This window comes from Limnobacter humi (genome assembly GCF_024518835.1).
Classification (GTDB): Bacteria; Pseudomonadota; Gammaproteobacteria; order Burkholderiales; family Burkholderiaceae_B; genus Limnobacter; species Limnobacter humi.
In genome coordinates this window covers 807520-863933 of sequence record NZ_JANIGO010000002.1, presented here as the reverse complement: position 1 = coordinate 863933, position 56414 = coordinate 807520, and the positions used below count along the sequence as shown (strand labels likewise).

At 56.1% G+C, this 56414-nt stretch carries 57 protein-coding genes (2 of these 57 only partly in view); 34 read left to right on the top strand and 23 right to left on the bottom strand.

The genetic code is table 11. The features are described from left to right. The 10 genes from hisC to rfaD form a co-directional block, all read left to right on the top strand. Positions 1-942: the 3' portion of a histidinol-phosphate transaminase gene (gene hisC, locus NQT62_RS09095; protein ID WP_256764370.1), read on the top strand. The gene continues 180 nt to the left of window position 1, outside the view; only the last 942 of its 1122 coding nucleotides appear in the window; its start codon lies beyond the left edge, outside the window; it ends in the stop codon at positions 940-942. Positions 943-945: 3 nt separating this feature from the next. After that, positions 946-1836 (top strand): prephenate dehydrogenase, encoded by an 891-nt coding sequence (locus NQT62_RS09090; protein WP_256764369.1) that lies wholly within the window; start codon positions 946-948, stop codon positions 1834-1836. A gap of 45 nt (positions 1837-1881) precedes the next feature. Further along, a complete protein-coding gene (gene aroA / locus NQT62_RS09085) occupies positions 1882-3231 on the top strand; it encodes a 3-phosphoshikimate 1-carboxyvinyltransferase (protein ID WP_256764368.1) in 1350 nt (449 codons plus the stop codon). Then, a complete protein-coding gene (gene cmk, locus NQT62_RS09080; protein ID WP_256764367.1) occupies positions 3228-3887 on the top strand; it encodes a (d)CMP kinase in 660 nt (219 codons plus the stop codon). The genes aroA and cmk overlap by 4 nt, the downstream gene beginning before the upstream one ends. A gap of 166 nt (positions 3888-4053) precedes the next feature. After that, positions 4054-5754 carry a 30S ribosomal protein S1 gene (rpsA, locus tag NQT62_RS09075; protein ID WP_256764366.1) on the top strand — a complete coding sequence of 567 codons (1701 nt, stop codon included), beginning with the start codon at positions 4054-4056 and terminating at the stop codon, positions 5752-5754. Positions 5755-5871: 117 nt separating this feature from the next. Then, positions 5872-6168 (top strand): integration host factor subunit beta, encoded by a 297-nt coding sequence (locus tag NQT62_RS09070; protein ID WP_256764365.1) that lies wholly within the window; start codon positions 5872-5874, stop codon positions 6166-6168. Positions 6169-6286: 118 nt separating this feature from the next. Then, positions 6287-6631, top strand: coding sequence for a LapA family protein (locus NQT62_RS09065; RefSeq protein WP_256764364.1), 345 nt, complete (start codon positions 6287-6289; stop codon positions 6629-6631). Beyond that, positions 6621-7820 (top strand): lipopolysaccharide assembly protein LapB, encoded by a 1200-nt coding sequence (gene lapB, locus NQT62_RS09060; RefSeq protein ID WP_256764363.1) that lies wholly within the window; start codon positions 6621-6623, stop codon positions 7818-7820. The genes NQT62_RS09065 and lapB overlap by 11 nt, the downstream gene beginning before the upstream one ends. Positions 7821-7854: 34 nt before the next feature. Next, entirely contained in the window at positions 7855-8778 is a 924-nt protein-coding gene (gene rfaE1 / locus NQT62_RS09055) for a D-glycero-beta-D-manno-heptose-7-phosphate kinase (protein WP_256764362.1), read from the top strand. A gap of 16 nt (positions 8779-8794) precedes the next feature. Then, positions 8795-9799 (top strand): ADP-glyceromanno-heptose 6-epimerase, encoded by a 1005-nt coding sequence (gene rfaD, locus NQT62_RS09050; RefSeq protein WP_256764361.1) that lies wholly within the window; start codon positions 8795-8797, stop codon positions 9797-9799. Between the two features lie 208 nt (positions 9800-10007). Here rfaD and NQT62_RS09045 read toward each other — a convergent pair whose 3' ends face one another. Continuing rightward, positions 10008-10361, bottom strand: a complete 354-nt coding sequence (locus tag NQT62_RS09045; protein ID WP_256764360.1) for a TM2 domain-containing protein — start codon at positions 10359-10361, stop codon at positions 10008-10010. A gap of 189 nt (positions 10362-10550) precedes the next feature. Between NQT62_RS09045 and rpsP the strand changes: the two genes are divergently transcribed. From rpsP to rplS, 4 genes are all read left to right on the top strand, one after another. Further along, complete coding sequence (rpsP, locus tag NQT62_RS09040; protein ID WP_256764359.1) at positions 10551-10802, top strand: 30S ribosomal protein S16; 252 nt, start codon at positions 10551-10553, stop codon at positions 10800-10802. Between the two features lie 208 nt (positions 10803-11010). After that, positions 11011-11574, top strand: a complete 564-nt coding sequence (gene rimM / locus NQT62_RS09035) for a ribosome maturation factor RimM (protein ID WP_256764358.1) — start codon at positions 11011-11013, stop codon at positions 11572-11574. Continuing rightward, on the top strand, positions 11574-12353 hold the full coding sequence (trmD, locus tag NQT62_RS09030; RefSeq protein ID WP_256764357.1) for a tRNA (guanosine(37)-N1)-methyltransferase TrmD: 780 nt from the start codon (positions 11574-11576) through the stop codon (positions 12351-12353). Before rimM ends, trmD begins: the two co-directional genes overlap by 1 nt. A gap of 123 nt (positions 12354-12476) precedes the next feature. Next, a complete protein-coding gene (gene rplS, locus NQT62_RS09025) occupies positions 12477-12857 on the top strand; it encodes a 50S ribosomal protein L19 (protein WP_256764356.1) in 381 nt (126 codons plus the stop codon). Positions 12858-12939: 82 nt separating this feature from the next. Here rplS and recG read toward each other — a convergent pair whose 3' ends face one another. Together recG and NQT62_RS09015 are read right to left on the bottom strand one after the other, a co-directional pair. Further along, positions 12940-15030 (bottom strand): ATP-dependent DNA helicase RecG, encoded by a 2091-nt coding sequence (gene recG / locus NQT62_RS09020; RefSeq protein WP_256764355.1) that lies wholly within the window; start codon positions 15028-15030, stop codon positions 12940-12942. Further along, complete coding sequence (locus NQT62_RS09015) at positions 15027-15410, bottom strand: RidA family protein (RefSeq protein WP_256764354.1); 384 nt, start codon at positions 15408-15410, stop codon at positions 15027-15029. The genes recG and NQT62_RS09015 overlap by 4 nt, the downstream gene beginning before the upstream one ends. Positions 15411-15600: 190 nt before the next feature. On the opposite strand from NQT62_RS09015, the gene NQT62_RS09010 reads away from it, so the two are divergent. Both NQT62_RS09010 and ubiA read left to right on the top strand, forming a co-directional pair. Continuing rightward, positions 15601-16545 (top strand): LysR substrate-binding domain-containing protein, encoded by a 945-nt coding sequence (locus NQT62_RS09010; RefSeq protein ID WP_256764353.1) that lies wholly within the window; start codon positions 15601-15603, stop codon positions 16543-16545. Positions 16546-16551: 6 nt separating this feature from the next. Further along, positions 16552-17415, top strand: coding sequence for a 4-hydroxybenzoate octaprenyltransferase (ubiA, locus tag NQT62_RS09005; protein WP_256764352.1), 864 nt, complete (start codon positions 16552-16554; stop codon positions 17413-17415). Between the two features lie 19 nt (positions 17416-17434). Here ubiA and proC read toward each other — a convergent pair whose 3' ends face one another. Both proC and NQT62_RS08995 read right to left on the bottom strand, forming a co-directional pair. Further along, complete coding sequence (gene proC, locus NQT62_RS09000) at positions 17435-18238, bottom strand: pyrroline-5-carboxylate reductase (protein WP_256764351.1); 804 nt, start codon at positions 18236-18238, stop codon at positions 17435-17437. A 20-nt stretch (positions 18239-18258) separates the two neighbouring features. After that, positions 18259-18954, bottom strand: a complete 696-nt coding sequence (locus tag NQT62_RS08995; protein WP_256764350.1) for a YggS family pyridoxal phosphate-dependent enzyme — start codon at positions 18952-18954, stop codon at positions 18259-18261. A gap of 57 nt (positions 18955-19011) precedes the next feature. On the opposite strand from NQT62_RS08995, the gene NQT62_RS08990 reads away from it, so the two are divergent. Both NQT62_RS08990 and NQT62_RS08985 read left to right on the top strand, forming a co-directional pair. Continuing rightward, the gene (locus NQT62_RS08990) at positions 19012-20046 is read left to right on the top strand and encodes a type IV pilus twitching motility protein PilT (protein ID WP_256764349.1); all 1035 of its coding nucleotides are present in this window, start codon (positions 19012-19014) and stop codon (positions 20044-20046) included. Positions 20047-20131: 85 nt separating this feature from the next. Beyond that, entirely contained in the window at positions 20132-20620 is a 489-nt protein-coding gene (locus NQT62_RS08985; protein WP_256764348.1) for a glutathione peroxidase, read from the top strand. A gap of 5 nt (positions 20621-20625) precedes the next feature. Here NQT62_RS08985 and NQT62_RS08980 read toward each other — a convergent pair whose 3' ends face one another. The 6 genes from NQT62_RS08980 to leuS are packed head-to-tail and all read right to left on the bottom strand — an operon-like array spanning position 20626 to position 27941. Next, positions 20626-21927: a THUMP domain-containing class I SAM-dependent RNA methyltransferase gene (locus NQT62_RS08980; RefSeq protein ID WP_256764347.1), complete on the bottom strand. Its 1302-nt coding sequence runs from the start codon at positions 21925-21927 to the stop codon at positions 20626-20628. Next, on the bottom strand, positions 21924-22355 hold the full coding sequence (locus NQT62_RS08975; RefSeq protein ID WP_256764346.1) for a CopD family protein: 432 nt from the start codon (positions 22353-22355) through the stop codon (positions 21924-21926). Before NQT62_RS08975 ends, NQT62_RS08980 begins: the two co-directional genes overlap by 4 nt. Positions 22356-22393: 38 nt before the next feature. Further along, a complete protein-coding gene (locus NQT62_RS08970) occupies positions 22394-23650 on the bottom strand; it encodes a glutamate-5-semialdehyde dehydrogenase (RefSeq protein ID WP_256764345.1) in 1257 nt (418 codons plus the stop codon). Between the two features lie 52 nt (positions 23651-23702). Further along, positions 23703-24740: a DNA polymerase III subunit delta gene (gene holA, locus NQT62_RS08965; protein WP_256764344.1), complete on the bottom strand. Its 1038-nt coding sequence runs from the start codon at positions 24738-24740 to the stop codon at positions 23703-23705. Beyond that, complete coding sequence (locus tag NQT62_RS08960; RefSeq protein WP_256764343.1) at positions 24737-25243, bottom strand: LPS-assembly lipoprotein LptE; 507 nt, start codon at positions 25241-25243, stop codon at positions 24737-24739. The genes holA and NQT62_RS08960 overlap by 4 nt, the downstream gene beginning before the upstream one ends. A gap of 55 nt (positions 25244-25298) precedes the next feature. Further along, positions 25299-27941 carry a leucine--tRNA ligase gene (gene leuS / locus NQT62_RS08955; protein ID WP_256764342.1) on the bottom strand — a complete coding sequence of 881 codons (2643 nt, stop codon included), beginning with the start codon at positions 27939-27941 and terminating at the stop codon, positions 25299-25301. A 199-nt stretch (positions 27942-28140) separates the two neighbouring features. Here leuS and NQT62_RS08950 point away from each other — a divergent pair, with 199 nt between their 5' ends. Continuing rightward, complete coding sequence (locus tag NQT62_RS08950; protein WP_256764341.1) at positions 28141-30378, top strand: UvrD-helicase domain-containing protein; 2238 nt, start codon at positions 28141-28143, stop codon at positions 30376-30378. Here NQT62_RS08950 and NQT62_RS08945 read toward each other — a convergent pair whose 3' ends face one another. From NQT62_RS08945 to NQT62_RS08935, 3 genes are all read right to left on the bottom strand, one after another. Beyond that, the gene (locus NQT62_RS08945; protein WP_256764340.1) at positions 30379-31188 is read right to left on the bottom strand and encodes a BPSS1780 family membrane protein; all 810 of its coding nucleotides are present in this window, start codon (positions 31186-31188) and stop codon (positions 30379-30381) included. It lies immediately after the preceding gene. Positions 31189-31209: 21 nt separating this feature from the next. Beyond that, positions 31210-32166: a homoserine kinase gene (locus tag NQT62_RS08940; protein ID WP_256764339.1), complete on the bottom strand. Its 957-nt coding sequence runs from the start codon at positions 32164-32166 to the stop codon at positions 31210-31212. 82 nt (positions 32167-32248) lie between these two features. Further along, positions 32249-32986 (bottom strand): LOG family protein, encoded by a 738-nt coding sequence (locus NQT62_RS08935; RefSeq protein WP_256764338.1) that lies wholly within the window; start codon positions 32984-32986, stop codon positions 32249-32251. Between NQT62_RS08935 and polA the strand changes: the two genes are divergently transcribed. The 8 genes from polA (at position 32987) to NQT62_RS08895 (ending at position 42253) form a co-directional block, all read left to right on the top strand. Then, positions 32987-35794, top strand: coding sequence for a DNA polymerase I (polA, locus tag NQT62_RS08930; protein ID WP_256764337.1), 2808 nt, complete (start codon positions 32987-32989; stop codon positions 35792-35794). Positions 35795-35822: 28 nt separating this feature from the next. Further along, positions 35823-36728 (top strand): dienelactone hydrolase family protein, encoded by a 906-nt coding sequence (locus NQT62_RS08925; RefSeq protein ID WP_256764336.1) that lies wholly within the window; start codon positions 35823-35825, stop codon positions 36726-36728. Positions 36729-36734: 6 nt separating this feature from the next. Further along, positions 36735-37520, top strand: coding sequence for a ZIP family metal transporter (locus tag NQT62_RS08920; protein WP_256764335.1), 786 nt, complete (start codon positions 36735-36737; stop codon positions 37518-37520). 91 nt (positions 37521-37611) lie between these two features. Continuing rightward, a complete protein-coding gene (locus NQT62_RS08915; RefSeq protein WP_256764334.1) occupies positions 37612-38385 on the top strand; it encodes an ABC transporter ATP-binding protein in 774 nt (257 codons plus the stop codon). Continuing rightward, a complete protein-coding gene (locus NQT62_RS08910; protein ID WP_256764333.1) occupies positions 38382-39092 on the top strand; it encodes an ABC transporter ATP-binding protein in 711 nt (236 codons plus the stop codon). Before NQT62_RS08915 ends, NQT62_RS08910 begins: the two co-directional genes overlap by 4 nt. Positions 39093-39127: 35 nt before the next feature. Further along, a complete protein-coding gene (locus NQT62_RS08905) occupies positions 39128-40336 on the top strand; it encodes an ABC transporter substrate-binding protein (protein WP_256764332.1) in 1209 nt (402 codons plus the stop codon). Positions 40337-40409: 73 nt separating this feature from the next. After that, complete coding sequence (locus NQT62_RS08900; protein ID WP_256764330.1) at positions 40410-41294, top strand: branched-chain amino acid ABC transporter permease; 885 nt, start codon at positions 40410-40412, stop codon at positions 41292-41294. Beyond that, entirely contained in the window at positions 41291-42253 is a 963-nt protein-coding gene (locus NQT62_RS08895; RefSeq protein WP_256764329.1) for a branched-chain amino acid ABC transporter permease, read from the top strand. The genes NQT62_RS08900 and NQT62_RS08895 overlap by 4 nt, the downstream gene beginning before the upstream one ends. A gap of 7 nt (positions 42254-42260) precedes the next feature. Here the strand turns inward: NQT62_RS08895 and NQT62_RS08890 are convergent, their stop codons facing one another. After that, positions 42261-43034: a GntR family transcriptional regulator gene (locus NQT62_RS08890; RefSeq protein ID WP_256764327.1), complete on the bottom strand. Its 774-nt coding sequence runs from the start codon at positions 43032-43034 to the stop codon at positions 42261-42263. 160 nt (positions 43035-43194) lie between these two features. Beyond that, positions 43195-44319, bottom strand: coding sequence for an aromatic ring-hydroxylating oxygenase subunit alpha (locus tag NQT62_RS08885; protein ID WP_256764326.1), 1125 nt, complete (start codon positions 44317-44319; stop codon positions 43195-43197). 177 nt (positions 44320-44496) lie between these two features. Between NQT62_RS08885 and xseB the strand changes: the two genes are divergently transcribed. The 5 genes from xseB (at position 44497) to NQT62_RS08860 (ending at position 48863) form a co-directional block, all read left to right on the top strand. Then, positions 44497-44754: an exodeoxyribonuclease VII small subunit gene (xseB, locus tag NQT62_RS08880; protein ID WP_256764325.1), complete on the top strand. Its 258-nt coding sequence runs from the start codon at positions 44497-44499 to the stop codon at positions 44752-44754. Then, positions 44751-45659 carry a polyprenyl synthetase family protein gene (locus NQT62_RS08875; RefSeq protein WP_256764324.1) on the top strand — a complete coding sequence of 303 codons (909 nt, stop codon included), beginning with the start codon at positions 44751-44753 and terminating at the stop codon, positions 45657-45659. Before xseB ends, NQT62_RS08875 begins: the two co-directional genes overlap by 4 nt. After that, positions 45653-47575, top strand: a complete 1923-nt coding sequence (gene dxs, locus NQT62_RS08870; RefSeq protein WP_256764444.1) for a 1-deoxy-D-xylulose-5-phosphate synthase — start codon at positions 45653-45655, stop codon at positions 47573-47575. The genes NQT62_RS08875 and dxs overlap by 7 nt, the downstream gene beginning before the upstream one ends. 7 nt (positions 47576-47582) lie before the next feature. Further along, positions 47583-48422: a GTP cyclohydrolase FolE2 gene (folE2, locus tag NQT62_RS08865; protein WP_256764322.1), complete on the top strand. Its 840-nt coding sequence runs from the start codon at positions 47583-47585 to the stop codon at positions 48420-48422. A 114-nt stretch (positions 48423-48536) separates the two neighbouring features. Continuing rightward, a complete protein-coding gene (locus NQT62_RS08860; RefSeq protein ID WP_256764321.1) occupies positions 48537-48863 on the top strand; it encodes a DUF3579 domain-containing protein in 327 nt (108 codons plus the stop codon). A gap of 94 nt (positions 48864-48957) precedes the next feature. Here NQT62_RS08860 and rpsT read toward each other — a convergent pair whose 3' ends face one another. After that, positions 48958-49224 (bottom strand): 30S ribosomal protein S20, encoded by a 267-nt coding sequence (rpsT, locus tag NQT62_RS08855; protein WP_256764320.1) that lies wholly within the window; start codon positions 49222-49224, stop codon positions 48958-48960. Between the two features lie 75 nt (positions 49225-49299). On the opposite strand from rpsT, the gene murJ reads away from it, so the two are divergent. Next, positions 49300-50856, top strand: coding sequence for a murein biosynthesis integral membrane protein MurJ (gene murJ / locus NQT62_RS08850; RefSeq protein WP_256764319.1), 1557 nt, complete (start codon positions 49300-49302; stop codon positions 50854-50856). Between the two features lie 72 nt (positions 50857-50928). Here the strand turns inward: murJ and adk are convergent, their stop codons facing one another. The 6 genes from adk to NQT62_RS08820 form a co-directional block, all read right to left on the bottom strand. After that, positions 50929-51582 carry an adenylate kinase gene (gene adk, locus NQT62_RS08845; RefSeq protein ID WP_256764318.1) on the bottom strand — a complete coding sequence of 218 codons (654 nt, stop codon included), beginning with the start codon at positions 51580-51582 and terminating at the stop codon, positions 50929-50931. Between the two features lie 177 nt (positions 51583-51759). After that, positions 51760-52527, bottom strand: a complete 768-nt coding sequence (kdsB, locus tag NQT62_RS08840) for a 3-deoxy-manno-octulosonate cytidylyltransferase (RefSeq protein ID WP_256764317.1) — start codon at positions 52525-52527, stop codon at positions 51760-51762. A gap of 5 nt (positions 52528-52532) precedes the next feature. Further along, complete coding sequence (locus tag NQT62_RS08835; protein ID WP_256764316.1) at positions 52533-52709, bottom strand: Trm112 family protein; 177 nt, start codon at positions 52707-52709, stop codon at positions 52533-52535. After that, positions 52690-53781: a tetraacyldisaccharide 4'-kinase gene (gene lpxK / locus NQT62_RS08830; protein WP_256764315.1), complete on the bottom strand. Its 1092-nt coding sequence runs from the start codon at positions 53779-53781 to the stop codon at positions 52690-52692. The genes NQT62_RS08835 and lpxK overlap by 20 nt, the downstream gene beginning before the upstream one ends. Positions 53782-53787: 6 nt before the next feature. Beyond that, a complete protein-coding gene (locus tag NQT62_RS08825; RefSeq protein WP_256764314.1) occupies positions 53788-54222 on the bottom strand; it encodes an ExbD/TolR family protein in 435 nt (144 codons plus the stop codon). A 12-nt stretch (positions 54223-54234) separates the two neighbouring features. Next, positions 54235-54858, bottom strand: coding sequence for a MotA/TolQ/ExbB proton channel family protein (locus NQT62_RS08820; protein WP_256764313.1), 624 nt, complete (start codon positions 54856-54858; stop codon positions 54235-54237). Positions 54859-55166: 308 nt separating this feature from the next. On the opposite strand from NQT62_RS08820, the gene xseA reads away from it, so the two are divergent. Beyond that, a protein-coding gene (gene xseA, locus NQT62_RS08815; protein WP_256764312.1) for an exodeoxyribonuclease VII large subunit crosses the window boundary here: on the top strand, positions 55167-56414 show its 5' portion. It continues 105 nt past the right edge of the window; 1248 of the gene's 1353 nt are visible here — the first part of the coding sequence; its start codon is at positions 55167-55169; its stop codon lies beyond the right edge, outside the window.

Sequence of the window (56414 nt, the reverse complement as noted above, 5' to 3'; positions counted from 1 at the left end):
GCTGCAGCCGATTTGGGCCGCTATCCGGATGCCAACGGTTTTTCCCTCAAGGCCAAATTGTCGACCAGGCACAGTGTCGGGGCCGATCAAATCACCCTGGGCAATGGCTCCAACGATGTGTTGGAGTTGGCAGCCAAGGCTTTCCTCACGCAGGGCACCAATGCGGTGTTTTCGCAATATGCATTTGCCGTGTATCCCCTGGCTACCCAGGGTTGTGGTGCTCAGTCCAAGGTTGTTCCGGCGGCTAACTTGACGCACGATCTGACCGGTTTTTTGGCCGCGATTGATGACAATACCCGGGTGGTGTTCATTGCCAACCCCAACAACCCAACGGGTACATTCTTGGCGGCCGATCAGATCCGTGCCTTCCTGAAGCAGGTACCCAGCCGTGTGCTGGTGGTGCTGGATGAAGCCTATAACGAGTTCCTGAAGCCCGAGGACCAGTACGACAGCACCCAGTGGGTTGCAGAATTCCCCAATTTGCTGGTGTCCCGCAGTTTTTCAAAGGCCTATGGTTTGGCTGGCCTGCGGGTGGGTTACGCGGTCAGCAGCCCTGAAGTGGCTGATTTGCTCAACCGTGTTCGCCAGCCTTTCAATGTCAACTCGATTGCATTGGCTGCGGCCGAGGCTGCGCTGGATGATGCTGAGTTTCTTCAGCTGACTTATGAAACAAATCAGCAGGGCCTGAACTTGTTGCAATCCGCGTTTGAACGCATGGGGCTGCCCTACGTGCCGTCCTACGGTAATTTTGTGTTGGTGAAAGTGGGCAACAGCGACGATGCAGGTCTGAAGGTGTTCGATGCCTTGCAGCGCCTGGGCGTGATCGTGCGGCCTGTCAACAATTATGGCTTGCCCCAGTGGCTGCGCATTTCGATTGGTTTGCCAGCCGAGAACCAGCGATTTCTCGATGCGCTCCCCGAAGCATTGAAGGTGTTGGGTTAATTCATGGTCAGCAAGCCTCGGCATTTTCAGCGCATGCTGGCCATTGGCGTGGGCCTCATCGGCGGGTCCATTTGCCTGTCCGCCAAACAGAGAGGCCTGGTTGGCCATGTGCTGGGTTATTCCCGGCGCTTGGAGACGGCGCATGAAGCGCTTCGTCTCGGTTTGATTGATGAATGCGTGGTCGGCCCCGGTGATTCCAACCTGCGCACGGTAGAGGCGGTGGTACTGTCCATTCCGGTGCAGCAGTACAAGCCCGTGTTGACGCAATTTTTGCCGGTGTTGCCTGCCAACTGTGTGTTTTTCGATGCGGGTAGTACCAAGGCCGATGTGGTGGATGTGCTGAATGAATTGGAACATGCATTTCCAGGCTTGAAAGCGCGTTTTGTGCCCGCCCATCCGATTGCTGGTGGCGAGAGCCATGGCCCGCATGCAGCCGTGGCAGGTCTGTTTGAAAATCGCAATTGTGTGCTAACGCCGATGGAACAAACCCACACCGCGCATGTGCACAAGGTCGAATCGTTTTGGCAGGCCCTGGGAGCCCGGGTGTCTTTTATGGCGGCGCTGGACCATGATGAAATGTTTGGCACCGTTAGCCACTTGCCGCATTTTCTGGCATTTGCCTACGTGGCGAGCGTGTTGAATCACCCCAAGGGTGCGCAATTCATGAAAGAAGGCGGTGCCGGTTACCGCGACTTCACAAGGATTGCAGCCAGCTCGCCTGAAATGTGGGCAGACATTTTCCAGAACAACAGCAAGGCCTTGCTGGATGCGCTGAGTGCTTTTGAAGCCACCAGCGCCAGGCTGCGCAATGCGATTGAAAACGACGACAGAAGCACCTTGGAACGCGTGCTGTCCGAGGCTGCAGCTTACCGCAGCCAATGGACCCAAAAGTAGAGGTCCTGGTTCACAGCCACGACATCCATCAACCCGAGAACCTGTATGGCCACCGATTTAAATCTGATTGAATTCCATGCCGGCAGCACGAGCGCCATGACAGGCAGTGCTCGTGTGCCGGGCGATAAATCCATCTCCCACCGTTCCATCATGATGGGGTCGATTGCCGATGGCATCACCGAAGTGGACGGTTTCCTGGAAGGTGAAGACGCGATTTCCACCATGAATGCGTTTCGCGCCATGGGCGTTCGTATTGATGGGCCTGATCAAGGGCGTGTGAAAGTACATGGCGTTGGCTTGCATGGTTTGAAACAGCCCGCTGCACCGCTGGATTGCGGCAACAGTGGTACGTCCATGCGGCTCATTTCCGGCTTGCTGGCCGGTCAGGGGTTTGATGTGGAACTGGTGGGCGATGCCAGCCTCTCCAAACGACCCATGAAGCGTGTCATGGACCCATTGGCTTTGATGGGCGCACAGATTGAGGCGCAAGAAGGTGGGCGTCCACCCTTGAAAATCAAAGCCAACAAGGCGTTGAAAGCGATTTCATACACCCTGCCCATGGCTTCGGCGCAGGTGAAAAGTTGTGTGCTGCTGGCTGGTCTGTATGCAGATGGCGTGACTGAAACAACAGAACCTGCCGTCACGCGCGACCACACCGAGCGCATGTTGCGCGGCTTTGGTGTCCACGTTGAAACAGAAGGCCCAACAGCCCGTGTTCGCGGTGGGCAGCGCCTGAAGGCGACCAGGATTGATGTGCCATCCGATATTTCTTCTGCAGCGTTTTTCATGGTGGCTGCCAGCATTTGCGAGCAGGCCGACATCACCCTCAGGCATGTGGGTCTGAACCCCACGCGCACCGGTGTGATTGACATTCTGAAGCTGATGGGCGCCAACATCGAACTGTCCAACCACGCCGTGGTTGGCGGCGAACCTGTGGCTGATGTCCACATTCGCAGTGCTCAACTGAAGGGCATCCAAATTCCAGAAGAACTGGTGCCATTGGCCATTGATGAATTTCCCGTGATTTTTGTGGCGGCAGCCAATGCGGTGGGCACCACGGTGTTGACCGGCGCGGAAGAACTCCGTGTGAAAGAATCAGACCGCATTGCGGTGATGGCTGACGGTTTGAAGGCCTGTGGTGTGAATGCGCGACCAACCGCCGACGGCATGGTCATTGAAGGCTTGGGTGGCAAGCCCGGCTTGCGCTACAACGCGACCGACATTGAATCGCAAGGCGACCATCGCATCGCCATGTCGTTCACCGTCGCCGCCATCCGCGCGCTGGGCACGATGCGCATTCGTGGCGCGCAAACCGTGGACACCTCGTTTCCTGGTTTTGTGGCGTTGTGTCAGTCGTTGGGCATGGCTGTTCAGTCCGTGAAGGTTGGGCCATGATTCCCGTGATTGCCATTGATGGCCCCACCGCCTCGGGCAAGGGCACCGTAGCCAGCCTGGTGGCTGGCCGATTGGGCTTTCATTATCTGGACAGTGGGGCGATTTACCGGGTGTTGGCGGTGGCTGCTGCACGGGCCGGTATAACACCGTCTTGCGCAGCGGATCTTCCGTCGCTCATTCAGATGTCTTGGTCATTGCCCGTGGCGTTCCAGGGTGAACGCGTGCTGCTGTCGGGTGTGGATGTGTCATCAGAGATCCGCACCGAGCAGGCTGGATTGATGGCTTCCCAACTGGCCGTGGTGCCCGAGATTCGCGCAGGCCTGCTGCAGCGCCAACGCGATTTTCGGCAGGCCCCTGGCTTGGTGGCCGACGGCCGTGACATGGGCTCGGTGGTGTTTGCCGATGCCAAGCTCAAAATCTTTTTAACCGCCAGCGCCAAAGTACGGGCTGAACGGCGTGTGAAGCAAATTGAAGGGCGGGGTCAGCAGGCCAGTTTTCAGGCCATCTACGACGACCTGGTGGCGCGTGATGAACGGGACATGCAGCGGGCTGTGGCACCGCTCAAACCCTATCCGGATTCCCGGGTGTTGGATTGTTCCGACATCGGGGTTGAGCAAGTGGTCAACACCATCATCGATTGGTATTTAAACGCTTGATGATTCAAGCTTTTTTTGTTACCATTCAAGCCCCTGTAATTCGGATGTCTGCCTAAATTTTAGGCGCCCTGTCCGTGTTTCGGGGAAGCCGTGCCAGCACATGGTGTGCCGGTGCGTTTTAAAACTCCGCTCTTGCGCCAGCATGGGCGTGTCAACACCAACCGTTATGACCGCAACTCAAACTACCCAAGCCCCCGAAAGTTTTGCAGCACTGTTCGAAGAAAGCCTCATGCGCAAAGAAATGCGCACAGGCGAAGTGATCACCGCCGAAGTTGTGCGTGTGGACTACAACTATGTGGTTGTGAACGCCGGGCTGAAATCTGAAAGTTACATCCCCATCGAAGAATTCAAGGACGACCACGGCAACCTGGATGTTGCTGAAGGTGCGTTCATCTCCGTGGCCATCGAATCCCTGGAAGACGGCTATGGCGAAACCCGCCTGTCCCGCGACAAGGCCAAGCGCCTGTCAGCATGGCTGAGCCTGGAGCAAGCGCTGGAATCCGGCGAACTGGTCACCGGTACCATCACTGGCAAGGTGAAGGGTGGTCTTACAGTGATGGTGAACTCCATCCGCGCTTTCCTGCCAGGTTCTCTGGTTGACGTGCGCCCTGTAAAGGACACCACACCATTCGAAGGCAAAACCCTCGAATTCAAAGTCATTAAGCTGGACCGCAAGCGCAACAACGTGGTGCTGAGCCGCCGTGCTGTTGTTGAGGCCACCATGGGTGAAGAGCGCGAGAAGCTCCTCTCCAACCTGCAGGAAGGTTCGGTGGTCAAGGGTATCGTCAAGAACATCACCGACTACGGCGCATTCGTGGACCTGGGTGGTATCGACGGTCTGTTGCACATCACCGACCTGGCATGGCGCCGCGTACGCCACCCTTCCGAGGTGCTGACCGTGGGCGAAGAAATCGAAGCCAAGGTTCTGAAGTTCGACCAGGACAAAAACCGTGTGTCCCTGGGTGTGAAGCAGCTGGGCGAAGACCCATGGGTCGGTCTGTCCCGTCGCTACCCCGCACAGACTCGTCTGTTCGGCAAAGTGACCAACATCACCGACTACGGCGCATTTGTTGAAGTGGAGCAGGGCATTGAAGGCTTGGTTCACGTGTCCGAAATGGACTGGACCAACAAGAACGTGGATCCCAAGAAAGTGGTTACTTTGGGTGATGAAGTCGAAGTCATGGTTCTGGAAATCGACGAAGAGCGTCGCCGGATCAGTCTGGGCATGAAACAGTGCAAGGCCAACCCTTGGGAAGAGTTCTCCACATCCTTCAAGAAGGGTGACAAGGTGTCTGGCGCCATCAAATCCATCACCGACTTCGGCGTGTTCATCGGCCTGCCTGGTGGCATTGACGGCCTGGTGCACCTGTCCGACCTGTCCTGGAACGAAACCGGTGAAGAAGCTGTTCGCCGCTTCAAGAAAGGCGACGAAGTGGAAGCCTTGGTATTGGCCATCGACACTGAGCGTGAGCGCATCAGCTTGGGTATCAAGCAACTGTCTGGCGACCCCTTTACCGTGTTTGCATCGTCCAACGACCGTGGTTCCATGGTGACCGGCAAGGCCAAGGCGGTGGATGCCAAGGGCGTGGTGGTTGACCTGGGTGATGACGTCGAGGGTTACCTGCGTGCTTCCGAAATCTCCAACGATCGTGTTGAAGATGCTCGCAACGCATTCAACGAAGGTGACACGGTCACAGCCATGGTGTTGAACATTGATCGCAAGAGCCGCTCCATTGCCCTGTCGATCAAAGCCAAAGACCAGGCTGATACCGATGAAGCATTGAAGAAAATTGCCGATGAAAGCGCAGGCTCTGCTGGCACAACCAGCCTGGGCGCGCTGCTGAAAGCCAAGCTGGGCAATCAGTAATCGTGTGTAATGGTGCGGCTGTCCGGCATGTGCCGGGCGGCCGCACTGTTTTCTAGGTCGTATTTTTGTATTCAACATGTGCTGCTCCTTTGGGGCAACACGCTGATGCCAACAACAATGACAAAATCAGAACTCATCAACCAGTTGGTCAAGCGGTTTCCCAAACTGCCGGTTCGGGACACTGACTTTGCCGTCAAAAGCATTCTGGACACCATGACGCAAGCCCTGGCTGATGGTCAGCGCATCGAGATTCGTGGTTTTGGCAGCTTTTCCCTGACCAAGCGCCCCCAGCGAGTGGGTCGCAATCCAAAGTCTGGCGAGCAGGTGGTTGTGCCTGAAAAGCGCGTGCCTCACTTCAAGCCGGGCAAAGAGTTGCGCGAGCGAGTTGATTTATACTCCAAGAAACAGAGTTGATCTGATTGCGCCATCGACCTGTTCAGCGCATGGGCAGGTACTGGAGTGCCAACTGAGGAGCCCTTGAGTTGGCGTCGGTCGCGCAACGGCGCACCATCATCGTCAAAGGGGACTCACATTGAAAGCAATCGCTTGGGTGGTGCGCATCGCACTGTTCCTGGTCGTTCTGACCTTCTCCATCCGAAATACCGACGTGGTGATCGTGAAGTGGTTGCCTGGCCTTGAAATCCAGGTCCAACTGGTGGTGGCTTTGCTCACAGCATTTCTGTGTGGTGCTGCTTTTGCCTGGGTTTCTCTCTTGCCATCCTGGTTTCGCGCCAAACGAGCGGCATCCTCAGCCACCAAGGCATTGGAGCGTGTAGAACGAGAGCAGTCCAGGCCAAACCGGCCAAACTCTGGCGGCGTTTCGGGTGCTGCAGATGAGGCTGTGGTCTTGCCGGTGGGGCCAACGCATGGAATTTGAAACCTGGTGGTTGGTCCTGATCCCGGTTCTGTTCAGCCTGGGGTGGTTGGCAGCCCGACTGGACCGACGGTCCGACGAGAACACGCAGGAGCAAGTTCCGACGTCGTATTTCAAAGGGGTCAACTTCTTGTTGAGCGAGCAGCCTGACAAGGCCATCGACGCATTCCTTGAGGTCGCTTCGATTGATACCCACACCGTGGAACTGCATTTCGCGCTGGCCAATCTCTTTCGGAAAAAAGGTGAAGTAGACCGTGCCATTCGCGTTCACCAGTTTTTAAGCACGCGGGAACAAATCAAACAGTCCGAGCGCGAGCGGGCCACCTATGAGTTGGGCGTCGATTTCCTGCGAGCGGGTATTTTGGACCGGGCTGAGAAGGCGTTTTTCAGTCTGGCTGCCACTGACCTGAAGGCTGACGCAGCCCGTCAGCTGCTCGAGCTCTACGAATTGGAAAAAGCGTGGGACAAAGCCATCGAGCAGGCTCACAAGCTGCGTGAATTCGGTGCGCCCATCCCGTCCGGGGACATCGCTCACTTTTATTGTGAGCAAGCCCAACAAGCCGTGGATGATGGTCGCTTTGATGATGCGCGGCAGGGCCTTCAAAATGCCTTGCTGAGTGAGCCAAAAAACGTGCGAGCGTCCCTGCTGCTCGGGGAAATTTACTTTCAGCAAGGGCATTTTGAAGAGGCCATCGCCCAGTGGCGCAGTGCTGAAAAGCAGAACCCCTGGTATTTGCCTTTGGTGGGCCCAAAAATGTGGGAAGCCTTCAAAAGGCTCAGTCGCATGGATGAGGGTATCGAAGCTTTGCAAACCTATTGCAGCATGTATCCCTCCATCGATTTGCTGCTCGTTCTGGCCAAGGCGATTGAAGAAGCCAGAGGCCCCGCTGCAGCGTTCGTGTTGTTGCGCGACCAAGTGCGAGCAAGGCCCAGTTTGCTGGGGCTGGACAAGCTTTTGGAACATCAGCTGCGCGACATGAATGATGACGAGCGTAGCCAGGATTTGCGTTTAACGCGTGAGTTGATTTCCAAACACACCCAGCGGCTGGAACGCTACCGTTGTCAGCACTGTGGGTTTCAGGCCAAAAAATTTTACTGGCAATGCCCAGGGTGTGCACACTGGGATTCCATTGTTCCCCGGCGTGCCGAGGAACTGGATTTTTACCCCGTACCCCTGAAGAAAACAGCCTGAATCGGCTTATAACAACACTCTGATCGAGACAAGCATGGTGGACACTCGCACTTTCTCAAAGGCCAGCATTCTGGTGGTTGGCGATGTGATGCTGGACCGGTATTGGTTCGGTGATGTGGAGCGTATTTCCCCCGAAGCACCCGTGCCTGTTCTGTTGGTGGGCAATCGGGATGAACGGCTCGGAGGTGCAGCCAACGTGGCCATCAACGCCGCTTCGCTGGGTGCGAAGCTCTGTTTGATGGGGGTGGTCGGTCATGATGAGCCTGGTCAAACCGTTGAGACCATGCTTGAACAGGCTGGTGTGCAATCCCGCCTTTTGCATGATCCCCAGTTTCCAACCATTGTCAAACTGCGGGTGATAGCCCGGCAGCAGCAGTTGGTGCGCATCGATTTTGAAGAACGCCCCAGCGCTGAGCACCTGTCGACCAAAATGGAGTTGTTTGAGCAGGAGTACGCCAAGCATGATGTTGTGGTGTTCTCTGACTATGGCAAAGGTGCGCTGGAGCATGTGGCCGACATGATTGCCCTGTGTAAACAGGCGGGCAAAACCACGCTGGTGGACCCCAAGGGGGATGACTATGCCAAGTATGCGGGTGCATCGGTGTTGACACCCAACCGCTCGGAATTCAGGCAGGTGATGGGCAGTTGGAAAACCGAGGCTGAACTGCATGAAAAAGCGCAAATATTGCGGGCTCGCCTGAACCTGGGTGCCCTGCTATTGACGCGCTCTGAAGAGGGCATGACACTGTTCAATGGCGAGGGCGCTTTTCATGTGCCCGCGCAGGCCCGCGAGGTGTTTGACGTGTCCGGTGCAGGCGATACGGTGATTGCCACCCTGGCGTGTGCCATCGGTGCCGGTATGCCGTTGCCAGACAGCGTGGCACTGGCCAACAAAGCGGGTGGCGTGGTGGTCGGCAAGCTGGGCACTGCCGTGATTCTGCCCCATGAATTGAACTGAATACCGAGGATTCACAATGACAGTCATCGTGACCGGCGCGGCCGGATTTATTGGCAGCAACTTGGTAAAGGCCCTGAACGAGCGGGGTATTGCTGATGTGGTGGCCGTGGACAATCTCACCAAGGGCGACAAGTTTCTGAACCTGGTGGATTGCGAAATCTCAGATTACGTGGATAAAAACGAATTCCTGACTCGGATTGAACGGGGGGATTACGGGCGTTGTGATGCCATTTTTCATGAGGGCGCTTGTTCCGACACCATGGAGCACAACGGTCTGTACATGATGAACAACAATTTCCGCTACACCCAGATTCTGTTTGATTGGGCGCAACGGACTGGTACGCCCTTTCTGTATGCCTCCTCAGCGGCCGTTTATGGGGGTAGCAGTCAATTCATTGAGGACCGTGAGGTTGAAAAGCCGCTGAACGTATACGGCTATTCAAAGTTTTTGTTTGATCAGGTGTTGCGACGCCAAATCAAGGCAGGCCTGAAAGCACCTGTCTTTGGATTTCGCTATTTCAATGTGTACGGTGACCGGGAACAGCACAAAGGGCGGATGGCCTCGGTGGCTTTTCACAATTTCAATCAGTTTCGTGATGGTGGCAGTGTCAAGTTGTTTGGTCCATACGATGGCTACGCGGCAGGTTGTCAACAGCGAGATTTTGTATCCATTGAAGATGTGGTGAAGGTGAACATGCACTTTTTTGAGCATTCGTCATCCGCACCGAGTGGCGTGTACAACCTGGGTACTGGCCGAGCGCAAACCTTCAACGATGTAGCACTGACCACATTGAACACGTTGCGTGTGGCGCAAGGGCAAGCTGCACTCTGTCTGGCGGATGCGGTGTCTGGTGGTTTCATTCAGTACACGGAGTTTCCAGACGCGTTGAAGGGCAAATACCAGAGTTACACGCAGGCTGATCTGACCAATCTTCGCGGTGCCGGTTATCGCGGTACATTCTTCTCGGTGGAAGAGGGTGTGCAGCGCTACGTTAGCCGCTTGATCAAAAAATTTGGCTGAAGGTTGGAAAAAACAGAACTAATTGGAGTGGATGGGCACTTATGTATGTTGGTTGATTCGGCTCTTGAACCGAATCGCCTGGCAGCTCTCCGGGTTGCTGGGTCGCCAGCTGCTTGTCTGTACAGGCAGGGCTTTGGCCCTGTGTGCAACAGCAAGTGTCTCTGTCTCCTCAAGCCCTGTTTAAGCCCGCCTTACGGCGGGCTTTTTTTTAGGCCACGGTTCCGGAGAAAAACCATTGAAACAGCATGGCCAGCAGGGACATGAGTGCGGTCACCGACAAGCCCAGGGCCAAGGCGACAGACACCACCACCATCCCGTTGGTTTGTGGGCTATCTGCTGGGTATTCTGGGTTCAAGTCAGCGTTAAAACGTTCATCGGGCATCAACCCATACCGCAGTGTATCCAGCCAGCCAGCAAAGGCTGACAGCGGGAAAAACAGCATGTAGAGCCAGAATCGTTTGCGACCAGCGTAAATCCAGTGGGCGCCAATGGCCCCACCAATAAGGCTGAGCCAACAAAACAACAGCTTGGATTTGCGGAGTTCCTGAGGGTTTGTGGTCATTTTTGGTCAGACTGCTTGTGAGTTTGGACGACGCTGGATATAATAGCGGGTTATCGGATTTCGTATTGGTCCAAATGTGCACCGGCACTGCCGGGCCGGGCTTGAAATCAACATTCCATTTTGTGCTGGTGCCTGTGGTCAGAGCCGTTACAACGGCACCTCACACACCGTTTTTTGATAGAGGATATTATGGTCGTCATTCGACTCGCCCGTGGTGGTTCCAAGAAGCGCCCCTTTTTCAGCGTTGTGGCTGCTGATTCCCGCAACCGCCGTGATGGCCGTTTCATCGAGCGCATTGGCTTCTACAACCCCATGGCGCCCGCCGGCGCTGAGTCCCTGCGCATTGCCATGGACCGTCTGACTTACTGGACTGGGGTGGGTGCACAAATGTCTGAAACTGTGGACCGTTTGGTCAAGCAACAGTCCCAGAAAGCAGCCTAAGTTCTGCAGACGACGGCAGGCGCTTCTGGGGTTGTACTCGGTCACCCCCGGGTTGCTTGCCAACAATAACCCTGTCCGCAGCAGTTCAATCCTGCTGGTTGGTACGGTGGTTTAAAGTCGTGATCACTAAAGTCCGTGAGTGTTTGGCATTCGCGGACTTTTGTCATTGGTGCACAGTGACCGTGCATCGCACTCAGAAGGATGGCTGGTGAACAAACCCGATGATTTGATCGAGCTGGGAAGAATTGGCGAACCCTACGGGCTCAAAGGTTTGGTGAATGTGTTGCCATCGTCTGAACAGCCTGAGGTACTGCTCAAAGCCAGACAGTGGTGGGTCTCGCGACTGAAGCCCTCAGCAGATGGCGCGGTGCGTAAGGTGAGCAAACCCACTGAAGACGATCTGATGTACGAACCCTTCAAAATATTGAGTGCCAAGGTGCATGCAGACCGTTTGGTCGCGCACCTGGAGGGTGTTGAGGATCGGGATTTGGCCGCCCGGTTCAAGGGCTGCCGTGTGTATGTGTCTCGGTCCCGGTTTCCTACCTTGCCAGAGGGCGAGTTTTACTGGGTGGATTTGGTGGGTTGTGCGGTCACCAACCTTCAAGGGGTGGAACTGGGCGAGGTGACGCAGGTGGCTGACCACGGCGCACATGCCATTTTGCAAGTCAGCAAGGGTGACATTGAGCATCTCATTCCTTTTGTCGAGGCCTATGTGCCAACCGTGGATTTGGCTGCCCGCCGAATTCTGGCCGATTGGCAGGAAGATTACTGATGCCGGGCCCCCGCTTTGATGTGATCACCCTGTTTCCCGAGCAATTTCCCGCTTTGCTGGAATTCGGGGTTGTGGGCCGTGCGCTCAAAAAAGGGTTGTTCAGTTTGAAATGCTGGAATCCGCGGGATTTCACCACAGACCCGCACCGCACCGTGGATGACCGCCCCTACGGTGGCGGCCCGGGCATGGTGATGCTGGCTGAGCCCTTGGTGAAAACCGTTCAAGCCATTCGGGCCGAGCGCGCTGCCGCCGGAGAGGTGCAGGCAGGTGATGGAAAGTCACCGCTGATTTACCTGACCCCTCACGGCCCTTTATTGAAGCAGGCGGATGTTCGACACCTTGAACAAGACGGCTGCGGTGCAATTCTGTTGTGTGGCCGTTACGAAGGGGTAGATCAGCGATTCATCGACCACTACGTAGACCGCACCTTTTGCATCGGTGATTTTGTGCTCTCGGGCGGTGAATTGCCGGTGGCCTGTTTGCTGGACGCCTGGGTGCGTTTACTACCAGAGGCCCTGAACCATGCCGAGTCGGCTGTGCAGGACTCCTTTGAAACTGGCTTGTTGGATTGTCCACACTACACGCGACCGGAAGTTTTTGAAAATAAAGCAGTTCCGGAGGTGCTTTTATCTGGAAACCACGCTAAAATAGCGGGCTGGCGTTTTGAAGAATCGAAAGTTTTTACAAAACGCCATCGGCCAGACCTGCTGGCTGCTTTTGAACAGGCCCAACCGCCCAAGGCGGAAGGCGCTTCCAAAGGCAAGCACAGGCCCGGTTGAAACAGGTGGTTGTGGTCGGCAAACCCGGTTTGTTGATCGACAACCTTGATTGGTCATCCTCTGGCGGCCGTTCATTCAACATGAACACAACAAAGTGCCGTGTACGATGGTTCGGAGATACACATGAATCTGATTCAACAACTTGAGCAAGAAGAAATTGCTCGCCTGGGTAAAGAAATTCCCGCATTTGCGCCTGGTGACACCGTCATTGTGAGCGTGCGCGTGATTGAAGGTACCCGTTCCCGTTTGCAAGCTTACGAAGGTGTTGTGATTGCCAAGCGCAATCGCGGCCTGAACTCATCGTTCATCGTTCGCAAGATTTCCTCCGGTGAAGGTGTGGAGCGTACATTCCAGTTGTACTCCCCCCTGATCGAAAAAATTGAAGTGAAGCGTCGTGGTGATGTTCGCCGCGCCAAGCTCTACTACCTCCGCGAGCGTTCCGGCAAGTCCGCACGTATCAAGGAAAAATTGGCTTTCCGCAACAACGACCAAGCTGGCGAGTAATCACTCCCCACTGGCCGTTTACGGTGCAGCACACAAAACGCCTCGGTTCGCCGGGGCGTTTTTGTTTAAGAGTCGCGATACCTCAACTCAGCCACCAAGGCGTGTCCTCGGTCCAGCGTTGAATATGCCGCCGCGTATTCACGTCATCCAGCGGCATTTGCTGCGCAATCGCACGTGCCGTGTTCAGCAAGTCTTTGTCCACCAAGGGGTCAGCATAGCGCAGGGAGGGCAAACCGGATTGTCGTTTGCCGAGCAGCTCTCCGGGCCCACGAATTTCGAGGTCGCGTTCTGCCAGGTAAAAACCATCATCACTGTCATGCATGGCTTTTAACCGCTGTTTGGCAGTTTGCGACAGTTCGCTGCCGTACAACAACACACACACGCTTTGAAGGCTGCCCCGCCCAACCCGCCCGCGTAGTTGATGAAGCTGGGCCAAACCAAAACGCTCGGCCTGGTCAATCACCATCAGGCTGGCATTGCCCACATCCACACCCACCTCAATCACAGTGGTGGACACCAGCAGGTCGACCTGCCCAGCGCTGAACGCGGCCATGGTGGACTGCTTCAACTTGCTGTCCTGTTTGCCATGCAGCAAGGCGATACGCCGATTCGGCATCAGTTCGATCAAAGCCGTGTAGGTCGCTTCGGCGGCCTGAAGGTCCAGTGTTTCACTGTCCTCGATCAGCGGGCAGACCCAATAAACCTGCTGACCTTTTTCGATTTCATGTTCAATCGCAGCCACCAGTTGTTCCCGCTTTTTCTGGGACAACAGTTTGGTGATGATGGGTTGTCGGCCTGGTGGCTTTTCATCCAGATTGGAAACGGCGAGGTCGGACAAATAGGTTTGCGCCAATGTGCGGGGAATTGGGGTTGCGCTCATCATCAACTGATGTGCCAGCAGACCGTTGCCTGCTTTGGCGATCAGGCTTAAGCGTTGAGCCACACCGAATCGGTGCTGTTCGTCCACCACCACCAGCGCCAGTGACTTGAAGGTGACAGTGTCTTGCACCAGGGCGTGGGTGCCGATGACCACATCCACTTCACCTTGGGCCAGGGCTTGCAGCGTGGCTTTCTTCTCACTTTTTTTCATGGCGCCCTGCAGCTTCCCACATCGGATGCCCACGCGCTCCAGCAGCGGTTTGAGCTTGAATACGTGTTGTTCGGCCAACACCTCGGTCGGGGCCAGCAAGGCCGCTTGGTGACCGCATTCAACTGCCTTGATGCAGGCCAATGCTGCCACCAGGGTTTTTCCGCTGCCCACATCGCCCTGCAATAGACGCTGCATGGGGTAGGGGTTTTTCAAGTCTTCGAAGATGTCCCGAACTGCCCGTTGCTGGGCACCCGTGAGCGTGAATGGCAAACTCCGAAGAAATTGTTCCACCAGCCCTTTGCGAACCGCCTTTTTCAAAGACTGCGCTTTTTCCTGGGTTCGCTGGTTGCGGTATTCCTGAAGCAGCAGTTGCTGGGCCAGCAGTTCGTCAACTTTCACACGAACCCACGCTGCATGGGTTCGAAGGTTCAAATCAAACAGTTGGCTGGGGGCTGCCTGACCATGCAAGGTCTGCAGTGCAATATTCCAGGGCAACAGCTGGTGTTGTTGAATCAGTTTGTTTGGCAGAGTGTCTACAAAGCAGGCTTCTGGCAGTTTTTTCATCCAGCGATGCCAGTCAGACTGCTTGAGGGTGCCGGTGCTGGGATAGACAGGCTCCAATACACCACTCGGTTGATGGCCGGGCTCAATCGGTGAGCCTGATTCAGTGTTGTCATCCGGTCGTGCGATTCGGATCTGGGGGTGAACAATCTCCAGTGTTCCGTAACCCTGCCGTATTTGGCCGCTGATGTGAATCCGCGCACCGTCGGGCATTTTGTCCCGCAAACCCGGGTAAAAATGCAGCCACCGCAGAACCAGCGAGACTTCACCATCTTCCACCCAAACCCGCAATTGCTTGCGGGGTTTGTACTGAATGTCTGAGCCCACCACGCTGGCCACCAGATTGGCCTTCTGGCCCACCTGCAGTGCATCCATCGCCGTGACGGTAACCTTGTCTTCGAACCGAAGGGGCAAATGAAGAGCCAGGCCCATCCAGTGCGGGGCGTGAATCAGGCTGCCCACAGCCTCAGCGAGGTGCGTGGGCAGTGGGCTGAGTTCAGGAAAGGGGACGTTGCTGCTCAAAGGGCGAGGATGGCTTCCACTTCAAATCGGGCGCCTTTGGGCAGGCTGGCTACACCGACGGTGGAGCGAGCCGGGAAGGGTGCCGATACAAATTCCTGCATGATCGCGTTCACGTCAGCAAACTCACTGAGGTCGGTGAGAAAGAGTGTGAACTTGACCACATTGGCCAAGCTGCCGCCGGCTTGTTCTGCCACCGCTTTGAGATTGGCAAATGCCTGCCGGGCCTGCTCAACGGTGCCGGGGCCAACCAGGTCACCGGTGCTGGGGTTCAGGCCAATTTGGCCCGATGTAAACACCAGATTGCCGAATTGAATGGCTTGGCTGTATGGGCCGATGGCGGCAGGGGCTTTGGGTGTGGAAATAACCTGTGGGGTGCTCATGAACGCATTGTCGCAACAAAAGTGAATACGGCGTCATGATACCGCTGGATCGCCTCGGATGAAGCCGCTGTGTGCTTGTTGACCTGCGATGACGCAGTCTTGGGTTGCCAGTCACTCCACTGTTTGTAATAATCGAATCGCAGTTGGCGATAGAAAATGCCAATAACAACGTATTCACAAGGATTGGCCGATGACTCTCACTGAACTGAAATACATTGTTGCTTTGGCCCGGGAAAAGCATTTTGGTCGGGCTGCGGATGCATGTTTTGTGAGCCAGCCAACCCTGTCGGTGGCCATTAAAAAACTGGAAGATGAGCTGAATGTCTCGCTGTTTGAGCGGGGTTCCAATGAGGTGTCGCTAACGCCGGTGGGTGAGCGGATTGTGGTGCAGGCGCAGCGGGTTCTTGAGGAGGCTTCGGCCATCAAGGCGATTGCGCAACAGGGCATGGACCCGCTGGCTGGACCTTTGCGGGTGGGGGTGATTTACACGATCGGCCCCTACTTGTTGCCAGAGCTGGTCACCCGCATGATTCAAGACCACCCCGGCATGCCCCTGTTGCTGCAGGAAAACTTCACGGTGCGTTTGCTGGAGCTGCTCAAGCAAGGCGAGATTGATGTCGCTGTGCTGGCTTTGCCCATCAATGAGTCTGGTTTTGTTATTCAACCCTTGTACGACGAGCCCTTTGTGGTGGCGCTGCCAAAAAGCCATCGATGGGCGAGCCGCGAGGCCATCGATTCGGACGAGTTGCGCCTGGAAAACATGTTGCTGTTGGGCACTGGACATTGTTTTCGTGACCAGGTGTTGGGTGTTTGTCCGGAGCTGTCGAGGTTTTCTCAGTCGTCTGAGGGCATTCAGCGCACCTTTGAAGGCAGCTCGTTGGAAACCATTCGCCACATGGTGGCCTCGGGCATCGGCATCACTGTATTGCCCTCCAGTTCGGTACCCGATCCGGTTCCGGAGAGCTCTTTGTTGACCTATGTGCCTTTGGCGGATTCCGATACGCGCAGAACCGTGGCCCTGGTGTGGCGAAAAAGCTTTGGTCGCCGCGAGGCGGTGGAGGCCCTGCGCAACTGCATTCTGGAATGCAAACTCAATGGCGTACAATTTCTGGATTCTCCCCAGATGGTTCGTTGAGTTCACATGGTTGCCCTGACACAAACGCGCCTTCGCGAGTATTGGTTGTTGCTCCGCCTGGACAAGCCGATTGGCATCCTGTTGCTGATGTGGCCCACCTTGTGGGGTCTGTGGATGGCTGCCGAAGGGCCACCCACGGGCTATGTGCTGTTTGTATTTGTGGCGGGCGTGGTGTTGATGCGCTCGGCAGGCTGTGCCATCAACGACTATGCGGACCAGGACTTTGACCGGCATGTGGAGCGAACCCAGCACCGGCCATTGACTGCAGGAAGAATTACATCCCGCGAAGCGGTGGGTTTGGCGGTGGTGTTGTCGTTGGTGGCGCTGCTGATCACCCTGCCACTGGGCTGGGCCACCATCGCCATGAGTGTGCCTGCTGCCTTTCTGGCGGGCAGCTACCCATTTACCAAGCGGTTTTTCCCCATGCCGCAGGCCTACCTGGGGCTGGCGTTCGGCTTTGGTATACCCATGGCCTTTGTGGCCATTCAGGGCGAGGTGCCAGCGCAAGCCTGGTGGGTACTATTGGCCAATTTGTTTTGGACCATTGCATACGACACCGAATATGCCATGGTCGACAAACCGGACGATTTGAAAATCGGCATCAAGACCTCGGCCATCACGCTGGGCCGGTTTGATGTGTTGGGTGTGATGGCGTGCTATGGGCTTTTTTTGGCCTTGTGGGCCATGGTCGGGTTCAGCCTGGGGTTCAAGCCGGTGTTTTGGCTATTCTGGTGTGTGGCTTTGGCGCTGGTGGGCTACCACTACACCTTGATTCGAAACCGGGAGCGGGCGTTGTGCTTCAAGGCGTTCTTGCACAACAACTGGGTGGGGGCAGCCCTGTTCACAGGGCTGTTCCTGAATTATTGCTGAGGTTTACGGCTGGCAGCACCTAGGCCCCGTTCTGCAGTTCTTCAGCCCGTGCCATGGCTGCCTTAGCACCCTCCACGATACCCAGGCTCACGGCATGAGCCCGCATGGCTTCCAGACCGGCAAAAGTGGTGCCGCCTGTGGAGGTGACTTTTTCTCGCAGGGTGGAAAATGAGTCGCTGGATTGTGAGGCCAATGTGGCCGCACCCAAAAAAGTTTGTGACACCAGCAAATTGGCCTGTGATTCATCAAAGCCCAGCGCACGCGCACCTTCGGCCAATGCTTCCATGAGGTAAAACACATAGCCTGGACCACTGCCGGAGATGGCAGTGATGGCGTTGATGCTGGACTCGTCGTCCACCACCACCACCTTGCCGCAGCTTTCAAATATGGCGGTGGCTTCCTCCCGGTCTTCGCCGTCGCAGTTGGTGGTGAAATACAAACCCGACAGCCCTTCACCCACCAAGGCCGGTGTGTTGGGCATGCAGCGCACCACCTTGGCATCCACCTGGCCACTCCATTGCCGGATTTGAGCCACACTGACACCGGCAGCAATGCTGATGATCAGGCTGTCGCCCAGGTTTGCACCGTGGGCCTGGAGCACCTCTTTCATCATTTGCGGTTTCACCGCCAAAACGACCACCTCGGGTGCAAAGTTTTCCGGCCAGTCAGCGCTGCATTCAATGCCCAGTGCGTTGAGTTTTCGCGAGGCCTCCGGACTGGGGTCGATGACCCGACATTGGGCGGCGTCTTCGCCTTGGGCCAGCAGCCCGCCAATGATGGCAAACGCCATATTGCCGCCGCCAATAAACAGTGTGTGGTTCATGGTCTTCCTTGTGTGAGGGTTCAGTGGCGTGCGCCAAACAGGGCTGTGCCCACGCGCACGCAGGTGGAGCCACATTCAATGGCCAGTTCCAGGTCGGCTGACATGCCCATGGACAGTGTGTCCAGGCCAAGGCCAGCCGAATTGAGGGTGGTGAACACGGTTTTGCAAATGTTGAATTCACCACGCAGTTGTTCCATGTTCTCGGTGGGGCTAGGTATGGTCATCAAGCCCCGCAAACGCAGCTTGGGCAGGCTGGCCACAGCTTGACACAAGGCAACCGCATCGGCCGGGTTTACACCGGATTTGCTGTCCTCGCCCGAGGTGTTGATTTGAATCAGGACGTTCAGTGGGGACAGGTGTGCTGGTCGTTGTTCGGCCAGGCGTTGGGCAATTTTCAGGCGGTCTACGCTGTGCACCCAATCAAAATGTTCTGCAATGGGCCTGGTTTTGTTGCTTTGGATGGGGCCGATGAAATGCCACTGCAAAGGCGGGCAAGTTGGAAGCTCCGCCAGGTGGGTGATTTTGTCCAGCGCTTCTTGCAGGTAATTTTCACCAAAGGCGGTTTGTCCCAAGGTGGCCATGTCCAGAATGGCCTCTGCGGGAAAGGTTTTACTGACCGCCAACAATTGAACCGAGGCGAAGTCACGACCGCTGCGCTCACAGGCTATGCGAATACGCTGTTGGATGGACGTTAGCTGTTCTAGGGCGCTGCTCATGTGAACTCCGGAATGCAAGCGGCATTCCCTGTGTGTGTTGATGAAGGTTATTTTCTCATGACCCTGACTGAATTGCTGAACTGGACGGTCGAGCTGCGTGGCTCTGACCTGCACTTGTCATCCGACATGCCACCCATGGTGCGGGTGGATGGCGACATACGCCGATTGTCAGATGCAGTGCTGAATGCCCGTGAGGTGATGCAGCTCATTTGTAGTTCAATGACTGACGGGCAGCAAGCCGCTTGGCAACGGGACCATGAACATGACTACAGTTGGGAAGTACAGGGTTTATCCCGCTTCCGTGTGAATGCATTCATGCAGGCCCGTGGACCCTCGGCAGCGTTTCGGGTTATTCCGAGCCGAGTTCGAACGCTGGATGAATTGGAGGCTCCAGGGGTTTTCCGATCGGTGGCTCGGGAGCCCAATGGCTTGGTGCTGGTCACCGGGCCGACCGGCTCTGGCAAAAGCACCACGCTGGCAGCCATGGTGGACGAAGTCAATCGTCATCAGAAAGGGCACATTCTTACCATTGAAGACCCGATTGAGTTTGTGCACAACCCCATGAACTGCATTGTGAACCAACGCGAGCTGGGCGAGCACACCCATTCCTTTTCGGCTGCGCTGCGCGCTGCGCTGCGGGAAGATCCGGATGTGATTCTGGTGGGCGAAATGCGGGACCTGGAGACCATTCAACTGGCCTTGACCGCCGCTGAAACCGGGCACTTGGTGCTGGCCACGCTGCACACCTCATCTGCGCCCAAAACCATTGATCGGATTATTGATGCGTTTCCATCGACCGACAAGGCCATGGTGCGAACCATGTTGTCGGAATCCCTGCGGGCCGTGATTTGCCAGACTTTGCTGAAAAAGCAGGGTGGTGGCCGGGTGGCAGCCCATGAAATCATGCTGGCCACGCCACCCATTCGAAATCTGATCCGGGAAGGCAAAGTGGCCCAGATGGTATCGGCCATTCAAACCGGCGCACAACAAGGCATGCAGACCATGGAGCAGGCCATTCAACGCCTGTTGGTAACCGGCAAAATTACCCGAGACACTGCCTCATCGGTGCTCTCCAAGGTGAACGCATCATGATGTTTGGAAGTCTGGTACAACTCTCTGCTGATGAAGCCGATACACTCAGTGTTTCGACACAACAGGCTGATTTCGGGAGACACACATGGCCACGGGCGTTTATCAATTTTCTACGAAAACATTGGATGGCAAGCCGCTGGAGTTGAAGGACTTTGCGGGGAAGGTACTGCTGATTGTGAACACGGCCAGCAAATGCGGCTTTACCCCACAGTACGATGGCCTGCAAAAGTTGCACGAGGAGCTTGGTCAGGATGGCTTGGTGATCATTGGCTTTCCATGCAACCAGTTTGGTAAGCAGGAGCCCGGTGATGAAAGCGCCATTGGCGCGTTTTGCCAGAAAAACTATGGCGTGAGTTTCCTGATGTCGGAAAAGGTTGATGTGAATGGTTCAGAGGCACACCCGTTGTATCAATACCTGACCAAAGAGGCCAAAGGCATTTTGGGTACATCGGCCATCAAATGGAATTTCACCAAGTTCCTGATCCGCAAAAACGGTGAGGTGTATGACCGCTACGCCCCCACCACCAAGCCGGAAGACCTGAAAGCCGATATCCGGGCATTGATGGCGGAGTAAGCCGTTTATTCGACTGCGCTGCCTTCGGCCCGCGGTCGGTAGATGCCACGGGTCAGCGGGATTTCAAACAGCCGGCATTCGATGGCCCCGTTGTACAACGGGGCTTTTCGTTTGGGGCTGAGGTTCAGGGTTTTCTTGATCTCCAAGTCCCCTGAGAACAAGAAAGCTGTCCAACCCGAGAACTGGTGCTTGAGCACATCGCCATAGGCTTTGAACAGGCGCTGATAGGCCTCGTCCTCGGGCACGTCGGCCCCTTTGGCCCGAACCCGTTCGCCATACGGAGGATTGGACAAAATAATGCCCGTGGGGGCGGGGGGCGCAACGGTGAGCGCGTCGCGCTGCGAAAAAATCACCAGACCTTCATCCACCAATTCGCCAAAACCAGCGCGGTCGCAGTTGTCCACCGCCATTTGCACCAGTGCTTCGGTGATGTCGCTGGCATGCCAGCGGAAGTGTTTGTCGCTCAATGCACGGTCCAGCCCAGCATTGAAGCGTTTGTTGGCGTCTTGCTGCAATTCTTCGCCCCAGGCTGGGTCGTAGACTTTCAGGTTTTCAAAGGCAAAGCGCCGCTCAAGGCCCGGTGCTCGCTGGCACAAGGTCGACAGCGATTCAATCACCAAGGTCCCACTGCCACAGAACGGGTCTAGGTAATGGGCTGGACGTTCTTCGGCCAGGGCCTTGCCCGCCTGGCTGTTGGCCACAATGGTCCACAGGCCGGCCGCCAGGTTTTCTTTCAGTGGGGCCACGCCTTTGTCTTCCCGCCAACCCCGCTTGAACAGGTTTTCACCAGCCAGGTCCACGTACAGCACCGCTTCGTTGGGAGAAATGGCGCCGAACACCCGGACATCCGGGTTTTCTACGCTGACGTTGGGTCGTTCATCAAACTGTTCAATGAAGTGGTCGCAAATGGCGTCTTTGAGGCGCAACTGCGTAAAACGCAAACTGTTGACATCAGCCCCGAGGTTGTTGAGGTCTACCCGGAATGTGTGGCTGAGTTTGAACCAGTTGTGCCAGTCCACGGCCTTGGCCAGTTTGTAGAAGGTTTCATCGCTGTCGCAAGGGGCTTTCATGACCTGCAAACCGATGCGGCCAGCCAGGCGGCTCCAGTAGGTCATGCGGGTGGCTTGGCGCCAGCTCGCTTGAAAGTGCAGGCCGCCCGGCACCGGTTTGCAATTGGATGCACCCCACTGCTCCAGTTCGGTTTGTAGCAGGGCTTCCAGACCCCGCGGGCAACTGGCAAAACACTCGAAAGTGCTTTGCCGGGTGGAGTTGACAGGTTTGCCGGGCTTGATGGACAGGGTGCTCAAAACGGTTTGCCCACCACAAGAATGATGGCAACAGCCATCAGCACCACAGGTATTTCATTGAACCAGCGATAGAAGGTGTGTGTTTTGGTGTTCAAGCCCTTTTCGAACTTGCGCAACAGCCGGCCACAGCCATGGTGGTAACCCACAATCAGCAGTACCACCAGAATTTTGGCGTGAAACCAGCCGTTGGGCGGCGCAATGCCGATTTGGTAGACACCCACCAGTGCAAAGCCCAGCAGCAGGGCAGGAATGGCCAAGAGCGTCATGAACCGGTACAGCTTTTGCGCCATCAGCAACAGGCGGGCATTGGCCCTCTCGTCGGTTTCCATGGCCATGTTCACAAAAATGCGGGGCAGGTAAAACAACCCAGCGAACCAGGCGGCCACGAACAAGAGGTGAAACGATTTCACCCAAAGATATCCATTCATTGCAAATACTCCTTGTGTAGGGATGTCCGGTTGGTGCCTTACTGGCGAATTTCGCCGTGACCAAACACCACCCATTTTTGACTGGTTAAGCCTTCCAGCCCAACCGGGCCTCGGGCATGGATTTTGTCGGTGGAAATGCCGATTTCGGCGCCCAAGCCGTATTCAAAACCATCCGCAAACCGTGTGGATGCGTTGACCATCACCGAGGCGGAATCTACTTCACGGATGAAGCGCATGGCATGACTGTGGTTGTCGGTCACGATGCTGTCGGTGTGTTGGGAACTGTAGCGGTTGATGTGCGCAATCGCTTGGTCCAGGCCGTCGACCACCTTGACGGACAGGATGGGGGCGAGGTATTCGGTGGACCAGTCTTCTTCGGTGGCGGCTTTGGCGGTGGGCAATAGCGCACAGGTGCGCCCACAACCCCGAACTTCAACACCTTTGTCGGCGTAGATTTTGCCCAGGGCTGTCAACACAGGCTTGGCAACATGCTGGTGAACCAGCAAGGTTTCCATGGTATTACAGGTGCCGTAGCGGTGGGTTTTGGCATTGTCTGCAATGGATATGGCTTTTTCAAGGTCTGCCGATTCGTCAATGAAAACATGGCAAATGCCGTCCAGGTGTTTGATGACAGGCACCTTGGCTTCACGGGAAATGCGCTCGATCAAACCCTTGCCGCCGCGGGGCACGATCACATCCACATATTGGGTCATGGTGATGAGCGCACCCACCGCGGCACGGTCGGTGGTGTCGATGACTTGCACCGCAGCGGCCGGCAGACCAGCGGCTTCCAAGCCTTGGGCCACCAGCCTGGCCAGCGCCTGGTTGCAGCGGAAGGCTTCAGAACCTCCGCGCAGAATGGTACTGTTTCCCGACTTGATACACAGGCCTGCTGCGTCGACGGTTACGTTCGGTCGGGCCTCGTAGATGATGCCAATCACGCCCAGCGGCACGCGCATTTTGCCCACTTGAATGCCGGATGGGCGATTTTTGAAATCGGTCATTTCGCCGATGGGGTCGGGCAATTGCGCAATTTGCTCCAGACCCTCTGCCATGGTGTCAATGGCTTTTTCGCTCAGCGCCAGTCGGTCCAGCAGGGCTGGCTCCAGCCCATTGGTTTTGGCCTGATCCAGGTCAGCTTGGTTGGCCGCACGCAGGTCCCCACGGTGTTCACGGATCAGGCGGGCTGTTTCCAGCAAAGCCTTGTTTTTGGCACCGGTGTTGGCACGGGCCATGGCTGCGGAGGCCTCGCGGGCCTTCCGTCCAATGTCTAATACGCTGTCTTCAATGCTCATGGTTGAATCTTCCGATGTTGCCCACGTGTTGGCCGAGGTGGGCGGCGTTCATTTACGCCATGGGTGGCGGCGCTACCCCGGCAATGCCCAGCCCGATGATTTCAAGCAGGGTCCAGGGGTTTCCCGCTTTCATGCCCTTGATGGTTTTTTCGGCGCTGTAACACCAGGCGGTCAGGTTTTGCAGGCTACCCCTGTTGTGGCGTTTCAGCGCGGTGCTGATGTGATTTTGTCGCGCACCCCAGATTCTATGTTGTCTGCAGGCATCCGCCAATGCCATGCCCTTTCTAATCGCCATTTGGGTGTCGCGAATGGCGCGAATTTCTTCCTGCAATGCCCACAACACCAGTGTGGATGCTTCCCCTTCAGCCTCAAGGCCTTGAATCATGCGCGCCACCCGCCGGGTATCGCCAGCCAGCAGGCTGGGGCCCAGGTCGAACACGTTGAACCGGGCTGAATTGGAGACCATGGCTTGCAGGGTTTCCAGGGTCACGGCGCCTTGGTGTTCCACCGCCAGCTTTTCAATGGCCTGATGGGCTGCCAATAGGTTGCCCTCTGTTTTTTCAGCCAGCCAGCTGCAGGTTTCCCGATCGAGCTTGAGCCCTTTGCGTTGGGCCGACTGGTTGATCCAGGCTGGCAGGTTGTCTGCGCTCACGGGTTTGCACTGGATTTCGCAGCCCAGTGCCAGCAGTTGGGAAAATCCGTCGGATTTTTCCTGCGTTTTGTTGAGTTTGGGGCCCAGCAACAGCAGATGATGCGTTGTTTCCCCCGTCTTGATCCATTGGGCCACTTGGGTCAGTGCTTCAGCGGCATCCTTGTTGAGCTTGGGTTGGGTTAGCCGAACTTCGACCAGTGAGACGTCGCCAAACAGGGACGCCTCGGCGAACAGGGCCAGAAACTCCTGGGCATCAAACTGCCTATCCAGGTCCAGCACATGGCGCTGGTACTCGGTGGTCTTTTTCAGACGCTGCCGGTAGAGGTCTGCAGCCTGGGTGCTGAACAGGGGTTCATCGGTGAACAGGCACACCAGCGCAGGCAGCGCCTGTTGACCCGCGCTGGGTTCTAGCCAATGGTCCAGCGAGATCGGTTTCAAGATTTATCGTTGCGCTTGCTCAGTTTTAGGGCAGCCAACCGAGCAGAAATTTGCCGGGCAATATCCCGCTGCATTTCGGTGTACAAGTTGGCCTCTTCCATTTCCTTGCCCAGAATTTGATCGTCGCTGTACGTGAGTTCGCGGCGTTGCTGAAGCGTGGTGGTGGCAATCAGGAAATCACCCTGTTTGTCGGTCACTTGATAGTCCAGGTCATAGGTCAGGCGAACTTCCCGCGCGCGGCCCGACGCACTGAAGGTAACAATGCTGCGGTCCCGTTTTTCCTTCAGCAGCGTGAGTTTCAGCGGTGCGCCATCGGCCGTGTTAACGGCAATCCCCATGATCTGCATCTGCAGGTTCATGTTGCGGTTCATCTCGGTTTTTTCCATGCCGCGCAGCTCAATTCGATCGAAGTCGAAGGTGTACTGCCCACGCAGTTGAAAGCCGCAGGCTGCCAAAAGGAGGGCCGACAGCAACAGTGCGGTGAGGGTGTGGATTCGTGTCATGAATACGCTTTGCAAAGTGGGGCCCATCCGATGGTTGTGTTTGCTGATTTGTACCTTACACCACAATATTGACCAACTTGCCGGGTACCACAATCACTTTCTTCGCAGGCTTGCCGTCCATGAACTTCTGGGCGGCCTCGCTGGCGAGCGCCGCGGTTTCGATGCTGGTTTTGTCGGCCTCGGCGGGCACTTCGATACTGCCGCGCAGTTTGCCGTTGATTTGCACCATCAAGGTGAGTTCGGAACGAACCAGCGCTTGCGCATCGACCTCGGGCCATGGGGCATCCAGAAGCTCACCCAATGCGCCTGCATAACCCAGCGCTTGCCACAGGTGGCAAGTCAGGTGAGGCACAATGGGGTAGAGCACTCGCAGCAGGATGCCCATGCCTTCGACCAGCACGGCTTTGTCATCGTCGTTGTTGGCTTGCGGGGCAAATGCATCCAGCGTGTTCAGCATTTTCATGCCAGCTGACACCACCGTGTTGTACTGGTTGCGCTCGTAGTCAAAGTTGGCTTGTTTCAGAATATCGTGCACTTCACGCCGGGTGTTTTGTGCGGCTTTGCCAAGGCTGTCTGGCAGCGCTGTTTGTGCAGTGAACACGGCTTCAAAGTTGGCACCCAGGTGAAACAGGCGCTTGAGGAATCGGTGCGCACCTTCCACACCCGAACTGCTCCATTCCAGGCTTTGCTCAGGTGGCGCCGCGAACATGGTGAACAGGCGTGCCGTGTCCGCACCATACTGGTCGATCAAAGCTTGGGGGTCAATGCCGTTGTTCTTCGACTTCGACATTTTTTCAACACCACCAATGTGCACAGGTGTTCCGCTGGCTTTGAGTTGGGCAGACACAGGCCGGCCACGGTCGTCGAAGCTGACTTCCACATCGTCTGGGTTGATCCAGGTTTTCTTGCCGTTGGCTTCTTCGGTGTAATAGGTGTCGTTCAGCACCATGCCTTGGGTGAGCAAGGCGGTGGCGGGTTCGCGGAATTTCACCAGCCCCAGGTCGTTCATGACCTTGGTCCAGAAGCGGCTGTACAGCAGGTGCAAAATGGCGTGTTCAATGCCGCCAATGTACTGGTCCATGGGCATCCAGTAGTCGGCGCGCGCATCGGTCATGGTGTCTGCGTCGTTGCACACGTAGCGGGTGAAGTACCAACTGGAGTCCACGAAGGTGTCCATGGTGTCGGTTTCACGCCGTGCAGGCTTGCCGCACTTGGGGCAAGTGCATTGGTAAAAGGCTGCGCTTTTGGCCAGCGGGTTGCCACTGCCGTCCGGCACCAGGTCTTCCGGCAACACCACAGGCAGGTCTTGCTCGGGCACCGGCACGTCGCCGCAGGTGTCGCAGTAAATGATGGGAATGGGCGTGCCCCAGTAGCGCTGGCGGGAAATGCCCCAGTCGCGCAGGCGGAACTGGATGCGTTTCTCGCCCAGGCCCTTGGCCGCCATAAAATCGGCCACCCAGTTCACAGCGTCTGAATGGCCTTTGCCGTTCAGCTCGCCGGAGTTCACGCAAACACCGTGTTCTTTGTCGCCATACCAGTCGGCCCAGGCGGTGGCGTCAAAGGCTTGGCCTTTGACATCGATGACCTGTTTGATCTGGATTCCGTACTTCAGCGCGAAGGCAAAATCACGTTCGTCGTGGGCAGGCACACCCATCACAGCGCCGTCGCCGTAGCTCATCAGGACGTAATTGCCCACCCAAACCGGCACGTCGGCACCGGTGATGGGGTGCTTCACAGAAAGCCCTGTGGGCATGCCCTTCTTTTCCATGGTGGCCATGTCGGCCTCGGCCACGCCGCCGGCTTTGCATTCGGCAATAAAGGCTTGCAGTTTGGGGTTATTGGCGGCGGCCAGTGTGGCCAGCGGGTGCTCGGCTGCAACTGCTGCAAAGGTGACACCCATGATGGTGTCGGCCCGGGTGGTGAACACATACAACTTGCCGTCCTGAACCGGCACACCATCTTCCCCGGCAATGCTGTGCGGGAAAGCAAAGCGAACGCCAGTGGACTTGCCAATCCAGTTTTCCTGCATCAGTTTCACACGCTCTGGCCATTGCAGGTCTTTCAGGTCGTCGAGCAATGCATCGGCGTAGCTGGTGATGGCCATGTAATACATCGGAATGTCGCGCTTTTCCACCACCGCGCCGGAACGCCAGCCGCGCCCATCGATCACCTGTTCGTTGGCGAGTACGGTCTGGTCAATCGGGTCCCAATTCACAGTGCCTGTTTTTTTGTAGACGATGCCTTTGTCCAGCATCTTCAAGAACAACCACTGGTTCCACTTGTAGTAATCGGGTTTGCAGGTGGCCACTTCCTTGGACCAGTCAATCGCCAAGCCCATGGATTCCATCTGCTTTTTCATGTACGCAATGTTGCTGTATGTCCATGCAGCGGGTGGCTTTCCATTGGCCATGGCCGCATTTTCTGCGGGCATCCCGAATGCGTCCCAACCCATGGGCATCAGGGTGTTGTAGCCCTTCATGCGCTTTTGGCGAATCATCACGTCGTTGATGGTGTAGTTGCGCACATGGCCCATGTGGAGTTTGCCGCTGGGGTAAGGCAGCATTGACACGCAGTAGTACTTGGGCTTTTCCTGGCCCTGGGCATTTTTGGCAAAAGCCTCGGCTTTGTAGGCGTCGGTCGCCTTCCATTGGCCCTGTACGGATGATTCAATGTCTTGGGCAGCGTATTGGTTGAGCATGGTGGTCAGGGAATGCAAAAAATCGGGCCCGCCGGCGAGGTCAGGATGAATAACACGGCCGGTTTTTCAGGGATTCGGGGCAATCTTTGATTATATCGGGCTTTGTGGTGCTTTCGAGGTTGCGTGAGTTGGGGCTGCGTCAGTGTTGTGGCAATAACACTGTTAAAATCAACAGCCATTGAATCTTGGAATTGCGCACGTGTCCCTACTCGACAATCTGAACCCCGAGCAATTGGCCGCAGTCACCCTGCCCAGAGAGTCAGCCTTGATTCTGGCTGGCGCAGGCAGCGGGAAAACCAAGGTGCTCACCGCGCGAATTGCCTGGCTGATTCAAACCGGGCAAGTGGGGCCAGGCGGGGTATTGGCAGTCACATTCACCAACAAGGCCGCCAAGGAAATGCTTCACCGCATTTCCAGCATGTTGCCCATCAACACCCGCAGCATGTGGGTGGGTACCTTTCACGGCCTGTGTAACCGGATGTTGCGGGCGCATTGGCGCGAAGCGGGTTTGCCCCAAGCCTTTCAAATTTTGGACATGCAGGACCAGTTATCGGCCATCAAACGCATGTACAAGGTGCTGAACATTGATGCTGAGAAATTTCAGCCCAAGCAACTGGCTTACTTCATCGGCTCAGCCAAGGAACAAGGTTTACGCCCCAAGGACGTCGACGCCTTCGACGAATACCACCGCATGATGGTCAGGCTCTACGAGGCCTATGAGGCCCAATGCCAGCGGGAAGGCGTGGTGGATTTTGCTGAACTGCTGTTGCGCAGCTTTGAACTATTGGGTGCCAATGCCGCGTTGCGTGAGCACTATCAGCAGCGTTTTCGTTACATTTTGGTGGATGAGTTTCAAGACACCAACACACTGCAGTATCAGTGGTTAAAGCGATTGTCGGGCCCTCAAGGGTGTATTTTTGCCGTGGGAGACGACGACCAGTCGATTTATGCATTCCGCGGCGCGCGGGTGGCCAATATGAGCCAGTTCGAGCGCGACTTTGATGTGCAAAACCGCATCAAGCTGGAGCAAAACTACCGTTCCGTGGGCAATGTGCTGAAAGCAGCCAATGTCCTGATTGCAAACAACAAGGCCCGCTTGGGCAAAGACTTGTGGACTGATGCGGGCGAGGGCGAACCGATTCGTGTGTACGAGGCCATCAGTGATCAGGACGAAGCCGGTTTCATCATCGATCGAATCAAGAAATTGACCACGGAAGAGGGCATGAGTCGCTCTGACATCGCGATCCTGTATCGATCCAATGCCCAGTCTCGGGTGGTGGAACAGGCCCTGTTCAATGCCGGCATTCCTTACCGTGTGTACGGCGGTTTGCGCTTTTTTGAACGCGCTGAAATCAAGCATGCCTTGGCCTATTTGCGCCTGTTGGACAATGCGGACGATGACAACTCGTTTTCACGCGTGGTGAATTTTCCAACCCGGGGCATTGGTGCGCGCAGTATTGAGCAACTGCAGGACTTGGCCACGCAACAAGGTATATCGCTGTACCGGGCCATCCCGCTGATGGATGGCCGTGCACAGGCGAGCTTGCAAAAATTTGCCCAACTGATTGAGCGGTTGCGGTTTGAAACCCGTGGCTTGGGGCTGGCCGAGCTGGTGGACAAGGTGGTGGTGGAAAGCGGTTTGTTGCAGCACTTCGAGGCTGACAAGGATGGTGAAGACCGGGTTGAAAACTTGAAAGAATTGGTGAACGCGGCAGCTTCATTCGCTGTGGCTGAGGGTTACTTTCAAGACACGGCAGCCACCGAGATGGATGCTGAAAAGCTCATCACGCCATTGGCAGACTTTTTGTCCCACGCTTCTTTGGAGGCAGGTGACAACGCAGCCGCCGCAGGCGAGCAAGCGGTGCAGTTGATGACTGCGCATGCAGCCAAAGGGCTGGAGTTCCATTGTGTGTTTGTGACCGGCCTGGAGGAAGGTTTGTTTCCCCATGAAAACAGCGTGGGCAATACCATCGAGGCGGGCGATGGCACCAGTGTGGAGGCGGTCGAAGAAGAGCGTCGCTTGATGTATGTCGCCATTACCCGGGCGCGGGAGCAATTGTTCCTTAGTTACGCCCAACAGCGCATGCTGCACGGTCAAATTCGCTATCACCTGCGGTCCCGTTTCCTGGATGAACTGCCTGAAGATGTCCTGAAATGGCTGACCCCCAAGCGGGCACACATCGCGAGCTCGGGTTGGGATGCACTGGATGCAAAGTCCTGGAACAACACTGCCAGCTTTGGGGGTGGAAAGGCCTACACGCAAAAGGCAGCCAACAGACCCTATCCCATTGGCACGGGCGTTGAACACGCCAAGTTTGGTCAGGGTGTGGTGGTGGCCTATGAGGGTGAAGGGGATGATCAGCGAATCCAGATCAATTTCGGGCGCCAGGGCATGAAGTGGTTAATGCTGAGTTTGGCGAAACTCAGCAGGGTGTAATCAAGCCTGGGTCTGAATGTGCTCTGGGTCGTGCTCAAACACGTCGGTGTATGTGGGGTAAAACGTGGCCAGCGAGACACTCATCACCACTGCCATGGTCAGGATGTTGAGTGCACCCAACAAGGATGCAGGCAGCCCCAGGAGACTGAACACCGCCACCACAGCAGAGCAGAAACCAACACTGAGCAGTATCCAGCCCATGCCGAAAATGAGGAAGGCTGACTTGTTGCGCCATACAGCAATCCAGCTTGAGAAAAGGGCCTGACCGGCCGACATGCCATGCCAGACCACCAGCACTGGTGCATACCAAAATGCCAAAATAACTGGCAGGCTTGTCAAAGCAACCAGGCTGAGGTAGGTCGCCATGTACTCATAAAATTGAACAATGTGCGCTGGGTCGATTTTCTGCAAGTTTGATACATCCAGCATGGGTTGCGGGCCCAGCAGGGCATGGGCCAGCAGTTTGATCACTGCAAAACAGGCGGTGTAAATAAAGCCAAGCTGGAACAAGCGGGGCAGGTGGGGGCGGTGCGCAGGGCTCAGGCCTGCAAACAAGACTGCGGGTGAAACCCGCAGACCGGATTTGATCATTTTCCCGGCCAGCATGATTCCGAAACCCAGTGTTGGTGTCAGCAGGGTGACCACAGCAGGACCCAGCATCGGAATCAGCATGCCCACAAACAACAACAGGAACAAATAGGTATTGCCCAGCAAGAACAGCTCCGAGGGTTTTTTGCGGAACAGGGCAAGTCCGCTCATTAACCATTCCCAGCCTTGGCGGGGCGTGCAGATGTGCAGGTGTGTGGCCATGTGGATACTCCTGGGGCCTGATTAAATCTGGCAGGCCGGGCAACCTGCGCGGCGTGCTTTCAGTACACGTTCAAAGTGGGATGGGTCTTTCACATGGAGGACTTCGGCATCCCGGGGCATGTAGTAATCCACCAGCCGGGATGTCCAGAACCGCAGTGCTGCCGAGCGCAGCATGTCTTGCCACAAGGCTTGTTCATCGATGTGCAAGGGCCGATGTTTTTGATAACCCGCCAAAAGGGCGGCGGTGCGTTCGGCGTCCAAGGCCCCGGTGTTCAGATCAATGCACCAGTCATTCACCGTCACCGCCAGGTCAAACAGGAAGGTGTCGATCCCGGCGAAGTAAAAGTCAATCACGCCGCCCAGGGTGTCACCATCCATGAGTGCATTGTCACGAAACAGGTCAGCATGCACAGCCCCCTTGGGCAGCGCACGGTATGCGGCACTGGCTGCAATACGGGATTGGTGAGCCACTTCGTCACTGAGCAAGGCGAGCACGTGTTCAGGGGCATGCTGGACCAATCGACCGGTGGCCTCTTGAATCCAGTTCAACCCCCGTGGGTTCGGCAGTTGACCATCGAAGTCCAGAACGGCCAGGTGGGCCAGTGCTATAAATTGACCGATGGCTGCGCATTGGGCGCCGTTGGGCGCTTCAACGGAGTGTCCCTGAAGGCAATTCACCAATGTGGCCGGCTTGCCTTTCAGCATTGAATACAGATCGCCCGCCTGGGAAGCAACAGGCCCTGGGACAGGCAAGCCTTTGCTCGACAGGTGCCCCATCAGGCCCAGATAAAATGGCAATTCACTGACTTGAAGTTTTTCGAAGATCGTCAGCACGTATCGACCGGTGCTGGTGTTCACAAAGTAGTTGGTGTTTTCAATCCCCGAACTGATGCCCTCAAAGGACTGCAGGCTGCCGCAGGGGCGCCCTGCCAGCCAGGCGTTGAGCTCATCGTGGGTAATGCGGGTGAAAACAGCCATGAATGGTCCTGAAAGTGATCAGATGCCCCGCATGGTTCAGCGGCAAGCAAACCCGGCGATTTTACCCGGGTTTGCCCCTGTGTTACAGGTCGAGCAGCATCTCGGACTCGTCATCCGATGGGCGGAAAGAACGCTTTTCATAGAACCGGAAGATACAGGCCAGCACTTCGTCGGGTGTTTCCACCAGTTCAAACAGATCCAGATCGGTTTCGCTGATCATGCCTTCGCCCAGCAGATGGCCCCGAATCCAGTCGATGAGTCCACCCCAGAATGCATGGCCCACCAGCACCACCGGAATGCGGCGGCCTTTGCTGGTCTGAATCAAGGTGAGTGCTTCAAACAATTCATCCAGCGTGCCAAAGCCGCCGGGCATGACGACATATGCGCTGGCGTATTTGGCAAAAGCCACCTTGCGGGCAAAAAAGTGCCGGAAGGTCAACGAGATGTTTTGGTAGGGGTTGCCGTGTTGTTCAAAAGGCAACTCGATGTTCAGCCCCACACTGGGTGAGGGACCAGCATGGGCCCCTTTGTTGGCCGCCTCCATAATGCCTGGGCCACCACCGCTGATGACGGCAAAGCCTGAGTCGGACAGGGCGCGGGCGATTTTTTCGGTGAGTTGATAATACGGATGTTCGGGCTTGGTTCGGGCGCTGCCGAAGATGGACACCGACGGTCGAATTGCCGAGAGCTTCTCAGTCGCCTCAATGAACTCTGCCATAATTCCCAGCACGTGCCACGATTCACGCGCTTTGACGGCGGTGGACTGCTCCTTGGATGGAAGGTGGCGAAGGGTCGGAATGTTCTTGTTCTTGGTTGTCATATGAAGCGTTTACTCCTCGTCGATGGGTCCAGCTACCTGTACCGCGCCTTTCACGCCATGCCGGATTTGCGCAATCGGGCTGGCGAACCCACTGGCGCAATCTATGGCATGGTGAACATGCTTCGGCGTCTTCGGGCTGATTTCCCGAGCGACGCGCTCACGTCCAATTGTATCGCCTGTATTTTCGATGCGCCGGGGAAAACCTTCCGGGACGATCTTTATCCGGAATACAAGGCCAACCGATCCAGCATGCCGGAAGATCTGGCTGCGCAAATACCCCATATTTATGAGGTGACCAAAGCCCTAGGCTGGCCCGTCATTGCAGAGCCCGGTATTGAGGCCGATGATGTGATTGGCACGTTGGCCCAGACGGCACTGCGTCAAGGGTTTGACGAGGTGGTGATTTCCACCGGCGACAAAGACCTGGCGCAGTTGGTGAACGACAAAATTCGCCTGGTCGACACCATGAAAAATTCGGTGATGACGCGCGATGCCGTGTTTGAAAAGTTTGGTGTGTACCCCGAACAAATCATCGATTACCTCACCCTGGTTGGCGACACCGTGGACAATGTACCCGGTGTTGAAAAGGTGGGGCCAAAAACAGCCGCCAAATGGTTGGCTGAATACAAAACCCTGGACGGTGTGGTGGCCAACGCCAGTCAGATTGGCGGCAAGGTGGGCGAAAACCTGAAAAAGGCACTGGACTGGTTGCCCACCGGCAAAACCTTGGTGACCGTGAAAACTGACTGCGACATTGAATTGGCCCGCCACATTGAAGACCAGCTGCAAGCGGGCACCGAAAATGCCGAGGTTTTGAAAAAGCTGTTCCATCGTTTTGAATTCAAAACCTGGTTTCGTGCCTTGGGTGGAGTGCCAGAAGAGCCAGTCGGTGTGTCGGGTGATTTGTTTTCAGGCTCAAATGGTGAGCCTGTTTCGTCGGTTTCAAATGGTCCAAATGCCTTGTTCGATGCACCCACACAGTCCATTGATTCCATTCGAACTGTCAGCATTCAGACCCCCGACGCGTTGCATGAATTGATTGAGCTACTGACCAAGGCCAAGTCAGCTGGGCGTGCTGTGGCGTTTGACACAGAAACCACCTCGCTGGAGCCCATGAATGCGCAGATTGTTGGGCTGTGCTTCGCTTTGGAGCCGGGGGTTGGTTATTACATACCCTTGGGCCATCAAGACCTGACCGCTGAGCCACAGCTGAACCTGGGCGATACCTTGGCTGCGCTGAAGCCTTGGTTTGAAGATGCACAGGCCCCCAAAATTGCGCAAAACGCCAAGTACGACTTGCACGTGATGGCCAATCACAATGTGTGGGTTCAAGGCCTCGTCGAGGACACCATGCTGGCCAGTTACATTCTCGAGGCGCATAAGCCGCATGGCATGGATGCACTGGCTTTGCGCTGGCTCAATTACAACACCATCAAATATGAAGAAGTGGCGGGCAAAGGTGCTAGCCAGATCAGCTTTGAGCAGGTACCGATCGAAACAGCCACACGATATGCCGCGGAAGATGCCGAAGTGACCTTGCGCTTGGCCGGTGCACTGCGGGCTGAACTCAAGCAGGTGCCCGAGTTGGCCACGCTGTATGACACCATTGAGCTTCCCTTCAGCCAGGTGCTGTTTGAAGTGGAGCGCAATGGGGTGCTGATTGACAGCGCGAAACTGGATGCCCAAAGTGCCGAAATTGCCGACAAGCTGAAGGTGATAGAAACCCAGGCCTTTGAATTGGCCGGTGGCGAATTCAATTTGAACTCACCCAAACAAATTGGTGAACTGTTGTTTGACAAGCTGGGCCTGCCCGTGGTGAAAAAAACGGCCAGTGGGGCGCCTTCCACCGATGAAGAGGTGTTGAGCAAACTGGCTGAGGACTACCCCTTGCCCGCCAAATTGCTGGAGCACCGCAGCCTCGCCAAACTCAAAAGCACTTACACCGACAAATTGCCCCGCATGGTTAACCCACGCACTGGCCGCGTGCACACCAACTATGCCCAGGCGGTTGCCGTGACTGGACGCTTGGCCAGCAATGACCCCAATCTTCAAAACATTCCCGTGCGAACCGCAGAAGGCCGTCGTGTGCGGGAAGCCTTTGTGGCACCAGCAGACCATGTGTTGGTGTCGGCGGACTACTCGCAAATTGAACTGCGCATCATGGCCCACATCAGCGGGGATGAAGCCCTGATCCACGCCTTCCAGCATGGTCTGGATATTCACAGCGCCACCGCTTCCGAGATTTTTGGTGTGCCGTTGGGCGAGGTGAATTCAGACCAGCGGCGAACCGCCAAGGTGATCAACTTTGGTCTGATTTACGGCATGAGTGCATTTGGCTTGGCGGCCAACTTGAACATCAACCGCGATGCGGCCAAGCTCTACATTGACCGCTACTTCACACGTTATCCAGGCGTGGCCCGCTACATGGAGAATGTTCGGGCGCAAGCCAAGGCGGATGGTTACGTGAGCACGGTGTTTGGTCGTCGCCTGTGGTTGCCCGAAATCAAAAGCCCCAACGGGCCGCGCCGTGCGGCGGCCGAACGGGCGGCCATCAATGCGCCCATGCAGGGCACCTCGGCAGACCTGATCAAAATGGCCATGGTCAAATTGTCGGCCTGGTTAAAGGCTGAGCAACTTCAAACCAAAATGATCATGCAAGTGCATGACGAGGTGATTCTCGAAGTCCCCAATTCCGAATTGGCGCTGATTCAGGGCAAAGTACCGGACATCATGACCCAGGTGGCCGACTTGAAGGTGCCGCTGGAGGTGGGTTGTGGTGTGGGACTGAACTGGGAAGAAGCACATTAACAAGGCCCATTGATGGCGGGAGTCGACCATGCAAGACCAACACGACACAGATAGCGAACACTTGAAAGCCCTGGCTGGTGGCGGGAAGCTGGCAGCCGATCGCCGCACCGTGCTGAAGGGGTTGACGGCGGGTGGCTTTGCGATGGCTGCGGGCCCTGTGTTGTCCGAGGCTATCACCACACCTTCCACCGGTTTGATTGAAGACCGGGTGTTGGTGAACGTGGGCGATGACGACATGTTTGCCTATCGCGCCAAGCCGGCACACAAAAAGCATCCACCGGTTATTGTGGTGGTGCCAGAAATTTTTGGGGTGCACGCGTACATTGAGGACGTGGTAAGGCGGTTTGCCCAAGCGGGTTTCTATGCCATGGCCCCCGACATCTTTTTTCGCCATGGCGAGCCCGGGCAATATGCCACCGTGGCTGAAATTCTCCAGAACGTGATTTCGAAAATGGACGATGCCCAGGTGATGCAAGACCTGGACAAGTGCGTGGAATTTGCCGCTGGTGATGGTGGCAACACCGGCCAGTTGGCCGTGACGGGCTTTTGCTGGGGCGGTCGAATCACGTGGTTGTACAGTGCCCACAACCCCATGGTGCGTGCGGGTGTGGCCTGGTATGGCAAGCTGGTGGGGCCTGCAACGGCACTGACACCCAAACAGCCGGTTGATCTTGCGGCCGACCTGAAAGCCCCCGTGCTGGGCTTGTATGGTGCTGAAGATACATCCATTCCTTTGAATACCATTGACGACATGCGCGCAGCCTTGGCCAAAGCGGCACCGGCCAATGCGAACGCGGCACAAACGCACATCGAGGTGTTTGCCAATGCGCAGCATGGCTTCCACGCAGATTATCGGAATACCTACAACTCGACGGCCGCCAAACAGGCGTACAATCAGGCACTTCAGTTTTTGCGCAGGCGTGGCCTGCTCTAACCCAACGTGCACTCCAGTTTGTTGATCGTCATGGTGGCTTCGGCCACCGGCACGGCGCTGGCCATTCTGGCTGCGGCCTGGCTTAGTTCGCGCAGCATTGCCCGTGCACTCGAGCCGATGGTCAGCCTGTCCACAGGCGTGTTGCTGGGTACCTCACTATTGCATTTGCTGCCCGAGGCCTTGGACAAAGGCATGGAATACCACGACCTATTCATCTGGTTGTTGGGCGGTTTGCTGTTTTTTTTCGTGCTGGAAAAATTTGCCATTTTCAGGCACAGCCACCACCACGAGCACGACGGCCACCACCATGAGCACGGCTTCGACAGGCACGAGGCAGGGCGGGGTGGCTTGTTGATTGTGGTGGGTGATTCCATCCACAACTTTGCAGACGGTTTGCTGATTGCCAGCGCTTTTTTGGTGGATGTGCAACTGGGCTTGCTGACCACCTTGTCCATCGTTCTGCATGAAATTCCCCAGCAAACCGGTGACTTCCTGGTGCTCATGAATGCAGGCATTGCCCGCGCCAAAGCCATTCGCCTGATGGCGGTGGCTGGCGCAGCGGCGGTGCTGGGGGCGTTTCTCGGGTTCACCCTGTTTTCGCAACTGCAGCATGTGCTGCCCATCGCCTTGGTGTTGGCCTCGGCCAGTTTTCTGTATGTGGCTGTTGCAGACCTCATTCCCCAAATGCAGCAGCGCCTTGCCTTGCGTTCCAGCATCATGCAAGTCACCACCATCACTGCCGGGGTCGTGCTGGTGGCTTATCTGGCCAGCGTTCTTCACCACCACCATTAAAACCCTGTTGAGGTTTGCCCTAATACACGCTCCGCACACCCCGTGACAACATGACCCGCGCCACTGAAATAAAAAACAAGGCGGAGCAGGCATGGCGGATGTTGTATTGGAGACCAATGACCTCACCAAAGAATTCAAGGGGTTCACAGCGGTCAATCAGGTGAATTTGCGGGTCCAGCGCGGGCATATCCACGCGCTGATCGGGCCCAACGGCGCAGGCAAAACCACCTGCTTTAACTTGCTGACCAAGTTTCTCACGCCCACCTCGGGTCGAATTTTGTTCAATGGTCAGGACATTACCCACCAAAAGCCAGCACAAATTGCACGGCGGGGGGTCATCCGTTCTTTTCAGATTTCCGCTGTGTTTCCCCACCTGTCGGTGCTCGAGAATGTGCGCATTGGCCTACAACGCCCCATGGGCAACGCATTTCATTTTTGGCGCAGCGAGAAAATCCTCCACCGCTTGAATGACCGGGCGATGGAGTTGCTGGCCGAAGTGGGTTTGGAGGAATATGCCGCGTATCAAACCGTGGACCTGCCTTATGGCCGCAAACGCGCGCTGGAAATTGCCACCACGCTGGCCATGGAACCCGAGGTGATGTTGCTCGATGAACCCACCCAAGGCATGGGCCATGAGGATGTAGATCGGGTCACCCAACTCATCAAGAAAGTCTCCAAAGGCCGCACCATTCTGATGGTGGAACACAACATGAATGTGGTGGCCAGCATTTGCGACCGCATCTCGGTGTTACAGCAGGGTGCAGTGCTTGCTGAAGGGGCCTACGACGACGTGTCGAAAAACCCGCAGGTGATGGAAGCTTACATGGGCACCAGCGCTGGCGAGTTGCAAGGGGCCCATGCATGAGCCAAACCGTGTTGAACATTGAAGGCCTCAATGCCTGGTACGGCGAGTCGCATATCCTGCACAACATGGCTTTTTCAGTGAAAGCTGGTGAGGTGGTATCGCTATTGGGGCGAAATGGTTCGGGCCGAACCACCACCTTGCGCGCCATCATGGGTTTGACCGGTCGCAGGGCTGGTTCCATCCAAATCAATGGGCAGGAATCGATTGCTCTGCCCACCCACAAAATTGCCCACTTGGGTGTGGGTTATTGCCCGGAAGAGCGCGGTATTTTTTCATCGTTGTCTGCCGAAGAAAACCTGATGCTGCCGCCGTTTGTGTCCAAAACCGACAAGGGCATGAGTGTGGCCGAAATTTACGACATGTTTCCGAATTTGCAGGCGCGTCGCAAAAGCCAGGGCACCCGGTTGTCGGGTGGCGAACAGCAAATGCTCGCGGTGGCTCGCATTCTGCGAACCGGGGCCAAACTGCTGTTGCTGGACGAAATTTCTGAAGGGCTGGCACCCGTCATCGTACAAGCCTTGGCCCGAATGATCACCACGCTCAAAGCCAAGGGCTACACCATCGTGATGGTGGAACAGAATTTCCGTTTTGCTGCACCGCTGTCCGACCGCTTTTATGTGGTCGAACATGGGCAGATGGTTGAAACATTCGAATCCAGTCAACTGGACGACAAAATGCCGGTGCTGCATTCGCTGCTCGGTGTTTGAACAACATTCTTACAAGCAAAGAAAAGGAGAAGGAGATGACATTGAAACCAATCGTAGCGGGTCTGTTGGCCGTGGGTAGCCTGGCCATGGCCAGCACTGCTTCTGCGCAAGTGTCGGGTGATGTGGTCAAGATCGGCATGATCACGGACCTGTCCGGGGTGTACGCCGACATTGACGGCCCTTCTGGCGTGGAAGCCGTAAAAATGGCGATTGCCGATTTTGGTGGGAAAGTAAACGGCAAAAAAATCGAGTTCATTTATGCAGACCACCAGAACAAGGCCGATATTGCAGCCAGCAAGGCGCGCGAATGGTTTGATCAGGAAGGCGTGGACTTCCTGATTGCCGGCACCAACTCCGGCACTGCGCTGGCCATTGCCAAGGTGGCTGGTGAAAAGAAAAAGCCCGTCTTCGTGATTGGTTCAGGTTCAGCTCGCTTGACCAACGAAGAATGCAACCCGTATTCCATCCACTATGCGTACGACACAGTGGCCTTGGCCAAAGGCACGGGTTCTGCTGTGGTGAAGCAGGGTGGCAAAAGCTGGTACTTCCTCACAGCCGATTACGCTTTTGGTACCTCCCTTGAAAACGACACGTCTACCGTGGTGAAGGCTAGCGGTGGTCAAGTCTTGGGGGCTGTGCGTCACCCATTGTCAGCCTCCGATTTTTCCTCCTTCATGTTGCAGGCCCAAGCGTCCAAGGCTCAAATTTTGGGCCTGGCCAACGCCGGTGGTGACACCATCAACTCAATTAAAGCCGCCAACGAATTTGGCGTAACCTCCACCATGAAGCTGGCAGGGCTGTTGATGTTCATCAGCGACGTGCACGCGTTGGGCTTGGGGCAAACCAAGGGAATGTACCTGACCGACAGCTGGTACTGGGACCAAAGCGATGAAACTCGCAAGTGGTCCAAGCGCTTCTTCGATTCCCAGAAAAAGATGCCCACAAGCTTGCATGCAGCCGATTACTCCGCCACGCTGCAGTTCCTGAATGCGGTCAAGGCGGCAGGCACAGATGATGCTGACAAAGTGCTCGACACAATCCGCAAGGGCAAGGTCAATGATGTATACGCCAAAAACGGATACTACCGTGTGGATGGCAGCATGATTCATGACATGTACCTGATGCAGGTGAAAGCGCCCAACGAGTCCAAGAAGCCTTGGGATTATCTGAAGGTGGTACAAACCATTCCGGGCGACCAGGCCTTCACGACCAAAGCCGAAACCAAGTGCGCAGCCTGGAAATAACGCAGGCTGAAACACGGTCAATGTGCGGGTTTCACCGGCTGGTCGGTGAGCCCGCTTTCCTTGGTGAGTTGTGATGGATATTTTTGGAATTCCGTTGCCAGCCCTGCTGGGGCAATTGTTGCTGGGCCTGGTCAACGGTTCGTTTTATGCCATGTTGTCCCTGGGCTTGGCGGTTATTTTTGGCCTGCTCAATGTGATCAATTTTGCCCATGGCGCCCTCTACATGATGGGTGCTTTTCTGGCCTGGATGGGCATGGCCTATTTCAACCTGAATTACTGGGTAATGTTGGTTGTGGCACCGTTGCTGGTGGGCGTTTTCGGCATCCTCATTGAAAAAACCATGCTGCGGTGGCTCTACAAACTGGACCACCTGTACGGGCTTTTGCTGACTTTCGGCATTACCTTGATGGTTGAAGGGTTGTTCCGGTCGTTTTATGGGGTATCTGGTCAGCCGTATTCGGTGCCCGAGGCCTTGCGGGGTGCCACCAACCTTGGATTCATGATTCTTCCGAACTATAGGGCATGGGTGGTTGTCGCCTCCCTGGTCATCTGCCTGGCCACTTGGGCCATCATTGAAAAAACCAAGCTGGGTGCTTACCTGCGGGCAGGCACTGAAAACCCTCGACTGGTCGAAGCATTTGGCATCAACGTGCCACGCATGGTCACGCTGACCTATGGTTTTGGCGTGGCACTGGCTGCGCTGGCCGGCGTGCTGGCTGCACCGGTCATCCAGATTTCACCGCTCATGGGTTCTCACCTCATCATCACCGTGTTTGCTGTTGTGGTGATTGGTGGCATGGGGTCCATTCTGGGCGCCATCGTCACAGGTCTCACGCTGGGTGTGCTTGAGGGGCTGACCAAAGTGTTTTATCCCGAACTGTCTTCCACCGTGGTGTTTATCATCATGGCGGTGGTTCTGATTATTCGGCCATCTGGCCTGTTTGGACGTGAAGCATGAACCGCATCGTTCTCGTTATTGCATTGGCCTTGGCGCTGGTCGCCCCCATGGCCATTTATCCCGTGTTTCTGATGAAGGTGCTCTGTTTCGCATTGTTTGCCTCAGCCTTCAACCTGCTAATTGGGTACACCGGTTTGTTGTCCTTTGGTCATGCCGCGTTTTTGGGTGGCGCGGGTTACATCACGGGTTATCTGCTGCGTGACAAAGGTCTGCCATTTGAGGTGGGTATTCTAGCGGGTGTGCTGTTTGCAACCATCATTGGCTACATCATGGGCAGCCTCGCCATTCGCCGGCAAGGCATTTACTTCACCATGATCACCCTCGCGCTTGCGCAAATGTTGTACTTCATCTTCTTGCAGGCGCCCTTCACCGGCGGTGAGGACGGTTTGCAGGGCATACCCCGTGGATATTTGCTTGGTCTCATCGACTTGCACAGCGACATCACCATGTATTACTTGGTCTTGGTCATTTGCATGGTTGGCTTTGCGCTGATTGTTCGCATTGTGCATTCGCCCTTCGGTCAGGTCTTAAAGGCCATCAAAGAAAACGAACCCCGAGCCATTTCACTCGGCTACGATGTCGAAAAGCAAAAGCTGCTGGCCTTTGTGTTGTCGGCTGCCATTGCAGGTTTGGCGGGTGCTACCAAGGCCTCGGTGCTGGGTTTTGAAACCTTGACCGACGTGCACTGGAGCATGTCCGGCCTGGTGGTGTTGATGACTCTGGTGGGTGGTTTGGGCACCTTGTGGGGGCCGGTGGTTGGTGCCATCGTGATTGTCACCCTGGAAAACAGGCTGGGCGAGACTGGCACCTGGATCGCCAACGCCACGCAAATCGAATGGTTCCGGTCCATCGGAGAGTCCGTCACCATCGTGACCGGTTTCATTTTCATTGTCTGCGTGTTGGCTTTCCGCAAAGGCATTGTCGGCGTTATACAGGAACGTCTTCAACGCAGGGTTTGATCCGATATTAGTTCAGCCCCGGCGTGGCCCGGTAATGGGCCAGGCTGGGGTCCAGCCACACTTCACGTTTTTCAATCGGCGTGTTGTCCACTGCCCGGGTGATCCGATACACCCGCAGCGACGGCTCATTGATGCCCTTGTTAAACAGCGTGGCCATGGTCTTGTCCAGGTTTTTGACCATGACCTCGTCAGTGACTTGTCCGATCCGTGTTTTGAATACCTCTGCCGCCAGTTGATACAAGTTGCCCTGGGTGCGGTTCAGCAGGTCCATGCTGAGGGTAGGGAACACCCGGCAGGACAAGCTCAAGGTTTCCAGTGCCACCAACTGGTCCTTAAACTGGTGCCGCATTTCAATGTGCCAGATGAAGGCCTTTTCGTCTAAGCCTAGGGCTCGCGCTTCATCGGCATCGGCCAGTTTTTTCTCCAGGCGCGTGACCTGGGTACACAGGTCTGTTTTTAGAAGGTTGCTGGTCCACGGCTCTTGCAGATGATAGGCCTGTGCAGCCGATGGCCGGGCCTGATGTGTTTGTTGTGCTCGAATGAAGGTGCCCAGACCCTGCATTTTCTGAACAAATCCTGCCGATTCCAGGGTCTCAATGGCCCGCCTTACGGTGCCAATCGACACACCAAAACGTTGTGCCAAGCGTTTTTCATTGGGTAAGTTGTCACCCACCGTCCAAATGCCCTGCAAAATTTCCCGTTCCAGTCGCTGACTGATTTGCAGGTATGCGGGCCCTTGGCCGGGTACCGGGGCGTTATTCGCCCGCGAAGTGTCTTCCATAGGGCACCGATCCAAATTCAAGAGTTTTATTTTTGTCTAATCAATGTACCAGAAAAATATTAGACAAAAACGGACAATTTGGGTGTGCTCTGGATAAAAAAAGCCAGCCGTGGATCCACGACTGGCTTCAGGATTGCGGTTTGAGGCGCTCGGGGTGGCCTTATTTCAAGCGATCCAACGTTGGCTTGCTGGGGTACATCTGGCGTGCATACCATTTGTGAAAGTGCTCCATGCCATCTTCCATGGGGCTTTGGTAGGGGCCGGCATCGTGTTCGCCGCGCAGCATGAGGACTTTTCGACCTTCATCCATGCGGATGGCAATTTCATCATCCTCCACCGCAGTTTCCATGTAGGCCGCTTGTTCAGCTTCCACAAACTCCCGCTCAAACAGGCGTATTTCCTCTGGGTAGTAGAACTCAACCACGTTCAGGGTTTCTTGCGGGCCTTTGGGGTGCAGCGTTGACACCACCAGCACATGTGGATACCACTCCACCATGATGTTGGGGTACATGCAGAACCAAATGGCGCCGTATTTGGGCGCCACCCCGTTGCCAAATTTCATCACGGCATCGTGCCAGGCCTTGTAAACCGGGGTGCCTGGGCGGCGCAGGCCCGACTTGATGCCCACCGACTGAACGCTCCAATTGTCCCCGTAATGCCACTGCAGGTCGGAGCAGCTCACGAACTGGCCCAAACCAGGGTGGAAGGGCTCCACATGGTAGTCCTCCAGATACACCTCGATGAAGGTTTTCCAGTTGTAGGGCAGGGTGTTGGTTTTAATCGAGTCCAACTGATAATTCGAGAAGTCAATTTCTTCCAGAAACGGAACATTGGCCAACTCGCCCAGCACATCGCGGCTGCTGTTGAACAGCAGGCCACGCCAGTTCTGTACCTCAAACCCTTGCAGCTTGGTGCAGGGCTGTTGCTGAAAATGGGGGGCGCCCAGCAGTTCGCCGGTCAGGTCGTAAGTCCAACGGTGCAGCGGGCACACAATATTGTTTGAATTGCCATGGCCTTTCAGCATCACGGCTTGGCGGTGGCGGCACACATTGGACAACAGTTCGATGGTCTGGCCATTGTTGACCAGAATACGGCCGTCATTCTCCCAGGGCAGGGAACGCCAGTCGCCAGACTCCGGCACCCAGTGGGTGTGGCCTACATAACCCGGACCGTCACGATAGAGCTGATCGATTTCAGCTTTGAGTACACGTTCATCAAAGTACGTCGATACATGGGGCTGCTGGTTCGACTGTGACAAATTCGACAAATCGCTCAAATCGGACATGATGCCGGGGACCTCCTTCCACAAGCCTCGCCGGAAGTGCCGGGGCTGCTGCTAATAAGTGGTTGAACAAAAAGAGAAAGGGGATTGTACCCTCGGATTGAAGTTCCCGCCAAAGACTTTTCGCGTTTGGGCAAAGTCGCAGTAAAATAGAAGACTTTGTGACGCAAAACGCCCCCGATGAGCAAAAAGTCAGTCAATGCCGCAGCCGATGACCTGTTGAGTCAGCCCGAGTCCTTTGAATCGGCCATGGCCGAACTGGAAGCCTTGGTGGATGGCATGGACGAACAAGGGCTAGGGCTTGACCAATTGGTCAAGGACTATAAACGGGGTGCCTTGTTGGTGAAATACTGCCGCGACCGTCTTCAGCAGGTTCGCGAAGAGGTCAAGCAGATTGAAGCCGGCCTGGCCAGCGATGCTGGCGGAGACCCGTCTTGAGCTTAAATAACCCATTCGTACCGGCCGCGCCCTGGTTTGATCGGGTCCGACAAGACTTCGAGCAGGTGTTGCTTAACAAGCTGAACGAATTCTCAGGGCCCTCGGCACCCTTGAATGCGGCGGTTCGGTATGGTCTGCTGGAGGGGGGGAAACGGCTGCGCGCCATGCTGGTGTATGCTGCCGGCCACGCTGCGTCCACCCCCGTTGAGCAGTTGCACGACGCAGCCTGTGCCATCGAGGCCATGCATGCGTATTCCTTGGTGCATGACGACCTACCCTGCATGGACAACGATGTGTTGCGCCGGGGTAAGCCCACCTGCCATGTTCAGTTTGGTGAAGCCATGGCCTTGCTGGCCGGGGATGCTTTGCAAACCACCGCATTCCATTGGTTGGTCCATTCTCGCCAGGGCAGTGCGGAAGTGCGCATGGCACAGCTTGCAACCTTGAGCACGGCAGCCGGTCTGATGGGCATGGCGGCAGGGCAGGCGATTGACCTGGCCCATGTGGGTAAGCCCATGGGTTTGGGGGAATTAAAAGAGATGCATGCCCGAAAAACAGGTGACTTGATTGCTGCGGCGATTCGAATGGGCTACCTGTCCAATCCCCACCTCGGGCGTGCCGAGCAGCAAGCTTTAGAGGCTTATGCCAACGCATTGGGCTTGGCTTATCAGATCATAGACGACATATTGGATGTGGAGTCCAGCAGCGAAGTGCTGGGTAAAACATCCGGAAAGGATGCGATGAACAACAAGCCTACCGTGGTGAGCCTGATGGGACTGCAAGACGCCAGACATTGGCTGACCAGCCTGAGGACCGATGCCATGGCCGCCTGTGAACAGTTCGATGAATACCGCCGAACCCCCTTGGAAACGCTTGTTGAATTGATCACCAACCGAACATCATGACCGACTTGCTCAAGAAAATCGATTCGCCGGCCGACCTGCGCCGCCTCTCTACCAGCCAGCTGCCTGCGCTGGCCGATGAGCTGCGCAATTACATTGTCGAGCAGGTCTCCAAAACCGGCGGGCACTTGTCCTCCAACCTAGGCACGGTGGAATTGACGGTGGCCTTGCACTACGTGTTCAACACACCGCAAGACCGCCTGGTGTGGGATGTGGGCCACCAAACCTATCCCCACAAAATTTTGACTGGTCGCCGGGATGCCATGCCGGGGCTGCGCCAGTACGGCGGCATTTCTGGCTTTCCCAAACGGTCCGAATCCGAATACGATGCTTTTGGCACCGCGCATTCCAGTACTTCCATCTCGGCTGCGCTGGGCATGGCGGTGGCGTCCCGCAACCTGGGCGTGAACCGCAAACATGTGGCCATCATCGGCGACGGATCGATGACAGCTGGCATGGCATTTGAAGCCATGAACAATGCGGGTGTAACGCCGGATATCGACTTGTTGGTGATCCTCAACGACAACGACATGTCGATTTCACCACCCGTGGGCGCGCTCAACAAATACCTGGCCAAATTGATGTCGGGCCGCATGATGAACACCGCCAAAGAGGTGGGCAAAGGCTTGTTGGGCGTTGCCCCACCACTGTACGAATTTGCACACCGTCTGGAAGAACATGTGAAAGGCATGGTCACGCCAGCCACGATGTTCGAGGAATTTGGCTTTAACTACTATGGTCCCATTGATGGTCATGACCTGGACGCCCTGATTCCCACCCTGCAAAACCTGCGCAAGCTCAAAGGGCCGCTGTTTTTGCATGTCATCACCAAAAAGGGCGCTGGTTACAAGCTGGCTGAGCAAGACCCCGTTCTGTATCACGGCCCTGGCAAGTTCGACCCCAGCATTGGCATTCAAAAAGCAACTGGCCCCAAGCCACCCACTTACACGCAGATTTTTGGGCAGTGGTTGTGCGACATGGCTGCAGCCGACCGCAAATTGATTGGCATCACGCCCGCCATGCGGGAAGGGTCCGGTTTGGTCGAATTCGAACGCCGGTTCCCCTCCCGTTATTTCGACGTGGGCATTGCCGAGCAGCATTCAGTCACTTTTGCGGCTGGCTTGGCCTGCGAAGGCATGAAGCCTGTGGTGGCCATTTACTCCACCTTCTTGCAACGCGCCTATGACCAGCTCATTCACGATGTGGCCCTGCAAAACCTGGACGTCACTTTTGCCCTGGACCGTGCCGGTTTGGTGGGGGCCGATGGTGCCACCCACGCTGGCAATTACGACATTGCCTACCTGCGCTGCATTCCGAACATGGTGATAGCCGCCCCGTCCAACGAAGACGAGTGCCGCAAACTGCTGTCCACGGCCTATCAATACGCCGGTTGCGCTGCTGTGCGTTATCCACGAGGCACGGGTCCAGGTCTGGTGCCCGATGAATCGCTGGACACTGTTGAATTGGGCAAGGCTGTTGTGCGTCATCAACCCCAAACCGATGATTTAAAGCTTGCAATTCTGGCTTTTGGCTCCATGTGCGAACCTGCACTGGCCGCCGGCCGTGCGTTGGGTGCGCTGGTGGTCGACATGCGCTGGGTCAAACCCTTGGATGAGGCCCTGCTGCAGCGCCTGGCCGAGCAACGCTACGGTTTTGTTACGGTGGAAGAGGGTTGTATCATGGGCGGGGCAGGTTCGGCGGTGACCGAATACCTGCACGCCCAAGGTTTTACCAATCGGGTGTTGCAGCTCGGATTGCCCGACGAATTCATCGACCATGGCGACCCTGCCCTGTTGTTGAAGAATATTGGACTGGATGCCTCGGGTATTCAATTGTCCATTGAGCAGTACTACGGCGATCTGTTTGATCGCCACAGCAATGTGGTCCGGCATGTCCCAAGCCGGGTCACAAAACCATGAGGAAGTTATGAATACACGCGACAAAGGTTTGGAATCTGCCGCGGTCCAAGAGACTGGTCAGGCCATTCCAGACGTTCAGAGTTCGATTGATACCCGGCACATTGCGATCCAGTCTGTCGGCATTCGATCCGTGAAATATCCAGTGCTGATTGAGCTGCAAGGCCAAAAGCCCATGCCTTCTGTGGCCGAATTCGAAATGACCGTGTTTCTGCCAGCCGAGCAAAAAGGCACACACATGTCACGCTTCATTGCCTTGCTGGAAGAATCCCAGGGCAGTACGCTGACCGTGGGTGGTTTCCGCAGCATGCTCAAGCAAATGCTGACTCGTCTGGACGCACCGTCCGGTCGCATCAACATGGCCTTGCCATACTTTTTATCCAAAGTGGCGCCGGTCAGCGGCGTGTCCAGCCTGATGGACTACCAACTAACGTTGGAAGGCCAAGCCCGTGCGGCGGGCGAAGAAGCCGGGGAGGATATTTTCCTGACCGTGGTCGTGCCGGTGACCAGCTTGTGCCCCTGTTCCAAGAAAATTTCCGAATATGGTGCACACAACCAGCGTTCCCATGTCACAGCCCGTGTTCAGTTGAAAGACGACCTGGACATTGCAATGCTGATTTCCAGCATTGAGCAACAGGCCTCTTGTGAACTGTATGGTTTGCTCAAGCGCCCTGACGAAAAATACGTGACTGAGCGTGCCTACGACAACCCCAAGTTTGTGGAAGATTTGGTGCGAGACGTGGCCATTGCCTTGAACAAATTCAAGGAAATTGGCCACTACACCGTGGAAGCGGAAAACTTCGAGTCCATCCACAACCACTCGGCCTACGCGCGTATCGACCGCGTCTGAACCGGATCTCTGCTTCTTGCAGAGCCGTTTCAGTCCGATGTAAGTCAAACCCCCGACAATACACACACGCACAACAATGTCGGGTGAATGCCCACGATCAGGAGCTTTGTGTTTATGGCTGAACCACCCAAGGTCAAGCCCAAGGAAGTGTTTATTCTCGGCGTCACGTCGACCGGGAAAACATTTCGTCCGTCGGACTGGTCGGAACGTTTGTGTGGCGTCATGTCGCAATTCAAACCGCCAGGTCGCCAGGCCAGCCAGCAGCACCTGGTGTACAGCCCTTATTGCCTGCCGATTGTGATGAACAACATCAAGTGTGTGGTGGTGGACGAGCGTTTGAAAGATGTAGAGCCCATGGCGTTTAACTTTGTGCTCAACTTTGCACGCGACAATGATCTGCAGGTGCTCGATGCCTGCTTATTGCCTGACGCTGCTGCCTGACGCCCAGCCTGATCCTCTCCATGCCTGTGAGGCACCAACAAAAAGCCCCGACTTGATCGGGGCTTTTTGTTGGGAATGTCAGTGGGTGCTTGAATTAAGCAGCCATGCCCTTGATCAGGGCAGACAAACGAGACTTCTGGCGGGAGGCCTTGTTCTTGTGGATGATTTCTTTGTCAGCCACACGGTCCAGAATGCTCGTGGTTTCGATATACACTGCTTGTGCAGCAGCTTTGTCGCCTGCTTCAACAGCAGCGCGTACTTTCTTGACGGCAGTTCTCATTGCTGAACGAATCGCAGAGTTGTGCGCATTCAGTTTAGCGGCTTGTTTAGCGCGCTTACGCGCCTGTGCGGTGTTAGCCATGTTGCTCTAATCCAGGGTGTAGAATTCGGAAACCCACGATTTTAACAAAAACCCAGTCCTTTCACAATCGTTTCTATGAATTTATTGAAGTCGGCCGCCTCGGTCAGTGCCATGACCCTACTGTCGCGGGTTACCGGGCTGGTCCGGGAAACCATCACGGCCCGTTTGTTGGGTGCCGGGTCGGAGTCTGATGCGTTTTTTATCGCGTTCCGCATCCCCAACCTGCTGCGCAGGCTGTTCGCAGAGGGCGCTTTTTCCCAGGCCTTTATTCCCATTCTGTCTCAAACTGCGGCTGCCGAGGGGCGCCCAGTGGCCATCGAGTTGGCTCGGCGGGTCAGTTCCCTGTTGTTTCTCGTGTTGCTCCTGATCACGCTGGCAGGTTGCCTGGGCGCTGGCTGGGTGGTGTTGGGCATGGCCAGTGGTCTACAGCCTGGCAGTGAGCAATTCGAACTCACCGTCACGCTCACACGCTGGATGTTTCCTTACATTCTCCTGATTTCCATGGTGGCTTTGGCCTCGGGGCTGTTGAACACGTTCCGGTCATTTGCATGGCCAGCCTTTGCCCCTGTGTTGTTGAATGTTAGCTTTATTGTCGGTGCCCTAGTGCTGGCACCACACATGCCGCAAGTGTCCATGGCCTTTGCCGTTTCGGTGATGGTGGGTGGTGTGTTGCAGGTATTGGTGCTGTGGTGGGGGTTGCAGCGCAATGGTTGCTGGATCAATCCGCTGGCCGGCATGTCGCGTTTGGGTTTGGCCTGGGCTGATCCCCAGGTTCGCCGGGTGCTGCAAAACATGGTACCCGCCACGCTGGCCGTGTCGGTGGCTCAAATCAGTTTGATCATCAACACCAACATCGCATCCCATTTAACGCCGGGCAGCGTGTCGTGGATTTCATTTGGGGACCGCCTCATGGAATTTCCGACCGCATTACTGGGCGTGGCTCTGGGTACGGTTTTGCTGCCCTCACTGTCTGCTGCAGCCACGCGCAGCGCCGAGGAATATTCGCGCTTGATGGATTGGGGACTTCGCCTGACCGTGGTGTTGGCGCTGCCCTCAGCGGTGGGGTTGGGCCTGTTCAGCGATGCCCTGGTGTCCATCCTGTTTCATTACGGGCGCTTTGAAGCCCATGATGTGCACATGACCAGCCAGGCCGTGGTCGCTTACAGCGTCGGGTTGTTGGGTTTGGTGCTGATCAAGATTCTCGCACCTGGCTTTTATGCCAAACAGGACATTCGCACACCTGTGAAAATCGGCATTGGTGTGGTGGTGGCCACGCAATTGATGAACTTGGCTTTTGTTCCGCTGTTTGACCACGCTGGGTTGCCACTGTCCATTGGCCTGGGGGCCATGTTGAACGCCCTGATTTTGTTCATGGGGCTGCGCAAGCGCGGTTTGTACACACCCAAACCCGGTTGGGCTGCATATTGGTTGCGCACCGTGGCGGCCAGCGCATTCATGGCGGTGGTTCTGGTACTGGCCAACCAGCATTTTGACTGGATTGCTTTGCGCGCAGAACCAGTCTTGCGAATTGTTTGGGTGTTGCTGGTGATTGCAGCGGCTGGTGTTGTTTACTTTGCTGCGTTGGCCGTGATGGGTTTGACACCGAGGAAGTTGATCCGCAAGCCGGCGTGAATGTGAGGGCCAGATCAGCCGGTGCAACATTAAAAAAGGAGGCCGAAGCCTCCTTTTTTAATACCGAGCAGGTTAAACCAAGGCAGCAAAGGCCCGGTCGCGAATTTCATCCACACTGCCCACACCCGCAATTTTTCGGTACTTCGGTGCCGTGGCGTCACCAGTGGCAGCCCATTGACCATAGTAGTCCACCAGCGGGCGTGTCTGGCTTTCATACACATCCAGACGTTTGCGCACGGTTTCTTCCTTGTCGTCATCACGCTGAACCAGTGCTTCGCCAGTCACATCGTCTTTGCCGTCCACTTTGGGTGGGTTGAAACGAACATGGTAAGTGCGGCCGGATGCCGGGTGTGTGCGGCGTCCGCTCATGCGTTCGATGATTTCACCGTGGGGCACGTCAATTTCCAGCACAAAGTCAATTTTTACCCCAGCCTGCTTCATCGCCTCAGCTTGAGGGATGGTGCGTGGAAAGCCGTCAAACAAATAGCCATTCTGGCAATCTGATTCTTTCAGGCGTTCTTTGACCAGGTTGATGATGATGTCATCCGATACCAGCCCGCCTGCATCCATCACCTTCTTGGCTTCAATGCCCAACGGTGTACCCGCTTTTACTGCCGCACGCAGCATATCACCAGTGGAAATCTGGGGAATCCCGAATTTTTCCTTGATGAATGTCGCCTGTGTGCCTTTACCAGCACCGGGCGCTCCCAAAAGAATCAAACGCATAGTCGCCTCAAGAGTATTAAATTTGGCTGGCTGACTGTCACGACACGGTCTCAGTGCGGTCAGGACAGGCAGCGAAATTCTGGGCTGTGATTTTTATTCAAAACCACGCGCAGTCTAGGGCGTTCAACTTGCAGCAAACTTACCTAGACTTTGGGCGGGGTGGCTTCGAGATGCTTTTCAGCCCGAACGGGACACGAACAGGGAACGCACCCGTTCCAAATCTTCTGCAGTGTCAACCCCTGGAAGCGGGGCTTCATGAATCATACACACTTTTATCCGGAAGCCGTGGGCCAAGGCACGCAGTTGTTCCAGTGATTCAAGTGTCTCGATCCGTGCGGGGGACAAGGTTTGAAAGCGACGCAAAAAGTGCGCTTTGTAGGCGTACAAACCAATGTGTCGAATGCCGATGGGTCCGGCTGGTTCAAGGGCTGGTGAGCAGCCACTGTTGAAGTAGTCGCGTGGATAGGGAATCGGTGCGCGCGAAAAATACAGGGCTTCATCATCGTTGCGCAGCGCAATTTTCACCACGTTCGGGTTGCGAAACTCGTCCAGGTCGTCGATGGGGTGCCCGCAGGTCGCCATCGCTTGGTCGCCATCCAGCAGAGCCTTGGCCACGCGGTCAATCAAGGCAGGGTCGATCAGGGGCTCGTCTCCCTGCACATTCACCACCACCGTGTCATCGCTCCAGCCCCGCAATTGAACCACTTCAGCCAGCCGGTCGGTTCCGGTGGGCCAGTCACTACGGGTCATGAGCACGTTCAAGCCTTCTGACCGGCAGGCTGCTTCGATGGCAGGGTGGTCTGTGGCCACCCACACCTCATCGGCGCCCGACTTCAACGCCTGTTCAGCCACGCGAACCACCATGGGCTTGCCACCGATGTCCAGTAGCGGCTTTCCCGGCAGGCGTGTCGATGCGTGGCGGGCAGGAACGACGGCTTTGAACATGGTCTTCAGGACTCCGAGGTGTTCACAGGCTCAGCCTGATCAACCAACATGACCGGAATGCCATCCCGCACTGGGAATGCCAGTCGGTCTGCCTTGCACACCAAAAACCCATCCGTGGGGCGTTTTTCCAGCGGCCCTTTGCACAGCGGGCAGACCAGAATGTCAATCAGTTGTGAGTCCAAGTTGTTCCTCTAATGAGTCAAGCAGCGCGGTGGGCAGCGTCACGTCAATGTCGACCACCCACAAACGTGTATCGGTTGTGGGCAATTTTACGGCATCTTTTCCGCTGGTCAGCAAGACATCGCCCGGCAGCGTGCTGCAAAAGTTCTCAGGATAATCAGTGTGGTCAGGTAGGCCCATGCGCACCGACAGCTGAATGCCACTGTGCTCAATCGCTTCAAACAGTTTGTTCGGATGACCCAAACCAGTGAAGGCGGTGACTGTTTTGTCATGCCAGGTGGCCACAGCCTCTTGAACGCTGCGATGCAGCCTGGTCGAAGCCTGCGTGAAACCGTTCAAACGGACGGCGATGGCATGCCAGTGGGCATCAGCGTTCAGGTGCAAGCGTGCAGCCAATTCACCAACAGTGCCCTGCGTGCACAACACCGCATCAACGTTATTCAGGCGGCTCAGTGGCTCTCGAAGCGGGCCTGCCGGCAACAAACGGCCGTTGCCTGCGCCGCGCCCGTCAAACACCACCCATTCAACATGACGCTCCAGACGAGTGTGTTGAAGGCCGTCATCCGACACCACCAAATCGAGTTCAGGGTGCATGGCCAACAAGGCTTGGAATGCATCGGCTCGACGCACGCCCACCGCAATCGGACACCCGGTGGTCTGGGCCAGAAACAAGGGCTCGTCGCCCAGGGCTGCGGCATCCAGCTGCTGGGGTTGATTGGGGGTGTACACCATGATCTCGCTGGATGTGCGCCCATAACCACGGCTGATGATGCCCACCTGAAAACCTCGGCTGGTCATGGTCTTGCACACCGCCATGACCACAGGGGTTTTCCCGGCACCCCCCGCAATCAGATTACCCACCACCAACACCAAGGGGCGTTGCCGAGGAGCTTGTTTAGCCAGTTGCGCCCGGTGGCGCTGTTGCGTGGCCCACCGGAGTGCCCCGTAAATACCGCTCAACAAGCCCAAGCCGATGCGGGCCAATGCTGTGGGTGTGTGCTGGTGGTACCAAACCGCATTCAGCCAGCGTTCCAGCCGGGCTGTGGCGCTGTGTTGGGGCGTTTGCGCTGGCATGCTGATTTAGCGAGACCGCACGTTTGTGGATGCGGTGGCGATGGACACCTTGGCCACGCCCACGGATGCCAGCACATCCATGACAGTCACCACCGACTGGTGGGTCGCTGTCGCATCGGCTTCAATCACCACACGGCCATCGGCCGGCTTTGCCATTCGACGAAGCAGGCCTTCTAGCCGGGTCTTCAGCACCGCTTCGCTGTTGATGAGCTCACCGTCCAAGGCATAGTTACCATCGGCCCCCACCTTCACAACCAGCGGTTTTTCAGTGTTCTGCGCCGCTTGCGCTGCTTGCGTGCCCGGTAACTCCACTTTCAGCTGGCTTTGCCGCACATAGGTTGTGGTGCACACCAAAAAAATGACAATCACCAACAGCACGTCAATCAAGGGAATGAAGTTGATGTCGGGGGGGGTGCTGCTGCGGGCTCGGCGTATTTTCATCGACCCTCGCCCTCAGGAGACCTTGCGTTGCGCTGGGCTTGGGCGGCTGTTGTCGAGGGCTCGCTCAAACGGTAACAACAAATCCTCCAGCGCGTTCAGCAGGTTATTGATTCGAATGCGCAACAGCCGATAGGCCACCAGCGCGGGAATCGCCACAATCAATCCGAATGCCGTGTTGTATAGCGCCACTGCTATCCCTGCAGCCAACGCTTCAGGCGTTTGGCTGGTGGCACCCTGAACCGCGAAAATCTCAATCATTCCGACAACCGTGCCCAACAGTCCCATCAGCGGCGAGGCACTGGCAATCAGGGACAGCACATCCAGGTGTTTGTCCATGTGGTGTTGTATTTGCCCCAAGCGGGTTTGCATGGGTTCTTCAATCGGTTTGGCATCGCGCCAGGCTGAAAGCCCGCTGGCCAGAATACTGCCCAGCGGGCTGTGCTGCTCCAGTCGCTGAATGTTCTGAGGGTCTCGGAATTGGGGCAGGGTACGGATCACATCCCCCACCAAGTCGGCCGGAAACAGTTTTGTGGCTTTTAAGGCCACCAAGCGTTCAATCACGATGGCCACAGCCACCACAGAGGCAAAAATCAACGGCCAAATGGGCCATCCGGCGGCAGACACAATGGACCACACAGTAGACTCCTGTTGAAAGAGAACGCGACTCTAGCGAACTTTTCCAGATTACACAAATTCCGCTTTGCCCGGGTGCCAGCCAATTGTGGATAACTTTGGGGAAAATTGGCCTAAATTTTTGACAAATCATGGATTTCACAGAAAATGAACTTTTTGTGATGTTTCAGAATTGAAAAAAATCATTATTTATCAATAATTTGTTTGTAGTGTTGTTTGTTTCGGGCCTGTTGCAAGGTGTTGGTTAATTTGCTAACCGTTTGTGGAAAATTCCCGATAGAGGCCTCCTAAGTACTTGATTAATCCTTTAAATGATTGACAACAAAACGCTTTTCTCGGTGAGTCAGTTCACCCGCCTGCTCAACGACACCTTCCGTGAGCAGTTCCGCGCGGTTCGTTTGCAGGGCGAGCTGTCGTCGTTCACGCGCGCATCGTCAGGTCACTGGTATTTCACTTTGAAAGACGAACAAGCCCAACTCAAGGCGGTCATGTTTCGTCCTCGCAACGTGTTGACTGGTTTTACCCCGCAATTGGGAGACAAGGTGGAGGTCTTGGCCCAACTGGCCTTGTATGAACAGCGTGGTGAAGTCCAGTTGGTGGTTGATGTGCTTAAAAAGGCGGGTTTGGGCAACCTTTACGAGCAGTTTTTGCAACTCAAGGCCAAGCTTGCTGCTGAAGGGTTGTTCGACCGTGAGCGCAAAAAAGCCTTGCCTGCCCAGGTATTTGACGTGGGTATTGTGACCTCCCTACAGGCCGCTGCCCTGGCCGATGTCCGGCAGGCCTTGGCCCGACGATCCCCGCACGTCCGCTACACGGTTTATCACACACCGGTACAAGGCGATGCTGCAGCAGCCCAAATTGTTCAGGCGCTGCAAAAAGCCGATGCGGGAGCACATGCCGCATTGATCCTGTGTCGCGGTGGCGGTAGTCTGGAAGATCTGTGGTCCTTCAACACCGAGGCAGTGGTCCGTGCCGTGGCCGCCTGTCGCACCCCGATCGTGGTGGGCGTGGGCCATGAAACAGACATTACCCTGGCCGAGTTTGCAGCCGATATTCGGGCCGCAACACCGACCGCCGCTGCCGAATTGGTCAGCCGTCCGACGAAAGACCTGTTGAACGACCTTGATGCATTGTGGGCAACTCTTCACGGGGCTGTTGCACGCTGCCTGGAGCAAGCCACGCAACGAATTGATCATGCAGAACTGGGATTGGTGACACCCTCTGCCCATGTGGATTTATTGGCCACCCGGCTGGGCGCGTTGCAGACCCGTTTGAGGCCCTTGCTGGATGACACACTCAAGCGGCATGCAGCCGTCATCGACCGGCATGCAGACCTGGGTCAACGCCTGATGCGTCAAGGCCTTCGGCAGGTATCCGATCAATTGAATCGGCACGGTGTTGCGTTGACTCGAGCCTCCAGTCTATGTGTAACTGGATTGGAGACCAGATTGGCCCAACATTCAGGTCTGTTGGAAGCGGTCTCGCCGCAACGCACATTGGAGCGTGGGTATGCCTACCTGGAGCGGCCCGACCAGGCTCAGGTGGTGAGCTCCATTCGA

What these genes read in the sequence shown, in the direction of transcription:
- NQT62_RS08975 (WP_256764346.1), bottom strand. Translation starts at nt 22,355, where the DNA reads ATGAATGGATATCTTTGGGTGAAATCGTTTCACCTCTTGTTCGTGGCC.
- NQT62_RS08885 (WP_256764326.1), bottom strand. Translation starts at nt 44,319, where the DNA reads ATGTCCGATTTGAGCGATTTGTCGAATTTGTCACAGTCGAACCAGCAG.
- NQT62_RS09090 (WP_256764369.1), top strand. Translation starts at nt 946, where the DNA reads ATGGTCAGCAAGCCTCGGCATTTTCAGCGCATGCTGGCCATTGGCGTG.
- kdsB (WP_256764317.1), bottom strand. Translation starts at nt 52,527, where the DNA reads ATGTTCAAAGCCGTCGTTCCTGCCCGCCACGCATCGACACGCCTGCCG.
- aroA (WP_256764368.1), top strand. Translation starts at nt 1,882, where the DNA reads ATGGCCACCGATTTAAATCTGATTGAATTCCATGCCGGCAGCACGAGC.
- lpxK (WP_256764315.1), bottom strand. Translation starts at nt 53,781, where the DNA reads ATGCCAGCGCAAACGCCCCAACACAGCGCCACAGCCCGGCTGGAACGC.
- lapB (WP_256764363.1), top strand. Translation starts at nt 6,621, where the DNA reads ATGGAATTTGAAACCTGGTGGTTGGTCCTGATCCCGGTTCTGTTCAGC.
- rfaD (WP_256764361.1), top strand. Translation starts at nt 8,795, where the DNA reads ATGACAGTCATCGTGACCGGCGCGGCCGGATTTATTGGCAGCAACTTG.
- rpsT (WP_256764320.1), bottom strand. Translation starts at nt 49,224, where the DNA reads ATGGCTAACACCGCACAGGCGCGTAAGCGCGCTAAACAAGCCGCTAAA.
- NQT62_RS08960 (WP_256764343.1), bottom strand. Translation starts at nt 25,243, where the DNA reads ATGACACGAATCCACACCCTCACCGCACTGTTGCTGTCGGCCCTCCTT.
- polA (WP_256764337.1), top strand. Translation starts at nt 32,987, where the DNA reads ATGAAGCGTTTACTCCTCGTCGATGGGTCCAGCTACCTGTACCGCGCC.
- rfaE1 (WP_256764362.1), top strand. Translation starts at nt 7,855, where the DNA reads ATGGTGGACACTCGCACTTTCTCAAAGGCCAGCATTCTGGTGGTTGGC.
- NQT62_RS09045 (WP_256764360.1), bottom strand. Translation starts at nt 10,361, where the DNA reads ATGACCACAAACCCTCAGGAACTCCGCAAATCCAAGCTGTTGTTTTGT.
- NQT62_RS08895 (WP_256764329.1), top strand. Translation starts at nt 41,291, where the DNA reads ATGAACCGCATCGTTCTCGTTATTGCATTGGCCTTGGCGCTGGTCGCC.
- NQT62_RS08825 (WP_256764314.1), bottom strand. Translation starts at nt 54,222, where the DNA reads ATGAAAATACGCCGAGCCCGCAGCAGCACCCCCCCCGACATCAACTTC.
- NQT62_RS08925 (WP_256764336.1), top strand. Translation starts at nt 35,823, where the DNA reads ATGCAAGACCAACACGACACAGATAGCGAACACTTGAAAGCCCTGGCT.
- NQT62_RS08905 (WP_256764332.1), top strand. Translation starts at nt 39,128, where the DNA reads ATGACATTGAAACCAATCGTAGCGGGTCTGTTGGCCGTGGGTAGCCTG.
- rpsP (WP_256764359.1), top strand. Translation starts at nt 10,551, where the DNA reads ATGGTCGTCATTCGACTCGCCCGTGGTGGTTCCAAGAAGCGCCCCTTT.
- NQT62_RS09010 (WP_256764353.1), top strand. Translation starts at nt 15,601, where the DNA reads ATGACTCTCACTGAACTGAAATACATTGTTGCTTTGGCCCGGGAAAAG.
- folE2 (WP_256764322.1), top strand. Translation starts at nt 47,583, where the DNA reads ATGAATACACGCGACAAAGGTTTGGAATCTGCCGCGGTCCAAGAGACT.
- NQT62_RS09070 (WP_256764365.1), top strand. Translation starts at nt 5,872, where the DNA reads ATGACAAAATCAGAACTCATCAACCAGTTGGTCAAGCGGTTTCCCAAA.
- xseB (WP_256764325.1), top strand. Translation starts at nt 44,497, where the DNA reads ATGAGCAAAAAGTCAGTCAATGCCGCAGCCGATGACCTGTTGAGTCAG.
- NQT62_RS08910 (WP_256764333.1), top strand. Translation starts at nt 38,382, where the DNA reads ATGAGCCAAACCGTGTTGAACATTGAAGGCCTCAATGCCTGGTACGGC.
- murJ (WP_256764319.1), top strand. Translation starts at nt 49,300, where the DNA reads ATGAATTTATTGAAGTCGGCCGCCTCGGTCAGTGCCATGACCCTACTG.
- NQT62_RS08995 (WP_256764350.1), bottom strand. Translation starts at nt 18,954, where the DNA reads ATGAGCAGCGCCCTAGAACAGCTAACGTCCATCCAACAGCGTATTCGC.
- cmk (WP_256764367.1), top strand. Translation starts at nt 3,228, where the DNA reads ATGATTCCCGTGATTGCCATTGATGGCCCCACCGCCTCGGGCAAGGGC.
- trmD (WP_256764357.1), top strand. Translation starts at nt 11,574, where the DNA reads ATGCCGGGCCCCCGCTTTGATGTGATCACCCTGTTTCCCGAGCAATTT.
- leuS (WP_256764342.1), bottom strand. Translation starts at nt 27,941, where the DNA reads ATGCTCAACCAATACGCTGCCCAAGACATTGAATCATCCGTACAGGGC.
- NQT62_RS08940 (WP_256764339.1), bottom strand. Translation starts at nt 32,166, where the DNA reads ATGGCTGTTTTCACCCGCATTACCCACGATGAGCTCAACGCCTGGCTG.
- proC (WP_256764351.1), bottom strand. Translation starts at nt 18,238, where the DNA reads ATGAACCACACACTGTTTATTGGCGGCGGCAATATGGCGTTTGCCATC.
- NQT62_RS08900 (WP_256764330.1), top strand. Translation starts at nt 40,410, where the DNA reads ATGGATATTTTTGGAATTCCGTTGCCAGCCCTGCTGGGGCAATTGTTG.
- NQT62_RS08915 (WP_256764334.1), top strand. Translation starts at nt 37,612, where the DNA reads ATGGCGGATGTTGTATTGGAGACCAATGACCTCACCAAAGAATTCAAG.
- adk (WP_256764318.1), bottom strand. Translation starts at nt 51,582, where the DNA reads ATGCGTTTGATTCTTTTGGGAGCGCCCGGTGCTGGTAAAGGCACACAG.
- ubiA (WP_256764352.1), top strand. Translation starts at nt 16,552, where the DNA reads ATGGTTGCCCTGACACAAACGCGCCTTCGCGAGTATTGGTTGTTGCTC.
- NQT62_RS08945 (WP_256764340.1), bottom strand. Translation starts at nt 31,188, where the DNA reads ATGGCCACACACCTGCACATCTGCACGCCCCGCCAAGGCTGGGAATGG.
- rpsA (WP_256764366.1), top strand. Translation starts at nt 4,054, where the DNA reads ATGACCGCAACTCAAACTACCCAAGCCCCCGAAAGTTTTGCAGCACTG.
- NQT62_RS08860 (WP_256764321.1), top strand. Translation starts at nt 48,537, where the DNA reads ATGGCTGAACCACCCAAGGTCAAGCCCAAGGAAGTGTTTATTCTCGGC.
- rplS (WP_256764356.1), top strand. Translation starts at nt 12,477, where the DNA reads ATGAATCTGATTCAACAACTTGAGCAAGAAGAAATTGCTCGCCTGGGT.
- NQT62_RS08970 (WP_256764345.1), bottom strand. Translation starts at nt 23,650, where the DNA reads ATGAGCATTGAAGACAGCGTATTAGACATTGGACGGAAGGCCCGCGAG.
- NQT62_RS08990 (WP_256764349.1), top strand. Translation starts at nt 19,012, where the DNA reads ATGACCCTGACTGAATTGCTGAACTGGACGGTCGAGCTGCGTGGCTCT.
- NQT62_RS08985 (WP_256764348.1), top strand. Translation starts at nt 20,132, where the DNA reads ATGGCCACGGGCGTTTATCAATTTTCTACGAAAACATTGGATGGCAAG.
- NQT62_RS09015 (WP_256764354.1), bottom strand. Translation starts at nt 15,410, where the DNA reads ATGAGCACCCCACAGGTTATTTCCACACCCAAAGCCCCTGCCGCCATC.
- NQT62_RS08890 (WP_256764327.1), bottom strand. Translation starts at nt 43,034, where the DNA reads ATGGAAGACACTTCGCGGGCGAATAACGCCCCGGTACCCGGCCAAGGG.
- NQT62_RS08935 (WP_256764338.1), bottom strand. Translation starts at nt 32,986, where the DNA reads ATGACAACCAAGAACAAGAACATTCCGACCCTTCGCCACCTTCCATCC.